General features: G+C 72.0%; 46 protein-coding genes and 2 pseudogenes. 25 read left to right on the forward strand and 23 right to left on the reverse strand.

Annotation, left to right across the window (positions count from 1 at the left end; genetic code table 11):
• Window positions 1-69: 69 nt before the first annotated feature.
• The 4 genes from mug to Aut01nite_RS35475 form a co-directional block, all read right to left on the reverse strand.
• A complete protein-coding gene (gene mug / locus Aut01nite_RS35460) occupies window positions 70-588 on the reverse strand; it encodes a G/U mismatch-specific DNA glycosylase (protein WP_052163108.1) in 519 nt (172 codons plus the stop codon).
• Window positions 589-836: 248 nt separating this feature from the next.
• Window positions 837-1,598 (reverse strand): SDR family oxidoreductase, encoded by a 762-nt coding sequence (locus Aut01nite_RS35465; RefSeq protein WP_043521548.1) that lies wholly within the window; start codon window positions 1,596-1,598, stop codon window positions 837-839.
• 31 nt (window positions 1,599-1,629) lie between these two features.
• A complete protein-coding gene (locus Aut01nite_RS35470; RefSeq protein ID WP_052163067.1) occupies window positions 1,630-2,064 on the reverse strand; it encodes a hypothetical protein in 435 nt (144 codons plus the stop codon).
• Window positions 2,065-2,121: 57 nt separating this feature from the next.
• Window positions 2,122-2,871, reverse strand: a complete 750-nt coding sequence (locus tag Aut01nite_RS35475; RefSeq protein WP_043521549.1) for a helix-turn-helix domain-containing protein — start codon at window positions 2,869-2,871, stop codon at window positions 2,122-2,124.
• A 148-nt stretch (window positions 2,872-3,019) separates the two neighbouring features.
• Between Aut01nite_RS35475 and Aut01nite_RS35480 the strand changes: the two genes are divergently transcribed.
• Entirely contained in the window at window positions 3,020-3,385 is a 366-nt protein-coding gene (locus Aut01nite_RS35480; RefSeq protein WP_043521550.1) for a nuclear transport factor 2 family protein, read from the forward strand.
• Between the two features lie 204 nt (window positions 3,386-3,589).
• Here the strand turns inward: Aut01nite_RS35480 and Aut01nite_RS35485 are convergent, their stop codons facing one another.
• Window positions 3,590-4,177 carry a TetR/AcrR family transcriptional regulator gene (locus tag Aut01nite_RS35485; RefSeq protein WP_043521551.1) on the reverse strand — a complete coding sequence of 196 codons (588 nt, stop codon included), beginning with the start codon at window positions 4,175-4,177 and terminating at the stop codon, window positions 3,590-3,592.
• Window positions 4,178-4,341: 164 nt separating this feature from the next.
• Here Aut01nite_RS35485 and Aut01nite_RS35490 point away from each other — a divergent pair, with 164 nt between their 5' ends.
• Together Aut01nite_RS35490 and Aut01nite_RS35495 are read left to right on the forward strand one after the other, a co-directional pair.
• Window positions 4,342-4,989 (forward strand): HAD family hydrolase, encoded by a 648-nt coding sequence (locus Aut01nite_RS35490; RefSeq protein ID WP_043521552.1) that lies wholly within the window; start codon window positions 4,342-4,344, stop codon window positions 4,987-4,989.
• A 307-nt stretch (window positions 4,990-5,296) separates the two neighbouring features.
• Window positions 5,297-6,181 carry a serine protein kinase RIO gene (locus Aut01nite_RS35495; RefSeq protein ID WP_043521789.1) on the forward strand — a complete coding sequence of 295 codons (885 nt, stop codon included), beginning with the start codon at window positions 5,297-5,299 and terminating at the stop codon, window positions 6,179-6,181.
• Window positions 6,182-6,242: 61 nt separating this feature from the next.
• Here Aut01nite_RS35495 and Aut01nite_RS35500 read toward each other — a convergent pair whose 3' ends face one another.
• On the reverse strand, window positions 6,243-6,488 hold the full coding sequence (locus Aut01nite_RS35500) for a DUF2630 family protein (RefSeq protein ID WP_043521553.1): 246 nt from the start codon (window positions 6,486-6,488) through the stop codon (window positions 6,243-6,245).
• 57 nt (window positions 6,489-6,545) lie between these two features.
• Here Aut01nite_RS35500 and Aut01nite_RS35505 point away from each other — a divergent pair, with 57 nt between their 5' ends.
• Window positions 6,546-7,136, forward strand: coding sequence for a sugar O-acetyltransferase (locus Aut01nite_RS35505; protein WP_043521554.1), 591 nt, complete (start codon window positions 6,546-6,548; stop codon window positions 7,134-7,136).
• Between the two features lie 129 nt (window positions 7,137-7,265).
• Here Aut01nite_RS35505 and acnA read toward each other — a convergent pair whose 3' ends face one another.
• A complete protein-coding gene (acnA, locus tag Aut01nite_RS35510) occupies window positions 7,266-10,052 on the reverse strand; it encodes an aconitate hydratase AcnA (RefSeq protein ID WP_173476623.1) in 2,787 nt (928 codons plus the stop codon).
• Window positions 10,053-10,250: 198 nt separating this feature from the next.
• Between acnA and pulA the strand changes: the two genes are divergently transcribed.
• Both pulA and Aut01nite_RS35520 read left to right on the forward strand, forming a co-directional pair.
• Entirely contained in the window at window positions 10,251-13,454 is a 3,204-nt protein-coding gene (gene pulA, locus Aut01nite_RS35515) for a pullulanase-type alpha-1,6-glucosidase (protein WP_043521792.1), read from the forward strand.
• 65 nt (window positions 13,455-13,519) lie between these two features.
• Window positions 13,520-14,011: a hypothetical protein gene (locus Aut01nite_RS35520; protein WP_236642462.1), complete on the forward strand. Its 492-nt coding sequence runs from the start codon at window positions 13,520-13,522 to the stop codon at window positions 14,009-14,011.
• A gap of 36 nt (window positions 14,012-14,047) precedes the next feature.
• Here the strand turns inward: Aut01nite_RS35520 and Aut01nite_RS35525 are convergent, their stop codons facing one another.
• The 5 genes from Aut01nite_RS35525 to Aut01nite_RS35545 all read right to left on the reverse strand — a co-directional run bounded on the left by Aut01nite_RS35525 (window position 14,048) and on the right by Aut01nite_RS35545 (window position 20,694).
• On the reverse strand, window positions 14,048-14,764 hold the full coding sequence (locus Aut01nite_RS35525) for an alpha/beta fold hydrolase (RefSeq protein ID WP_043521556.1): 717 nt from the start codon (window positions 14,762-14,764) through the stop codon (window positions 14,048-14,050).
• Window positions 14,761-15,720 (reverse strand): alpha/beta hydrolase, encoded by a 960-nt coding sequence (locus Aut01nite_RS35530; protein WP_043521557.1) that lies wholly within the window; start codon window positions 15,718-15,720, stop codon window positions 14,761-14,763. Before Aut01nite_RS35530 ends, Aut01nite_RS35525 begins: the two co-directional genes overlap by 4 nt.
• 55 nt (window positions 15,721-15,775) lie before the next feature.
• Entirely contained in the window at window positions 15,776-18,553 is a 2,778-nt protein-coding gene (locus tag Aut01nite_RS35535; RefSeq protein WP_052163068.1) for an AfsR/SARP family transcriptional regulator, read from the reverse strand.
• A 20-nt stretch (window positions 18,554-18,573) separates the two neighbouring features.
• Window positions 18,574-20,046, reverse strand: a complete 1,473-nt coding sequence (locus Aut01nite_RS35540) for an aminopeptidase P family protein (RefSeq protein WP_043521558.1) — start codon at window positions 20,044-20,046, stop codon at window positions 18,574-18,576.
• 81 nt (window positions 20,047-20,127) lie between these two features.
• Entirely contained in the window at window positions 20,128-20,694 is a 567-nt protein-coding gene (locus Aut01nite_RS35545; protein WP_052163069.1) for a hypothetical protein, read from the reverse strand.
• 110 nt (window positions 20,695-20,804) lie between these two features.
• Here Aut01nite_RS35545 and Aut01nite_RS35550 point away from each other — a divergent pair, with 110 nt between their 5' ends.
• Complete coding sequence (locus tag Aut01nite_RS35550; protein WP_043521559.1) at window positions 20,805-21,734, forward strand: carbohydrate kinase family protein; 930 nt, start codon at window positions 20,805-20,807, stop codon at window positions 21,732-21,734.
• Between the two features lie 261 nt (window positions 21,735-21,995).
• Here Aut01nite_RS35550 and Aut01nite_RS35555 read toward each other — a convergent pair whose 3' ends face one another.
• From Aut01nite_RS35555 to Aut01nite_RS35570, 4 genes and pseudogenes are all read right to left on the reverse strand, one after another.
• A complete protein-coding gene (locus Aut01nite_RS35555; protein ID WP_043521560.1) occupies window positions 21,996-22,388 on the reverse strand; it encodes a thioesterase family protein in 393 nt (130 codons plus the stop codon).
• Window positions 22,389-22,879: 491 nt separating this feature from the next.
• Window positions 22,880-24,244, reverse strand: a pseudogene (locus tag Aut01nite_RS35560) (PH domain-containing protein); the annotation flags it as partial.
• Window positions 24,245-24,396: 152 nt separating this feature from the next.
• Window positions 24,397-24,918, reverse strand: a complete 522-nt coding sequence (locus tag Aut01nite_RS35565; RefSeq protein WP_043521561.1) for a PH domain-containing protein — start codon at window positions 24,916-24,918, stop codon at window positions 24,397-24,399.
• Window positions 24,919-24,971: 53 nt separating this feature from the next.
• On the reverse strand, window positions 24,972-25,193 hold the full coding sequence (locus tag Aut01nite_RS35570; protein WP_043521562.1) for a hypothetical protein: 222 nt from the start codon (window positions 25,191-25,193) through the stop codon (window positions 24,972-24,974).
• A gap of 361 nt (window positions 25,194-25,554) precedes the next feature.
• Here Aut01nite_RS35570 and Aut01nite_RS35575 point away from each other — a divergent pair.
• The 3 genes and pseudogenes from Aut01nite_RS35575 to Aut01nite_RS35585 all read left to right on the forward strand — a co-directional run.
• A pseudogene (locus tag Aut01nite_RS35575) lies at window positions 25,555-26,664 on the forward strand (AAA family ATPase); the annotation flags it as partial.
• Between the two features lie 200 nt (window positions 26,665-26,864).
• Window positions 26,865-27,878 carry a DUF58 domain-containing protein gene (locus Aut01nite_RS35580; RefSeq protein ID WP_043521563.1) on the forward strand — a complete coding sequence of 338 codons (1,014 nt, stop codon included), beginning with the start codon at window positions 26,865-26,867 and terminating at the stop codon, window positions 27,876-27,878.
• Window positions 27,875-28,825 carry a VWA domain-containing protein gene (locus Aut01nite_RS35585; RefSeq protein ID WP_043521564.1) on the forward strand — a complete coding sequence of 317 codons (951 nt, stop codon included), beginning with the start codon at window positions 27,875-27,877 and terminating at the stop codon, window positions 28,823-28,825. The genes Aut01nite_RS35580 and Aut01nite_RS35585 overlap by 4 nt, the downstream gene beginning before the upstream one ends.
• A 131-nt stretch (window positions 28,826-28,956) precedes the next feature.
• On the opposite strand, the gene Aut01nite_RS44515 is transcribed toward Aut01nite_RS35585, so the two are convergent.
• Window positions 28,957-29,088, reverse strand: coding sequence for a hypothetical protein (locus Aut01nite_RS44515; RefSeq protein WP_268871672.1), 132 nt, complete (start codon window positions 29,086-29,088; stop codon window positions 28,957-28,959).
• Window positions 29,089-29,428: 340 nt separating this feature from the next.
• On the opposite strand from Aut01nite_RS44515, the gene fabG reads away from it, so the two are divergent.
• The 8 genes from fabG (at window position 29,429) to Aut01nite_RS35625 (ending at window position 36,225) form a co-directional block, all read left to right on the forward strand.
• Window positions 29,429-30,133 (forward strand): beta-ketoacyl-ACP reductase, encoded by a 705-nt coding sequence (fabG, locus tag Aut01nite_RS35590; protein ID WP_043521565.1) that lies wholly within the window; start codon window positions 29,429-29,431, stop codon window positions 30,131-30,133.
• 32 nt (window positions 30,134-30,165) lie between these two features.
• Window positions 30,166-30,933: an enoyl-ACP reductase FabI gene (gene fabI, locus Aut01nite_RS35595; protein ID WP_043521566.1), complete on the forward strand. Its 768-nt coding sequence runs from the start codon at window positions 30,166-30,168 to the stop codon at window positions 30,931-30,933.
• Window positions 30,934-30,953: 20 nt separating this feature from the next.
• Window positions 30,954-31,982, forward strand: a complete 1,029-nt coding sequence (locus Aut01nite_RS35600) for a ferrochelatase (protein WP_043521567.1) — start codon at window positions 30,954-30,956, stop codon at window positions 31,980-31,982.
• On the forward strand, window positions 31,925-32,761 hold the full coding sequence (locus Aut01nite_RS35605) for an HAD-IIA family hydrolase (protein ID WP_373871562.1): 837 nt from the start codon (window positions 31,925-31,927) through the stop codon (window positions 32,759-32,761). Before Aut01nite_RS35600 ends, Aut01nite_RS35605 begins: the two co-directional genes overlap by 58 nt.
• A 71-nt stretch (window positions 32,762-32,832) precedes the next feature.
• Window positions 32,833-33,255 (forward strand): NUDIX domain-containing protein, encoded by a 423-nt coding sequence (locus tag Aut01nite_RS35610; RefSeq protein ID WP_083998444.1) that lies wholly within the window; start codon window positions 32,833-32,835, stop codon window positions 33,253-33,255.
• Window positions 33,252-33,659: an NUDIX hydrolase gene (locus tag Aut01nite_RS35615; RefSeq protein ID WP_043521569.1), complete on the forward strand. Its 408-nt coding sequence runs from the start codon at window positions 33,252-33,254 to the stop codon at window positions 33,657-33,659. Before Aut01nite_RS35610 ends, Aut01nite_RS35615 begins: the two co-directional genes overlap by 4 nt.
• Before the next feature lie 444 nt (window positions 33,660-34,103).
• Entirely contained in the window at window positions 34,104-35,876 is a 1,773-nt protein-coding gene (locus Aut01nite_RS35620; RefSeq protein ID WP_043521570.1) for an AbeC-like domain-containing protein, read from the forward strand.
• Window positions 35,869-36,225 (forward strand): DUF5955 family protein, encoded by a 357-nt coding sequence (locus Aut01nite_RS35625; protein WP_043521571.1) that lies wholly within the window; start codon window positions 35,869-35,871, stop codon window positions 36,223-36,225. The genes Aut01nite_RS35620 and Aut01nite_RS35625 overlap by 8 nt, the downstream gene beginning before the upstream one ends.
• Window positions 36,226-36,231: 6 nt before the next feature.
• Here the strand turns inward: Aut01nite_RS35625 and Aut01nite_RS35630 are convergent, their stop codons facing one another.
• Window positions 36,232-36,732, reverse strand: coding sequence for an NUDIX domain-containing protein (locus tag Aut01nite_RS35630; RefSeq protein ID WP_043521572.1), 501 nt, complete (start codon window positions 36,730-36,732; stop codon window positions 36,232-36,234).
• A complete protein-coding gene (locus Aut01nite_RS35635; protein WP_043521573.1) occupies window positions 36,729-37,511 on the reverse strand; it encodes an Rv1486c family protein in 783 nt (260 codons plus the stop codon). The genes Aut01nite_RS35630 and Aut01nite_RS35635 overlap by 4 nt, the downstream gene beginning before the upstream one ends.
• A 90-nt stretch (window positions 37,512-37,601) precedes the next feature.
• Between Aut01nite_RS35635 and Aut01nite_RS35640 the strand changes: the two genes are divergently transcribed.
• A complete protein-coding gene (locus Aut01nite_RS35640; protein WP_043521574.1) occupies window positions 37,602-38,411 on the forward strand; it encodes a DUF3097 domain-containing protein in 810 nt (269 codons plus the stop codon).
• 30 nt (window positions 38,412-38,441) lie between these two features.
• Here Aut01nite_RS35640 and pdxR read toward each other — a convergent pair whose 3' ends face one another.
• Window positions 38,442-39,881 carry a MocR-like pyridoxine biosynthesis transcription factor PdxR gene (gene pdxR / locus Aut01nite_RS35645; RefSeq protein ID WP_236642463.1) on the reverse strand — a complete coding sequence of 480 codons (1,440 nt, stop codon included), beginning with the start codon at window positions 39,879-39,881 and terminating at the stop codon, window positions 38,442-38,444.
• A gap of 196 nt (window positions 39,882-40,077) precedes the next feature.
• Between pdxR and Aut01nite_RS35650 the strand changes: the two genes are divergently transcribed.
• Window positions 40,078-40,998 (forward strand): DMT family transporter, encoded by a 921-nt coding sequence (locus Aut01nite_RS35650; protein WP_043521575.1) that lies wholly within the window; start codon window positions 40,078-40,080, stop codon window positions 40,996-40,998.
• A gap of 278 nt (window positions 40,999-41,276) precedes the next feature.
• On the opposite strand, the gene Aut01nite_RS35655 is transcribed toward Aut01nite_RS35650, so the two are convergent.
• On the reverse strand, window positions 41,277-42,581 hold the full coding sequence (locus Aut01nite_RS35655; protein ID WP_043521576.1) for a serine hydrolase domain-containing protein: 1,305 nt from the start codon (window positions 42,579-42,581) through the stop codon (window positions 41,277-41,279).
• A 94-nt stretch (window positions 42,582-42,675) separates the two neighbouring features.
• Between Aut01nite_RS35655 and Aut01nite_RS35660 the strand changes: the two genes are divergently transcribed.
• The 3 genes from Aut01nite_RS35660 to Aut01nite_RS35670 all read left to right on the forward strand — a co-directional run bounded on the left by Aut01nite_RS35660 (window position 42,676) and on the right by Aut01nite_RS35670 (window position 45,033).
• Window positions 42,676-43,125, forward strand: a complete 450-nt coding sequence (locus Aut01nite_RS35660) for an NfeD family protein (protein WP_043521577.1) — start codon at window positions 42,676-42,678, stop codon at window positions 43,123-43,125.
• A gap of 11 nt (window positions 43,126-43,136) precedes the next feature.
• The gene (locus tag Aut01nite_RS35665; protein ID WP_043521578.1) at window positions 43,137-44,246 is read left to right on the forward strand and encodes an SPFH domain-containing protein; all 1,110 of its coding nucleotides are present in this window, start codon (window positions 43,137-43,139) and stop codon (window positions 44,244-44,246) included.
• 112 nt (window positions 44,247-44,358) lie between these two features.
• Window positions 44,359-45,033 carry a hypothetical protein gene (locus Aut01nite_RS35670; protein ID WP_043521580.1) on the forward strand — a complete coding sequence of 225 codons (675 nt, stop codon included), beginning with the start codon at window positions 44,359-44,361 and terminating at the stop codon, window positions 45,031-45,033.
• A 1-nt stretch (window position 45,034) separates the two neighbouring features.
• On the opposite strand, the gene Aut01nite_RS35675 is transcribed toward Aut01nite_RS35670, so the two are convergent.
• The gene (locus tag Aut01nite_RS35675) at window positions 45,035-45,829 is read right to left on the reverse strand and encodes a TrmH family RNA methyltransferase (RefSeq protein WP_043521581.1); all 795 of its coding nucleotides are present in this window, start codon (window positions 45,827-45,829) and stop codon (window positions 45,035-45,037) included.
• A 150-nt stretch (window positions 45,830-45,979) separates the two neighbouring features.
• Here Aut01nite_RS35675 and Aut01nite_RS35680 point away from each other — a divergent pair, with 150 nt between their 5' ends.
• A complete protein-coding gene (locus Aut01nite_RS35680) occupies window positions 45,980-47,593 on the forward strand; it encodes a flavohemoprotein (protein ID WP_239124632.1) in 1,614 nt (537 codons plus the stop codon).
• A 297-nt stretch (window positions 47,594-47,890) separates the two neighbouring features.
• On the opposite strand, the gene Aut01nite_RS35685 is transcribed toward Aut01nite_RS35680, so the two are convergent.
• On the reverse strand, window positions 47,891-49,132 hold the full coding sequence (locus Aut01nite_RS35685; protein WP_201775409.1) for a serine hydrolase domain-containing protein: 1,242 nt from the start codon (window positions 49,130-49,132) through the stop codon (window positions 47,891-47,893).
• A gap of 52 nt (window positions 49,133-49,184) precedes the next feature.
• Here Aut01nite_RS35685 and Aut01nite_RS35690 point away from each other — a divergent pair, with 52 nt between their 5' ends.
• Entirely contained in the window at window positions 49,185-49,634 is a 450-nt protein-coding gene (locus Aut01nite_RS35690; RefSeq protein ID WP_043521582.1) for a MarR family winged helix-turn-helix transcriptional regulator, read from the forward strand.
• The last annotated feature ends 39 nt before the right edge of the window (window positions 49,635-49,673 follow it).

Consider the following 49,673-nt stretch of genomic DNA (forward strand, 5'->3'; position numbering starts at 1 on the left):
GGGCTTTCGTGGGCCGGGCCTCTTCCGGCTGGGTCTTCGCGGAGCAGGCCGTGTCGCCGCGTCTCAGGCTCAGAGGATGGTGGCGCGGAGCGCGGCGAACTCGCTGATCAGGGCTGGGAGCTGGAAGTGGGCGTTGAGGCCGCTCGGGTTCGGCAGCACCCACACCGGCACGCCGGAGATCGACTCCTCTTGACGGCCGATCTGGGCTTTCGGGCGCCCGAAAGCGGCCCGGTAAGCGGTCACGCCCAGCACGGCCAGAACCCGGGGCTGTAGCCGGGCCACCCGTTCGGCGAGCCGGGCGCCGCCGTGGACGAACTCCTCGGGGGCGAGTTCGTCAGCGCGGGCCGTGGCGCGCGCGACCACGTTGGTGATGCCGAGACCGAGAGCGGGCAGCAGATGCTGCTCCGAAGGGTGCAGCAGCCGGTCGGTGAAACCGGAGCCGTGCAGCGCCGGCCAGAACCGGTTGCCGGGGCGGGCGAAGTGGTGACCGGTCACGGCCGAGTACAGGCTCGGATTGATGCCGGAGAACAACACCAGCAGATCCGGGCCCTCGACGTCGGGAATGGTCCGCCCGGCTGCTGCCGCCATCTCCTCGGCACTGGGCCGGGCCGCCCGCGCCGCCACCGTGCCGGGCCGACGGCGGCCCTCCGCACCGGGCCGGCCCTCCGCACCGGGCCGGCCCGCCGCGCGCCGGGGTGAGGGCGATCCGGCGGTGGGACCGGGCGGGTCGGCGGTGGGACCGCGTGAGCCGTCGGCGGGACCGGGCGGGTCGGCGGTGGGACGAGGTGGGCCGTCGGTGGAGCGGGATCGGCCGGCGGTGGGGCGGGGCGGGGTGGTCACAGGGTGCGGAGGGCGCCGCCGTCGACCGCGACCGCGACGCCGGTCACGTAGCTCGCTGCCGGGGACAGCAGGAAGGCGGCGACACGGCCGAACTCGGAGGGCTCACCGATGCGGCGCAACGGCACCGAGGAGGCCACCTTCTCCGCCGCGTCCACCGGGTCGTCGGTGGCGGCGAACAGCTCACGGCTGCGGTCGGTCATGAAACGGCCGGGAAGAATGCTCAGGACACGTACGCCGCGCGGGGCGAACTCGTCGGCCATGTCCTTGGCGACCATCGCCAGTCCGGGCCGGAACCCGTTCGACAGGCCGAGACCGGTCAGCGGCGTCTTCACCGACGTGGACAGCACCAAGCCGATCGCCCCGCCCTCCGGCAGCGACGACGCGAACGTCCGGGCCGCCCGCACCGAACCGAGGAACACCGTCTCGAAAGCGCTCGTCCATTGGTCGTCGCTCATGCTCGCCGCGGTGCCCGGAGCGGGACCGCCGACCGAGATCAGCGCGCCGTCCAGCCGGCCGAACCGTTCCTGCGCCGCGTGCACCAGTTCGCGCGGGGTGCTGGGGTCGGCCAGGTCGGCGGTGACTCCCAGCGCGTGCTCCGGGCCGCCCAGCGCGGCCACCGCGTCGGTGACCCGGTCCTCGTCGCGGGAGGAGATCACCACCCGGGCGCCGTCGCCGACGAGTGCCTGCGCGGTGGCGAGCCCGAGCCCTCGCGAGGCCCCGGTGAGGATGAAGACGCGATCAGCGAGCCCAAGGTCCATACTTCGATCCTGCCATCCCGGCCGGCGCCGGTCACCGGGCCCGTGCGGCGCCGGCGATCGCGCCGCCCGCGCCGCCCGCGCCGCCCGCGCCGCCCGCGACGACCGCGCCGCCCGCGACGACCGCGACGACCGCGTCGAGGGCGCCGCCGAGCACGATGGCGAGCAGTCGGCTGTCCACGTCGGGCCGGAACTCGCCGGACGCCGCCGCGCCGTCGATCAGCGCGGCGAGCGGCCGCCGGCGGGCTTCCGGCCGGGCGCGGTCCCGGATGCCTGTCCCGTTGCGTTCGTCGAGCGCCTCGACGATGACCCGGACGTGCTCGGGATGGGCGGCCAGGTGGGCGATCATCGCCCGCAGGTACGCCTCGACCGCCTGAGCCGGGCCGGCCGCCGCCTCGACGGCCGCGCCGACGTGCCCGGTCCGGGCGGTGATCACCGAGGCGTACGCCGCCCGGATCACCACGACCACATGGTCAGGGAACTGAGCGCGTGGTAGATCGTTACACCCGTACGCCGCAAGGTTTCGTCATGTGCCGATCCCCAGCGCCGCCGCGGTCGCCGCGTCGGCCGGCAGGAACGCCTCGATGGCCAGCTCGGAGAGGGTCACGTCACGTGGGGTGCCGAGCACCGACGTGATGCTGAAGAAGTTGAGGCCGTCGAAGCGCAACGGGACGACCAGGCCGTCCGGGCGTTCCGGGACCGCGCCCCCGGGATAGCCCGCCAGCTCCGCACGAAGCTCCCGCAGCACCGGGTCGGCGGTGGCGGCGGCCTGCCTGTCGAGCCGGTGCAGGATGTGCGTACGCCATTCGGCGAGATTGCCGATCCGCGGCGCCATGCCCGCCGGATGCAGCGCCAGGCGCAGCACGTTGACCGGCGGGGCCAGCAGCTCCGCGGCACAACCGGCGGTGAGCCGGGCCACCCCGTCGTTGGCGTCCACCATCGTCCAGTGCCGGTCCACCAACACCGCCGGGTACGGGGAATGACCGGCGAGCACGTTGCGCAGGGCCGTCAGCACGTCCGCCAGCGGCGGCCCGTCCAGCTCCGACTCCGGGTGCGCGGGGGCGAACCCACCGGCCAGCAGCAGCTCGTTACGGGCGCGCAGCGGAACGTCCAGCTCCTCGGCCAGCCGCATCAGCATCCCCCGGGTCGGCTGCGAACGGCCGGTCTCCACGAACGACAGGTGGCGGGTCGACACCCCGGACCGGCCGGACAGATCGAGCTGGCTCATCCTCCGGGCGTCCCGCCAGCCGCGTAACAGCCTGCCCACGTCGCTCATCCCCGCAGCGTAGGAAGCGGCGCCGAACGTCCGCCATTACCCGTGAGGTAATCGACGGCCCTACCTCCGCCCCGGCAGGCTCGGTCCATCAGCGGATCACCCCCGGGCCGGGCCGGCCTGCACGGGATGACAGGAGAGGGCGAGAAGAATGAGCGACTTCGGCAATGTGATCGAGCGGTACCTCGCGGTGTGGAACGAGACCGACCCGGTCGCGCGCCGGGCGGCGATCGACGAGCTCTTCGCGGAGAACGTCCGCTACGTCGACCCGCTCGCGGCGGTCGAGGGGCGGGCGGCCCTGGACGCGCTGATCGGCGCGGCGCAGCAGCAGTTCGCGGGGCTGGTGTTCAGTTCCGGCGGGCCGGTGGACGCGCACCACGACCAGGCCCGGTTCACCTGGAACCTGGGCCGCCCCGGCGAGGAGCCGTTGGTGGTGGGCTTCGACGTGGCCGAACGGGACGCCGGCGGCCGTATCGTCCAGGTCCTCGGCTTCATCGACCGGGCCCCCGGTTCCTGACCGCCGCTCCGCCGGTTTCCGGCGAGTGCGAGATCGGCCGGTCCATCTCCTGACCGCGCTCCGCCGGTGCCCGGCGAGTGCGAGATCGGCTGGTCCATCTCCTGGCCGCCGCTCCCCGCCGGTTTCCGGCGAGTGCGAGATCGGCTGGTCCATCTCCTGACCGCGCTCCGCCGGTTTCCCGCGAGTGCGGGGCGGCGAGGGTGGTCAGGGAGTGGAGGGTTTGCGGACGGCTTCCTCCACGACGTCGAGGACGCGAGTCAGGTCGCCGGGTGGGCGGCCGGTGGCCAGGTGCAGGACCAGGCCGTCGTAGGCGAGCTCGAGAAACTGGGTGAGGACCTCGACCGGGACGTCCTGGCGCAGCACACCGGCGTCGCGCTGGCGTTGCAGGCGGTCGCGGGTGGCGTCGGCGATGGCGGCGGAGCGCTGGGCCCAGCGTTTCGCGAAGGCCGGGTCGGTGCGGAGCCGGTGCGAGACCTCCAGCTGGGTGCCGAGCCAGCCGGCGGTGTCGCCCTCGCTGTTGCCGGCCCGGTCGAGCAGGTCGCGCATCACCTGAACGAGGCCGTTCTCGGCGACGGTCTCGACCATGGTGACGGCGTCGTCCTCGGCGACGGCGAGGAACAGCGACTCCTTGTCCCGAAAATGGTGGAAAATCGCGCCACGGGACATGCCGGTCGCCTCTTCGAGGCGGCGCACGGTGGCACCGCCGTAGCCGAACCGTGCGAAGCAGTGGCGGGCCGCGTTGAGGATCTCGTGGCGGCGCGCGTCTAGCTGGTCCTGACTCACCCTGGGCACGTCACCGATCGTTTCACGGCCCTGGACCGTCTTGCAAGCCGTACGTACGGTTTACAGAAGTCCGGCGTACCCCGATCGGATGATGCGAATTTCGTCATGCTCCCAGCGTTTTGTTAACAGTCCTGGGCTGTTCGGTTCCGTGAGCGCTCACGTAAAGTGCCCGCGTGCCTCTAGTCTTCCTCTCCCTGGACGACACCCTGCTTGATCGCAGCGGTGCGTTCCGGTTGTGGGCTAAAGGTTTCCTCGACGAGATCTCCGCACCGCAGGACGATCTGGAGTGGCTGGTCGCGGTCGACGCGGACGGACTGACCTCCCGATGGGACCTCGCCGACCGGATCCGGGACCGTTACCGGCTGCGGGTGCCGTCGATCGACCTGGTGGACGAGTTGAAGGCCGGGCCGCTCACCTATGAACGGCTCGACCCGATGGTGGGTTGCGCGCTGGAGATCGCGGGCGACGCCGGGCTGGTTCCGGTGGTGGTGACGAACGGGCCCACCGAGCAGCAGGAGTCGCGGATCCGACGGACCGGACTGGACCGGTATGTCGCCGACTGGGTGATCTCGGAGCAGTGCGGGGTCAGCAAACCGAACCCGCGGATCTTCGCGATGGCCGCTCAGCGGGTCCGGATGCGGCTGGCCGGCGCCTGGGTGCTCGGGGACAGCCCGGAGTCGGACATCGGCGGGGCGGCGGCGCTCGGGCTGCCGAGCGTGTGGTTGCACCGCGGGCGGGACTGGGTGGACAACCGGTTCGCGCCGACGAAGGTGGTCGGCAACGTCATCCAGGGCATCTCGGCGATCATGGCTTCGCGCTGAGCGGGTCCGCGAGAGCTGAGCGGGTCCGCGAGAGAGCTGAGCGGGTCCGCGAGAGAGCTGAGTGCGGTTCCGAGATGAAGCCGAGCGGGGTTCCGCGATAAATCGGTTGCGCGCCGGACCGGCATGCGCAAAAGTCGACCGCGCGAACCGCCACGGCTGCGCCTGAGCCGGGCTTCGTGGACCGTCGAGTGACCTTGCGAGAGAGAAGGGGGTGGGACCAGATGGCTGTCGTTGTGCTGCCCGCAGTCGCCGCTTCCCTGTTCACTTCTTTCTCCGAGGAGACCCTCCCGTGCGCGAGCACTCGACCATGCGTAACAAGCGTCGCAAGTTCGATGACGACGACAGTGACTTTCTGAAGATCAGCCGGCTGACGCCGGCCCTCAAGGAGGATCCGGACCTGCCCGAGGAGGGTGACCGGTGGTCCACCTGGGACGGCGCCCTGCACGGTCCGGAGCCGAGACCCGATTGGGTACGCACGGAGCACGCCGCCGTCGACACCGAGCTGGGGATGCTGAAGACCGGCAAGGAAGCGGACGTCTTCCTGGTGCGGCGGGCGATCCCGGGCACCGACCGGATCAGCATGCTGGCCGCGAAGCGCTATCGCGACGGCGACCACCGCCTCTTCCACCGGGACGCCGGATATCTCGAGGGGCGCCGGGTGCGGCGGTCCCGGGAGATGCGGGCCATGACGAACCGCACCTCGTTCGGCAAGGAGATGATCGCCGGGCAGTGGTCGGCGGCCGAGTTCGACGCGCTGGGCCGGCTGTGGCAGATCGGCCGGGAGAGCGGGCTGGTCCACGTGCCGTACCCGGTGCAGCTCATCGGCACCGAGCTGATGATGGAGTTCATCGGCGACTGGGAGACCGGCGAGGCGGCGCCCCGGCTCGCCCAGGTGCGGGCCGAGCCCGATCAGCTCGCCGATCTGTGGCGGCAGATGACCGACGCGCTGTCGGTGCTGGCCCGGGCCCAGGTGGCACACGGTGACCTGTCGCCGTACAACACGATGGTCCACCAGGGGCGGCTCGTCATGATCGACCTGCCGCAGATCATCGACGTGGTCGCCAACCCGCGCGGGGCCGAGTTCATCGCCCGGGACGTGCACAACGTGGCCGGCTGGTTCCGGCAGCGGGGATTGCCGGTCGACGCCGAGGAGCTGACCGACCGGCTGCTGTACGAGGCGGGGCTGCGGTGAGCCGCGGCCCCCGGCCCGGTCCGCGGCCGCCGCACCCGCGGCGGCCGCGGCCGGGACCGCGTCACTGGATGTAGTGCTCCACCTCGTCGGTGCTGTGCGCCTGCTCGGCGTCCGGGTCGTGCCCGGCGTCGCGGGCCGCACGGCGCCGGCGCAGCAGGTCCCAGCACTGGTCCAGGGACTCCTCCAGCTCCTTGAGGCGGGCGTGCTCCTCGTCGGCGGAGATCTCGCCTGCACTCAGCCGGTCACGGAGCTTGTGCTCCTCGTCGACGAGCTCGTTGATCCGGCCCAACACGGTCTTGTCATCCATTTCTGGATGGTATTCACCGGACGCGGTGAGCGCCGGTCAGGATGGCAAGATCACAGGATGACGCTTGAGGAGCAGCGGGAGCACATTCTCTCCGGCCGGATGTACGACGACCTGACGCCTGAGCTCGTGCAGGCGCGGGAACGGACCGTGCTGCTGACCGACGAGTACAACCGCAGCTTCGGGCGGCCGCCGGCCGAGCGGCAGGCGATCCTGCGGCGGCTGCTCGCGTCGGTGGGCGAGGGGTGCCACTTCGAGCCCACGTTCCGGTGCGAGTTCGGGTTCAACATCAGCGTCGGGGACCACTTCTACGCCAACTTCGACTGCGTGATGCTCGACGGCGGTGGGATCACCATCGGGAATCGTGTGCTGTTCGGGCCGCGGGTCGGGATCTACACGTCGAACCATGCGATCGACGCGGCGGAGCGGGCGGCCGGTGGCTGCTACGCCAAGCCGGTGACGATCGGCGACGACGTGTGGGTCGGCGGCGGCGTGACGATCAACCAGGGTGTGACGATCGGGGACGGCGCGATCGTCGGGTCCGGCAGCGTGGTGACCAGGCCGATTCCGGCCGGTGTGATCGCGGTCGGCAATCCGGCGCGGGTGCTGCGGGAGATCACCGGCGCGGACCGGACCGGCTTTCGCCCCTGACCGGTGCCGGGGCGATCCGCCGAGCCTCTTGCGGCGAGCCGGGGCGCGTGGCCCGTACCCCCGAAGAAAAGGCGGAAGCCCCGCCCTCCGGAAGAGGAGGGCGGGGCTTCTTCAGCGAAGCGGGCAGCGTCAGCTGCGGAGCATCTTGCGGAGCACGTACTGCAGGATGCCGCCGTTGCGGTAGTAGTCGGCCTCACCGGGCGTGTCGATGCGGACGACCGCGTCGAACTCGATGCCGGTGTCGGTCGTCACCTTGACGGTGCGCGGGGTGGCGCCGTTGTTGAGCTCGGTGACGCCGGCGAACGAGAAGGTCTCGGTGCCGGTCAGGCCCAGGGACTCGGCGTTCTGCCCCTGCGGGAACTGCAGCGGGAGCACGCCCATGCCGATCAGGTTGGAGCGGTGGATGCGCTCGTAGCTCTCGGCGATGACGGCGCGGACGCCCAGCAGCATGGTGCCCTTGGCGGCCCAGTCCCGGGACGAGCCCGAGCCGTACTCCTTGCCGGCGAGGATGACCAGCGGGATGCCGGCCTCCTTGTAGGCGACGGAGGCGTCGTAGATCGTGGTCTGCTCGCCGGTCAGGTGGTTGAGCGTGAAACCACCCTCGACGTTGTCCAGCAGCTGGTTGCGCAGCCGGATGTTGGCGAACGTGCCCCGGATCATGACCTCGTGGTTGCCGCGGCGCGAGCCGTAGCTGTTGAACTCGGCGCGCGGGACGCCGTGCTCCGCGAGGTACTTGCCGGCGGGCGAGTCCGGCTTGATCGAGCTGGCCGGGGAGATGTGGTCGGTGGTGACCGAGTCGCCCAGCTTGGCCAGGACGCGGGCGCCGGCGATGTCGGTCACCGGGCTCGGGTCGGCCTGCATGCCCTCGAAGTACGGGGGCTTGCGGACGTAGGTGGAGTCGTCCGCCCAGGCGAACGTGTCACCGGTCGGGGTGGGCAGCGCCTGCCACTGCTCGTCGCCGGCGAAGACGTCGGCGTACGCGGTGCTGAAGCCCTCGGCGCCGATGGCCTGCGCGATGGTCTCGTCGATCTCGGCGTTGGTCGGCCAGATGTCGTTCAGGTAGACCGGCTTGCCGTCCGAACCCGTGCCGAGCGGTTCGGTGGTGATGTCGATGTCCATCGAACCGGCCAGCGCGTACGCCACCACCAGCGGCGGGGACGCCAGGTAGTTCATCTTGACGTCCGGGTTGATCCGGCCCTCGAAGTTCCGGTTGCCGGAGAGGACGCTGACCGCGGTCAGGTCGGCCTCGTTGATGGCGGCCGAGACCTCCTCGGGCAGCGGGCCCGAGTTGCCGATGCAGGTGGTGCAGCCGTAGCCGACCAGGTTGAACCCGATCTTGTCCAGGTACGGGGTGAGCCCGGCCCGGTTGTAGTAGTCGGAGACGACCTTCGAGCCCGGAGCCAGGGTGGTCTTCACCCACGGCTTGCGGGTCAGGCCGCGCTCGACGGCCTTCTTCGCGAGCAGGGCGGCACCGATCATGACCTGCGGGTTCGACGTGTTGGTGCAGGACGTGATGGCGGCGATGACGACGGCGCCGTGGTCCAGCTCGTACTCGACGCCGTCCTCGCCCTTGACCAGGGTCGGCTTCGACGGGCGGCCGTCCGCCCCGTTCGCGGCGCTGAAGACGTGCGGCTTGTCGGCCGGGTCCTCGACGCCGTTGGCCGGCGAGTCGCTGGCCGGGAAGGACTCCTCGCTCGCCTCGTCGGCGTGGCCCTGCGGCTGCACGTAGTTCTTCAGGGCGTCGCGGAACATCGGCTTGGCCTCGCTGAGCAGCACCCGGTCCTGCGGGCGCTTCGGGCCGGCCAGCGACGGGACGATCGTCGACAGGTCCAGCTCGAGCTTCTCCGAGTAGTCCGGCTCGGCGTTCGGGTCCAGCCACAGGCCCTGGCGCTTCGCGTACGCCTCGACCAGCGCCACCTGCTGCTCGGTGCGGCCGGTCAGCTTGAGGTAGTCGATGGTCTGCTCGTCGATCGGGAAGATCGCGACGGTCGAGCCGTACTCCGGCGACATGTTGCCGATGGTGGCCCGGTTCGCCAGCGGGACGGCGCTCACGCCGGGGCCGTAGAACTCGACGAACTTGCTGACCACACCGTGCTTGCGCAGCATCTCGGTGATGGTGAGCACCAGGTCGGTGGCGGTGGTGCCGGCCGGCGCCTCGCCGAACAGCTTGAAGCCGACGACCCGCGGGATCAGCATGCTGACCGGCTGGCCGAGCATCGCGGCCTCGGCCTCGATGCCGCCGACACCCCAGCCCAGCACACCCAGGCCGTTGACCATGGTGGTGTGCGAGTCGGTGCCGACCACGGTGTCGGGGTAGGCCTGGCCGTTGCGCTCCATGATGGTGCGGGCCAGGTACTCGATGTTGACCTGGTGCACGATGCCGGTGCCCGGCGGGACGACCTTGAACTCGTTGAACGCGGTCTGGCCCCAGCGCAGGAACTGGTAGCGCTCGCGGTTGCGCTGGTACTCCAGGTCCACGTTGCGCTGGAAGGCGTCCGCCCGGCCGAACAGGTCGGCGATGACCGAGTGGTCGATGACCATCTCGGCGGGAGAGAGCGGGTTGACCTTGGTGGGGTCGCCGCCCAGGTCCTTCACGGCCTCACGCATGGTGGCCAGGTCGACCACGCAGGGGACGCCGGTGAAGTCCTGCATCAGCACCCGTGCCGGGGTGAACTGAATCTCGACGTTGGGTTCGGCGCTGGAGTCCCAGCTGCCGAGCGCGTTGATGTGGTCGGCGGTGATGTTCGCGCCGTCCTCAGTGCGCAGCAGGTTCTCCAGGAGGATCTTCAAGGAGTAGGGCAGACGTTCGTGCCCCTTCACCTTGTCGATCGTGAAAATCTCGTAGCTCGCGTCTCCGACGCGCAGCTCGCTCTTCGCACCAAAGGTGTCGAGGCTGGCCACCGTCTTCTCCTTCACACCCAGCGACTGGAAGTCAAGTCTTTCGCACCGAAAGGGCGACCTCTTGGTTAGGTATGCCTAACTCTCGGTTGCGCGTCTTCGGTAAACCGTACGTCCGTCTTGCTAGAGGTTGCAAGGCGGGTCCCACGCGACGATCCTCCCAGTCCGTCGTCGGGACACCCGGAAAATGTCGTATCCCGCTGCGATGATGTGCCGGTGACGACGGTCGAGATCACCGCTTCCGCCCCGCCGATCAGTGCGGCCGCGCCGGCCGGCCGCACCGATGTGCGCTGGCTGATCGTTCACTATCAGCGGCCCGACGGTGACTACGCCGACTGGGTCCTGCACGCCTGGGGTGACCTCGCGCCCGGCGCCGACCTGGTCTACCCCGACGGCGTCCCGTTCGCCGGTGAGGACGCGTGGGGGCGTTTCGCCTGGGTGCGGGTCCGCGAGGACGCGCAGGAGATCGGCTTCCTGGTGCTCAGCCGGCAGGGCGCCAAGGACGTCGAGGTGGACCGCTGGGTCGATCTGCGCAAGACCGGCGAGATCTGGGTGACGGCCGGCGACCGCCGGGTCTCCACCACGCCGCCCGAGCTCCCCGGCCCGCCGCCGGACACCGTCGTGATCCATTACCGCAGGCCGGGCGGTGATTACGGCGGGTGGGGCCTGCACTGCTGGGAGGGCGTTCCGGTCACCGAGAAGACCCGGTGGGGTTCACCGCACATGCCCACCCGTTTCGATGCCTTCGGGGCGATCTTCGAGGTGCGGGTGCGGCCCGACGCCGTGGGCCTGCGCTATGTGCTGCACCGGGGCGAGGAGAAGGATCTTCCCGACGATCAGCGGCTCGATCTCACCGTGTGCCGGGAGGTGTGGCTGACCGCGGGGTCCTGGGCGCCGGTCCGCCCGGATCTCGGGACGCTGGGGCCGGAGCTGGATCCGGCTCGTGCCCATGCGGTGTTCATCGACCGGTCGACGATCGCCCTGCCGGAGTGGTTCGCGGCGCGCGCCGTGTCGTTCACGGTGAACGGGCTTCCGCTGGTGCCCCGGCCCGGCGGCCTCTTCCAGGCGCAGAGCCGGCGCTTCCCGCACCTCCGGGCCTACCGTGCCTTCGCCGTCAAGGAGCTGGGCGACGCGGCGCTCGGTGACCTGCTGCGCGACCGGCTGCTGATCGAGGGCCGGGACGCCGCGGGCGACGTGGTGGCCGTCACCGCCGTCCAACTCGCCGGCGTCCTCGACGATCTCTATGCGGACGCCGCCGACGCCGAGCTCGGCCCGGTCGTCGACGACCGGGACAAGCCCCGGCTGTCGGTGTGGGCGCCGACCGCCCGCAAGGTCGAGCTGGAGCTCTTCCGCGAGCCCGGCGAGGAGCCACGCGTCCTGCCGATGGAGCGCGACGACGTGACGGGCGTCTGGTCGATCACCGGCAAGCGCAAGTGGCTGAACAAGTGGTACCGCTACCGCGTCGAGGTCTGGCAGCCGGCCGCCCAGCGGGTCGTGACCACCAGCGTGACCGACCCGTACTCGGTGTCGCTCGCCACCGACTCCACCCACAGCCAGCTCGTCGACCTGTCCGACCCGGCACTGCGCCCACCCGGCTGGGACACGCCGGCCAAACCGCCCGTGGTGGCCCCGGCCCGGATGCAGATCACCGAGGTCTCGGTCCGGGACTTCTCCATCGCCGACGCCTCGGTGCCGCCGGACGAGCGCGGCACCTTCCTGGCCTTCGCCCGGCACTCCTCCGACGGCATGCGGCACCTGCGCTCCCTGGCCGACGCCGGGCTCACCCACGTGCACCTGCTGCCGGTCAACGACTTCGCCACGGTGCCCGACCGGCGGACCGACCAGGCGGTGCCGGCCTGCGACCTGACCGCGTTCCCGCCCGACTCGCCGGAGCAGCAGCGCGCCGTGATGGCCGTCGCCGACACGGACGGGTTCAACTGGGGTTACGACCCGTGGCACTGGACGACGCCGGACGGCAGCTACGCCACCGACCCGGCCGGCCCGGCCCGGATCCGGCAACTGCGCTCGGCCGTGGCAGGGCTCAACGCGGCCGGGCTGCGGGTCGTCCTCGACGTGGTCTACAACCACACGATGGGCGACGGGCTCGACCGGTTCAGCGTCCTCGACCGGATCGTCCCCGGGTACTACCACCGGCTCCTGGAGGACGGCAGCACCGCCGAGTCCACCTGCTGCCCGAACACCGCGACCGAGCACCTGATGATGGGGCGCCTGGTGGTCGACTCGCTGGTCACCTGGGCCCGGGAGTACCGGATCGACGGCTTCCGCTTCGACCTGATGGGCCACCATCCGCGGGCCAACATCCTGTCGGCGCGGATCGCCCTGGACCGGATCGACCCCGACATCACGCTGTACGGGGAGGGGTGGAACTTCGGCGAGGTGGCGTACGACGCCCGGTTCACCCAGGCCACCCAGGTCAACATGGCCGGCACCGGGGTCGGCACGTTCAACGACCGGTTCCGGGACGCGATCCGGGGCGGCGGCGCCTTCGGGGACGACCCCGGCACCCGGGGTTTCGCGACCGGGCTCGGGTCGGCCGTCCCGCTGTGGCTGCACGACCGGATCAAGGTCGGCCTCGCCGGCGGGCTGGCCAACTACCGGTTCGTCTGCCACGACGGGGTCGAGCGCAGCGGCGCCCAGATCGACTACAACGGCTCGCCCAGCGGTTACGCGCACACCCCCGGCGAGACGGTGAACTATGTGGACGCCCACGACAACGAGATCCTGTACGACGCGATGGCGTTCAAGCTGCCCCGCGACCTGTCCCAGCTGGACCGGGCACGGATGCAGGTGCTCGCCCTCGCGCTGGTGGTGCTGAGCCAGGGCGCCGGGTTCGCGGCCCTCGGCACCGAGCGACTGCGTTCCAAGTCGCTCGACCGCAACTCGTTCAACTCCGGCGACTGGTTCAACCAGATCCGCTGGGATCCCGCCCTCGGCAACGGGTTCGGGCTGGGCCTGCCCCCGGAATCCGACAACGGCGACAAGTGGGATTACGCCCGGCCGCTGCTCGGCGACCCGTCGCTGGTCCCGGCGCCCGACGTGATCACGTTCGCCGCCGAGCGTTACCGGGAGCTGCTGCGGATCCGCCGGTCCTCCCCGGTCTTCGGCCTGCCGGACGCCGAGGAGGTGCAGCGGCGGCTGTCGTTCCCGCTCGGCGGCCCCGGCGAGCAGCCCGGCGTGATCGTGATGGAGCTGGACTCCACCGGCCTGGACCGGCGCTGGGGCCGCATCGTGGTCGTCTTCAACGTCACCGGGTCGACGGCCTGGCCGGCCGTGCCGGACGCCGGCCGGCTGCGCCCGCACCCGGAGCTGACCGCCTCGGCCGACCCGGCGCTGCGTGCGGCCACCCCGGGGGAGGCGCCGCCTCGCTCCGTCACGGTCTTCGTCAGCGACCTCGCCTGAGCGTGCCGGAGGAGCGTGGTTGCGCTACATTGCGCCGCGACGGTGACTGTGGAGCGGAGGTCGTGGTGCGGGTAGAGCGTGCCCTGTGCGCGTTGATCCTGATCGGGCTGGCCGGAGGGTGCACGTCCGGCGAGAAGGAACCGGCCGTGGTGGATCCGGCGCCGACGGCCGGGGCGTCCGCGCCGGCGTGGAGCGAGCCGGCGAACTACAGCTTCGTGCTGAGCCGGGGCTGTGACGCGGCCGCCCCGCTGGGCCGTTACCAGGCGACCGTGACGAACGGCGCGGTGACCGGGGCGACCCGGGTCGGCGCGCCGGCGGCGGCGCCGTCGGCCTCGGCCGAGGTGGATCTCGGGCCGGTGACCGGCGACGAGGGCGAGGAGATCGACGTGCCGACGCTCGGCGAGCTGGTCGCGATGGCCGAGACCGCCCAGGAGGACGGTGCCCAGGTGTCCACCGAGTTCGACCGCACCGACGGCCACCCGGCCAAGGTCACCATCAACGTGACCGACACGCCCGGCGGCGCCGAGTGCTGGATCATCAGCGACTACAAGGTGTGATCCGTGGGGTTCGGGCGCACCCGAACCCCACGGCACTCAGTCCGTGACCGCGGCGATGGCGGTGCGGATCAGGTCGGCGACCTCCCGGGGATGCGACAGCATCACCAGGTGGGAGGAGTCGATCTCGGTGGTGCGGATGCCGGCGCGCTGGTAACCGAAGCGCTCGACGTCCGGGTTGATGGTGTGGTCCGAGGAGGCCACCACACCCCAGGCGGGCTTCGTGCGCCACGCCGCCGCCGACGCCGGCTCACCGAACGCGGCCGCGGCGAGGGGCCGCTGCGACACCGCGAGCACGCGGGCCAGGTCCGGGTCCACGTCGTGCGCGAAGATCGCCGGGAACTTCGCCACGTCGACGGACACGTCGGTGCCCGGCTCGGTGGAGCCGTCGACCGGGTACGGCGTGTAACGAAGCGCCGCGGCCAGGTCCGAGTCCGGGAAGCGGCCCTGCAGCTCGCCCAGGCTCTCGCCCTCCTCGAGCGCGTACCCGGCCAGGTAGACCAGCGCCTTCACGTTGTCGGCGACACCGGCGACGGTGATCACCGCGCCGCCGTACGAGTGCCCGGCCAGCACCACGGGACCGTCGATCGAGGCGAGAACCGACGACAGGTAGGCCGCGTCGCCGGAGAGCGAACGGTTCGGCACCGGCGGGACCAGCACCGTGATGCCGTCGTCGAGCAGGTCGGCGACGACCGGGGCGAAGCTGGACGCGTCCGCGAACGCCCCGTGCACGAGGACCACGGTGGGCGCGGTCACGAGTGCAGCACCGATCGGAGGAACGCGCCGCCCTGCGCGGTGGCGGCCTTCGCGGCGTGGGTGTCCTTGAGGGCGTTGAGCAGCACGAAGTCGTGGATGATGCCCTGGTATCGGACGGCGGTCACGTCGACGCCGGCGGCGCGCAGCTTGGCCGCGTACGCCTCGCCCTCGTCCCGCAGCACGTCCGCCTCGGCCACGATGACCAGCGCCCGCGGCAGGCCCGCGAGCTCCTCGGTGGTGGCCCGCAGCGGCGACGCGGTGATCTGCGCGCGCTCCGCCTCATCGGTCGTGTACTGGTCCCAGAACCACTGCATGCCGTCGCGGCGCAGGAAGTAGCCCTCGGCGAACTGGTGGTACGAGTCGGTGTCGAAGTTCGCGTCGGTCACCGGGTAGAACAGCAGCTGGCCGGCGATCGCCGGGCCGGAACGCTGCTTGGCCAGGATGGTCAGGGCGGCCGTCATGTTGCCGCCGACCGAGTCACCGGCCACGGCGATCCGGGTGGCGTCCAGGTCGTGCTCGGCGCCGTGCGTGGCGACCCACTCCAGGGCGGCGTAGACCTGCTCGACGGCGACCGGGTACCGGTTCTCCGGCGAACGGTCGTACTCGACGAACACGGTGGCGGCGTTCGCGCGTACGGTCAGCTCCCGGACCAGGCGGTCGTGGGTGTTCGCGTCACCGAAGACCCAGCCGGCGCCGTGCGTGTAGATCAGCACCGGCAGCGGCCCGGTCACACCGGCCGGGCGCAGCAGGCGGACCTTGACCTCGCCGGTCGGGCCGCCCGCGAAGGTCAGGTCCCGCACGTCGGCGGCGGGCACCTCGACACCGGCGCCGTCCTGCACCGACTCGACGGCCTTGCGGCCCTCCTCCGGGCCCAGGTCGAACAGGTACGGCGGGTTCGCGGTCGCCTCGACGAACGCCTGCGCGGCCGGCTCGAGAACGGGCTTGGGGTAGCTCATCGGTTCCTCCTGAAGATTTCAGACGAGGATCAGGTAACCGGAGCGCTGTGCACGATCAGTGCATCGGCGGTGCACTGATGGCCGTGACCTTGGCGGTGTACTCGTCGACCTCCGTGTCGCCCCAGATCGCCCGGTAGTCGGCGGCGTGCCGGGCGGTGATCTCGTGGAAGCGGGCGGCGGCAGCGGCGGCGCGGGCATGGTCGCCGACCTTGTCGGCGGCCTCCGCCCACAGCGCGTACATGTGGAACATCGGGAACACGTCGGCCGGTGCCAGCTGATCCACCGCGATCTCGATGTATCGCAGAGCGGTGTGCGGGTCGTCGAGCAGCAGGTGGATCTCGGCGAGCTTGGCCGGCGCCTCGCAACGCAGATCGGCGATTCCGTGGGTGAAGACGAACCGGAACGCCTCCTCCCCGACGGCGGCCGCCTCCGCCAGATCACCGTGGTCACGCAGCTCACCGGCGAGCGCGGACAACCCGTACGTGACGATGCACGGGTCCCGCGACCGCCGGGCGAAGTCCAGCGTGAGCCGGGCCCGGCGGAGCCGTTCCGCCGGGTCGCGGGTACACGAGACCAGATTGCGCCACACATGCGACTGGCCGCCCGCGTCCCCGATTCGCTCGTAGAGCGCCAGCGCCCGCCGCAGCCGCAGCTCGGCCAGATCCGGCTGGCCGGCCCGGATACCGAGCGCGGTCTCCCGCAGCATGCCGGCCTCCAGCAGCGGATCGCCCAGCCGGTACGCCGCCGCCAGCGCCCGCTCGGACTGTTCGCGGGAGTCGGCCGGCGGCTCGATCCGGCTGCTGCGCTGGGCCCGTACGTCGAGGATGATCTGGATCGCCTCCCGGTCCCAGCCGCGGGCCAGCGCCAGATCGACGATCGCCCGCAGGGCGCGTCTCTCCCGGATGTACCACTCCAGCGAGGCGTTGAAGTCCGCCGGCTCCTCGACCACCACACCCTGCGTGACCGGCCCGAGGTCGGTGAGCGGGGGGCGGCCGAAGACCAGGTAGCCGTGCCGGGCGCTGCGCAGGTAGTGCTCGACGAGCCGGCGTTCCGCATCGAGGCGCTCCCGCTCGCCGAGGAGCTCTCCGGCGTAGGCGTGCAACAGGTCGTGGACCGTGTAACGCAGCCGGCCCGCCTCGGTGATCATGTTGGCGGCGCTCAGCTCGATCAGCAGGCCGCGGGCGGCATCGCTGGCGCCGGCGATGCTGGCGGCGGCCTCCGCCGAGATCTCCGGCCCGGGGTGGACGGCGAGCAGCCGGAACATCCGGGCCGCGGCCGGGCTCAGCGCCCGGTACGACCAGGACAGCGCCGACCGCACGTCGTCCGACGTCTCCCCGGTGGCGAGCGCGTCCAGTTTCCGCGACGACGACTCCAGCTCGTCGACGACGTCCTTGAGTTTCATGTCGGGGCGGACCGCCGCGTACGCCGCCGCGATCGCCAGCGCCAGCGGCAGCCCGGCACAGAACCGGACCAGCTCCCCGGCGGCCTGCGGCTCGGCGCTCAGCCGGGGCGCCCCGATCCGTTTCGCCAGCAGCTCCAGCGCGGCCGCGTCGCCGAGCCGGCCCACCATGACCGGCCGGGCGCCCTCGTGCGCGATCAGTCCGGTCATCCGGTTCCGGCTGGTCACGATGACCAGGCAGCCGGACGTGCCGGGCAGCAGCGGCCGGACCTGCTCGGAGTCGCGGGCGTTGTCCAGCAGCAGGATCATCCGCCGGCCGACCAGCGCGGACCGCAGCCGGGCGGCGCGGGTGTCCACGTCCGCCCCGGCCAGCGCGACCAGGGCCACCCCGAGCGATTCGAGGAGCACGTTCAGGGCTTCGGACGGCTCGACCAGCCGCCCGCTCGGGTCGAAACCGCGCAGGTTGAGGTAGAGCTGACCGTCCGGGTAGCGGGGGGCGAGCCGGTGCGCCCAGTCCACCGCCAGGGCGGTCTTGCCGATCCCGCCCATGCCGCTGAGCACGACGATGCCGGTGTCCGCGGTGGGCAGCTCGCCGCGGGTCACGAACCCGGCGACCCGGCGCGGCAGCTGCACCGGCCGGTGGGCGGCGGGCGGTTCCGGGTCGTCGTCGGCGAGCGCCTGCAGGTGCGCGGACCGCAGTTCGGCACCCGGGTCGGCGCCGAGCTCGTCGGCGAGCAGGCGCCGCACCTCGTCGAACAGGACGAGCGCCTCGGCCCGGCGGCCGGTCAGCGCCAGCAGCCGGACCATCCGGGCCTGCAACGGCTCGTGCAGCGGCGCCGACACGGCGATCCGGTGCAGCTGGGGGACGCTGCGCAGGGCGGCGGGTTCGGTCAGGGCCAGGTCGGCGGCCTCGACCGCGATCTGGATGCGTTCCTGCTGCAGCGCCACGAAGGCCGGGTGGTCGAGCACCTCCGGGTCCAGTCCGGCGAAGACCGGCTCGTGGGCGCGTTCGAGGGCCTGGGCGTACGCCTGGGAGGCCTCTCGGGGCAGGCCGGCGGCGGACGCGGCCCGCGCGGAAGCAAGGAACGAGCGCACCGCCATCAGGTCGCAGGTCCGCTCGTCGGCGACCAGCCGGTAGCCCTGCCCGGCGGGCTGCACCCAGCGGCCCGGCGCCCGGCTCGCCAGCTGCGGCTCGAAGAGCCGGCGCACCTGGCCGACCAGCCGGTGCAGCTGGTTGACCGCGCTGGGCGACGGCTCGGCGCCCCAGATCAGGTCGATCAGGGTGTCCACCCCCACCACACCGCCGCGGGCCGCGAGCAGCGTGGCGAGCAGAGTGCGCAGCCGGGGAGCCCCGATGTCGACCTCGGCGCCGGAACGCCACATCCGCAGCCCGCCGTAGGACCGCAGCCGCACGGCGGGCTCGATGTCGTTCATGAGTCGATCTTCCCCGAGGGTCAGCCGGGCAGGCGAGGACCCGCCTCACGCTGCGACGCCAGCCACTTTTCCACCTCGGTGGAGGTGCGCGGCAGACCGGCCGACAGGTTGCGGCAACCGTCCGCGGTCACCAGCACGTCGTCCTCGATCCGGACGCCGACGCCACGCAGCTCCTCCGGCACCAGCTCGTCCTCGGGCTGGAAGTAGAGGCCCGGCTCGACGGTGAGCACGTAACCCTCCTTCAACGAGCCCTCCCGGTACGCCTCGTTGCGCGCCGCCGAGCAGTCGTGCACGTCGATGCCGAGCATGTGCCCGAACCCGTGCAGCGTCCACCGCCGGTAGACGGTGCTGTCGTCGCTCATCGCCTCGTCCACGCTGACCGGCAGCAGCCCGAGGTCGTGCAGGCCCTCGGCGAGCACCCGCATGCAGACCTTGTGCACGTCCTTGAAGACCACACCGGGTTTGATCGCGTCCATGCCGGCCTGCTGCGAGGCGTACACGATGTCGTAGACCTGCCGCTGCAGCGGGGTGAACGTGCCGCTGACCGGCACGGTCCGGGTCACGTCGGCGGTGTAGAGGTTGTGCCCCTCCACGCCCATGTCCATCAGCAGCAGCTCACCGGGCCGGGTCACCCCGGTGTTGCGCACCCAGTGCAGGATCGTCGCGTGCGGGCCGGCGCCGACGATCGAGGAGTACCCCACGTCGTTGCCGTCGTGCCGGGCACGGAGCCCGAAGACGCCCTCGAGCAGCCGCTCCCGCACGCTGCGGTCGGCCGGCAGGACCCGGGCCACGTCCTCGAAGCCGAGGACGGTCGCGTCGATCGCCTCCTGCAGCTGGGCGATCTCCCACTCGTCCTTGACCAGCTTGAGCTCGGAGATCACCCGGGCCAGCTCCCGGTCGCGGGGCTTGGCCCGGTCCGGCTCGTAGGCGAGGACGGCACGGTCCACCGCCGGGTCGAAGCCGCGCAGCACCCGGGTGCGGCCGGGCGCCGAACCGGCCAGGGCCGGGCCCAGGTCACCGAGCGCCGCGGTGGCCAGGCCGAGCTCCGCCGACTTCTCGGCGAGGGTGTGGGTCCGCCCGATCCACAGCTCGCCGTTGCGGTCCCGGAAGAACCGGTCGGTGTCCTTGGAGTTGCGCTGCCGGGTGTAGAGCACGGCGTCGTGGCCGGAACCGCTCGGGTGCAGGATCAGCACACTGTCCGGGTCGCGGTCGCCGGTCAGGTAGAAGAAGTCGCTGCCGGGGCGGAAGGTGTAGTCGGTGTCGTTGGCCCGCACCTTCTCCACACCGCTCGGGATGATCAGCGTCTCGCCGGGGAAGGCCTCGGAGAGCGCGGAACGGCGCTTCGCGTAGTTCGGCACCTCGGGCAGGGCGGTGACGGCCAGCGGATCCTCCCGCCAGCCCTGGCGCATGAAGCTCAGGAACGCCTCGGGGAAGTCCGGGTCGTGTGACTCCGTCTTCGGCGCGGGCTGCTTCTTGCCGCTGTTCTCGGCCATCGTGGGTGCCTCCGTCGTTCTCGGTGCCCCCGACGTTACCGCCTGATCCACGGGGCCCGGCAGAGCCGGGCCCCGGCGGATTCAGCCGCGGCCGGGCCGGTTCTGGTACGTGGCCCGGATCCCGTCACGGGTCAGGCACGCCAGGCGGGGGCCCGCGGTGCCGGCCTGGCCCGGGGCGGTGTGCGTGTGCTCGGCGTGCAGCACCAGCGACCACGGCGGCCGGGACTCGTCGAACGGCCACTCCTGGACGCTGACGGCCTTCCCGGTGCCGAACGCGTCGGTGGTGAAGTCGAGCCAGATCTCGTTGCGCGGGTTGGCGAACGCCGGGTCCACCGAGGGCTGGCCGGGCGCGGCGGCGGGGTCGACGCTGTGCTGGTAGTGCGGCCCGGCGTCGGCCGGATCCTTGCCGCACCGGCTGGTGTGCAGGTGGGCGCCGTACGCGTGCCGAGGCTTGAGCCCGGTGGCGAGCAGGTTGACCCGTACCCCCGTCTCGGTGTCGTGGACGGTGAGCCGGGCCCGCGCGCCCGCCGGAACCACCGCTCGGTCGTAACTGAGGAAGGCGCCCGCGGTGTCGGGCGCCGGGCCGGGCGCCGGAGCGGCGCCCGTGAGCAGCAGCGGCGCCGCCAGGGCTAGCAGTCTCACATTCATCGGCGAATTATCCCAAATTCACCCATATTGACGCGTTGATCGGGGGAGCCTGGCCCACGAGTGCCGCGGGAAGCCTGGGACCCGGCGACGCCGGATGAAAGGCTGGGGCGGTGAGCTACGCGATGGTGATGGGCGAGGCGCTGATCGACCTGCTCGAAGTGGACGACCAGACCTACCGGCAGGCGATCGGCGGCGCGCCGCTGAACGTGGCGGTCGGCGTGGCACGACTCGGCGGTGAGGTGCGGTACGCCGGATCCCTCGGCACGGACGTCCTCGGCGACCGGATCGCCGCCTTCCTCCGCGAGGCGGGCGTCGGCGATCAAGGGGTACGCCGGGTGCCCGCCCCCACCACCCTCGCCGTCACCACCTTCGACGGCGCCGAGCCGACCTTCACCTTCTACGGCGAGCCGCCCTCCTACGCGCTGCTCGGCCCCGGCGACCTGGATCCCGCCGAGGTGGCCGGAGCGACGGTCCTCTACACCGGCTCGATCAGCCTGCTTCGTGAACCGTTCGCCGGCGCCGCCCGGCAGGCCTGGGCCACCGCCGGACCGCTGCGCGTCTTCGACCCGAACGTGCGGCCCACCCTGCTTCCCGACCAGGCCACCGTGCACGCCCTGCGCGAACTCGCCGAAGAGTTCTTCGCCACCGCTGACCTGGTCAAACTCAGCTCAGCCGACGCGATCACGCTCTATGGCGAGCAGGATCCGGCGGCCGCGGCGGCGCACATCCGCGGCCTGGGCGCGGCGACGGTCGTGGTCACCTGCGGCGCCCGCGGCGCACACGTCGCCACGGACGGCGGCGCGGTCATGATCCCCGCCCCGGCGGTGAACGCCATCGACGCCACCGGCGCCGGCGACTCCGTGATGGCCGCCCTGATCAGCCGCCTGCTGGCCGGCGGCCGCCCCGCCGACCCGGCCGGCTGGACGGACCACGTCCGCTTCGCCCTGTCGGTGGCCGGCCTGGTGTGCGAACGACAGGGCGGCGCCACCGCGATGCCGACCCCCGGCGAGCTCGCGGTCCGCTGGCCTGCTCTTTCCTGACTCGCCGGTACGGGCCACGGAAGTCCCGTGCCCGTCCACGCGAGGTCCGCGCCACGCACGGCCGCAGCACGGGCTGCGGGCTGAGGCGGTGGCCCGGGCCCCCGAGACGACCCTGAGGGCGGGCCGGGGCCGGGGTCGGTTGTTCGGCTGGTGGTCACGGTTGTCTCGGGCGGTCGGAGACAGCCGTGAGAGCCAGCCGGGGTTCGGGCGGTTGTCACGGCTGTCGCCGAGTGGCCGGAGACAGCCCGGCGGGCCAGAGGTTCAGTCGCCGAAGGCGCGGGCGATGAAGGTCCGCCGGTCGACGACGGCACGTTCGATACGGACCGCGGCGACCAGGGTCTCGCCGTCGTGCACGGCCACGTCGAAGAACAGCTTCGGCCCGTCCACCTTGGTCAGGGTGGCATGCGCGGCGACCCGGCGGCCGAGCGGCGTCGGCGCCCGGTGCTCGATCTCCACGCGGACCCCGACAGTGGTGAGGCCGCCGGGGATCTGCCGCGCGGTGGTGAGGACGGTCGCCGCCTCGGCGAGCGCGAGCAGCCGGGGTGTGGCCAGCACCGGCACGTCGCCGGAGCCGAGGGACTGAGCGGTGTCGGCGTCGGTGACCGTCAATTCGACCCGGGCGCCGAGACCGGGCGCGAACTCCGGAAGCTCCATCGTCAAAGCTTACGGCCGTGCGGCCGGCAAAGCTGCGGGGAGCGGCGCCGAAGCTCGCGACCGGGCGGCTGGGTAAGGCTGCGAGGGCGGTGCCGAAGCTCACGGCCGGGCGGCTGGGTAAGGCTGCGAGGGCGGTGCCGAAGCCCATGGCCGGGCGGGCCGGACGGCAAGGCTCACGGCTGCGAGGGCCGCTGCCAGAACGTCTCGTCGATCGGCTCGGTGGAACCCGGCGCGCCAGGGCCCGGGTGTGCTGAACCGGGTTGGCCTGACGTCGGGTGTGCCGAATCGGGCCGGCCTGACGTCGGGTGCGCGGAATGGGGCGGGCCGGCGAGCGGGGTGAAGCCCTGCGGGTCGACGACCGGCGGGGAGACGACCGGCGGGACGGCGGACGGGGTGATGACCGCGGGGTTGACGGGTGCCGGATCCATGGATGTCGGGATGACGGCTGCCGGGGTGACGGGCGTCGGCGGGCCGACCGCGGGAGAGGCGGGGGCGGTGCGGGCCTGGCGGGCGCGGGTGGCCAGTTCGTCGGCCAGGGCGTACGCCTCGGCGAGGTCCCGGTCCCGGGCCGCCCCGGCACGCCCGCCGGCGGTGTCGGCGTAGACGGTGGCCAGCCCGAACCGGCGCTGCAACGGCCCCTGGACGACCCGGACGCTCTGCACCCGCGCGTACGGCACCAGGGTCATCTCCCGGGTGACCCGCCCCGAGCGGCTCACGAAGACCTCCGCGGTCAGCCCGGCGCCGTGGAAGCGCAGGCCGATCGGATGCAGCCAGCGGGCCCGGCGGGGTGGCGGCGAGGTGGCGAGCACCGCCAGGTCGACTCCGGGGAGGGCCGCGGCGACCAGGGCGCGGGCGGCGGCCGGGTCACCGACCGGCATGAGACGGTCGGAGCTCTTGTCGTCGCCGGCCTCCGGGCGGGACAGCCCGGCGACGTCCAGGCTCAGGTGCAGCCACCGTTTGGCCCGCCACAGGAACGGCCAGGTGACCCGGACGGCCTGCACCCGGTGCGGCGGCACCACCTGGCTGCGGGTCTCCAGCAGGCCGTAGTGCAGGACCAGGCGGTCGCCGCGGATCAGCCGGAAGTTCCAGTCGCGAAGCACCCGCCGGACGGGTTGCAGGATGACGCCGGCCATCGCGGTCATCGTGCTGGCGATGCCGATGAACGTCCACGAGCCCTCCATCACGAACTGGGTGATCACCCAGGCCACGCCGAACGGCAGGAAGAACGCCTGCGGGGTGAGCAGCTGGCTGACCAGCAGGTCGGTGTTGCGGACCCGGTAGAGCGGGAGCGGCTCGGTCACCGGCGACCCGGGTGCCGTGGCGGCGGTCGTGCCCGCCTGCCCGGAGAGTGAGAGCAGCCGCTCGCGCAGCGCGCCGGCGTTCTGCACGGTCAGATAGGCCAGCGGCGCCTCGGTCTTGCCGCCGCCGACCACCTCCAGGCGCAGCTCGGCGAGGCCGGTGAGCTGGGCCAGCAACGGCCGGCGCACCTCGACGGCCTGGAGCCGGTCGAGCGGGATGGCCCGGTTGCGCCGCCAGATCAGCCCCTCGGTGATCCTCAGCTCACGTCCCACCACGTGATACCCGGTGTTCCACCAGCCGATCCCCGAGAAGATCACCACGGCCACCGCCAGGGCCAGCACGATCAGCACGAAGTCGGTCGCCCCGACCTGCCCGAGGGTCTGCCAGGACAGCGCCGCGACGATCACGACGATGCTCTTCGCGCCCTTGAGCAGCGGGCTCAGCGGGTGCAGCCGCTGCCGCGGTTCGGCGCCGGGCTGCTCACCGGCCGCGGCTTGCGGTTTCCCGGCGGTCGCCGAACCCCCCGGCGGTACGGGTGACGCGCCGGCCGGCTCCACCCACGGACCGGCGGGCGCGGGGGCCGAGGTGGGTTGCTCCGGCCAGGCATCGGCGGGCGTGGGGGAGACGCCGGCCGGCTCCGGCCACGGGCTCGTGGGCGCGGGCGAGGCGGTGGGCGGCTCGGCCGGGGAAGGGGCTGGTCCGAAGCTGGTCATAGCCCCTCGGCCCGGTCCTCGCCGAGCGCGGTCAGCCGGTCCCGGAGGCGGGAGGCCTCCGCCGGCGGCAGTCCGGGAACCCGCGCCTCGCTGGCCGCCGCCGCGGTGTGCAACTGCACCGTGGCCAGCCCGAACGCCCGTTCCAGGGGGCCGGCGGTGACGTCCACGTACTGCATGCGCGCGTACGGCACGATGGACAGGTGCCGGACCAGCAGGCCGTGCCGGACCAGCAGGTCGTTGTCACGCTCGGCATAGCCCCAGGCGCGGACCGCGCGGGCCGCGATCACGGTCCGCCAGACGGCGAGGACCAGCGCCGCGGCCATGCCGAGCAGCCACCAGAGGCTCGACGAGGAGGTGAGGACCAGCCCGGTGATCAGGCCTGCGAGCAGCACCACGGTCCAGGTGGCGATGCCGATCAGGTGGACGAGGAAGAGCCGGCTGGAGACCGGGCGCCACACGACCGTTTCCGGCCAGGGCTCGAGGGCATCGACGGTGGTTGGCGTGGACGGCTCGGTCACATGTGAAGACTAGGCCCTGTCCGCCGCATTCCGCCCGGCCGCGGGAGCCCGGCTCAGGAGACGGCGGCGCTCTCCGGAGCGATGAAGGGGGTGACCTCGCGCAGGAACCCGCGCGCGTCCAGGAACGAGCCGAGGGTGGGCCGGTGGTCGTCACAGGCCAGCCAGGTCTTCCGGCGCTCCGGAGTGTGGATCTTCGGGTTGTTCCAGTGCAACTGCCAGGTGGCCGTGGCACGGCAGCCCTTGGCGGAACACTGGGGAGCGATTTCCTCGACCATGCCCTGAACCCTACGCACCTGCGCGGGTGGGGTGGGAGTTTGAGCGCCGGGCGGCCACGGGGGAAGCCGCCCGGCGACGAGCCAAATGCTACACGCTTCACATGGTCACGTATGCACCCGGTGACCTGCCCGATCCGGCGGATCGCGCAGAAAGATCAACACAGTTGGCCGATGGCGTTGCGGGCTGCTAAGACATCCGGATCCGGCGATGATGACGGCCGGATGACGACACGGCTACCTATGCTGCCGGTCAGCGCGGCCGGTCGGCTCGAAGGAACCTCCCAGCCGCATGTTGTTGTGTGTCGTGTAAGTCTTGAGCGTCGGCGGGGCACCGTGGACGAGGATCTCAACAGGAGGACCGGTGGCGCAGCCGAGCACGCCCGAGACCGAGACCAGCGCGGACAGCGGTGCGCCGGTGCCGCCCGCGCAGGACGCGTCACAGCTCGAGCGCGCGATGTTCGAGGTCAAGCGGGTCATCGTGGGCCAGGACCGGATGGTCGAGCGGATGTTCGTGGCGCTGCTGGCGCGCGGCCACTGCCTGCTCGAGGGGGTGCCCGGCGTGGCCAAGACGCTCGCCGTGGAGACCCTGGCCAAGGTGGTCGGCGGCACGTTCTCCCGGGTGCAGTTCACGCCCGACCTGGTGCCCTCCGACATCGTCGGCACCCGGATCTACCGGCAGTCCAGCGAGCAGTTCGACGTGGAGCTCGGCCCCGTCTTCGTGAACTTCCTGCTCGCCGACGAGATCAACCGGGCGCCGGCCAAGGTGCAGTCGGCGCTGCTCGAGGTGATGGCCGAGCACCAGGTGTCGATCGGCGGCAAGAGCTACGACGTGCCCGACCCGTTCCTGGTCATGGCCACCCAGAACCCGATCGAGCAGGAGGGTGTCTACCCGCTGCCCGAGGCCCAGCGGGACCGGTTCCTCATGAAGATCATCGTGGGGTACCCGACCGACACCGAGGAACGCGAGATCGTCTACCGGATGGGCGTCAGCGCGCCGGAGCCGAAGCAGGTCTTCACCCCCGACGACCTGCTTGCCCTGCAGCGCCGTGCCGACCAGGTGTTCGTGCACAACGCGCTGGTCGACTACACGGTCCGCCTGGTCCTGGCGACCCGGGCCCCGGCCCAGCACGGCATGCCGGACGTCGCCCAGCTGATTCAGTACGGCGCGAGCCCGCGCGCCTCGCTCGGCATCGTCCGCGCCACCCGCGCCCTGGCCCTGCTGCGCGGCCGGGACTACGCGCTCCCGCAGGACGTGCAGGACATCGCGCCGGACATCCTGCGGCACCGCCTGGTGCTCAGCTACGACGCGCTGGCCGACGACATCCCGGCCGACCACATCGTCGCCCGCATCATGCAGGCCGTCCCGCCGCCGCAGGTGTCGTCCCGTCAGGGCTCGCCGAGCGGCCAGCCCGGGCAGCCGGGGCAGTTCGGCCAGCCCGGTCAGCCCCAGCCGGGGCAGTTCGGCCAGCCGGGCCAGCCTCAGCCGGGGCAGTTCGGCCAGCACACACCGCCCGGCCCGCTGACGCCGGTCGCGGCCGGCCCGCCCGCCGCGCAGTACGTCGCCGGCCCGGCCGGGGTCCAGCCGACCAGCGGCGCTCCCGCCGCCTTCGACAGTCGGCCGCCGCAGGACAACCGGCCGCCGCAGGGCAACGGCGCCTGGCCCACCCCGTCATGACCGGGCCGCCCCTCTCGATGCCGCTGGCGCCGGACGAGGCTGCGCGGGCCGAGGCCGTCCTCGCCAAGCTGCAGCTGCTCGTCACCCGGAAACTGGACGGCCTGCTCCAGGGGGACTATGCGGGGCTGCTGCCGGGGCCGGGCAGCGAGGCCGGCGAGTCCCGGGAGTACCGGCCGGGCGACGACGTGCGCCGGATGGACTGGCCGGTGACGGCCCGGACCACGCTGCCGCACGTGCGCCGCACGGTCGCCGACCGGGAGCTGGAGACCTGGCTCGCGGTGGACCTGTCGGCCAGCCTCGACTTCGGTACCGCCAAATGGCTCAAACGGGACCTGGTGGTCGCGGCCGCCACGGCGATGGCCCATCTGACCGTCCGGGGCGGCAACCGGATCGGGGCCGTGGTGGGCACCGGCTCCGGCGTACCGCAGAAGGAGGGAACCCGCGGCTGGTGGCGCCGCAAGGCGGAGGCGAAAGCCGAGCCACCGCCTGCCGCCCCGGTGTTGCGGCTGCCCGCCCGGCCCGGCCGCAAGGAGGCGCAGGCGCTGCTGCGGGCGATCGCCGGGACCCGGATCCGGCCCGGCCGCACCGACCTGGGCGCCCTGATCGACATGCTGAACCGGCCACCGCGGCGGCGCGGCGTGGCTGTGGTGATCTCCGACTTCCTGTCGCCGGTGGAGGGCTGGGCCCGGCCGGTGAAGAAGCTCGCGGTCCGGCACGACGTGCTCGCGATCGAGGTGGTCGACCCGCGTGAGCTGGAGCTGCCGGACGTCGGCGTGCTGACCCTGGCCGACCCGGAGTCCGGGATGCTGCACGAGGTGCAGACCTCCGACGACGGCCTGCGCCGGCGGTACGCCGAGGCGGCGGGGGAGCAGCGCGCCGCCATCGCCCGCGCGCTGCGTGCCGCCGGGGCCTCGCACCTGCGCCTGCGCACCGACACCGACTGGCTGCTCGACATGGTCCGCTTCGTGGCCGCTCAGCGCCACGCCCGTACCCGAGGGACCACACGATGATCCGTTTCCTGGAACCGTGGTGGCTGCTGACGCTGCTGCCCGTCCTGGCCCTGGCCGGGCTGTACGTCTGGCGGCAGTTCCGCAAGCGGCAGTACGCGATGAGGTTCACCAACGTCGAGCTGCTGCGCACCCTCGCACCGAAGGGTCTGGGCTGGCGCCGGCACGTGTCGGCGGCCGCGTTCCTGCTGATGCTGGGCGCGCTGGCGGCGGCGACGGCCCGCCCGTCGATCGACAAGGAGGAGCCGCTGGAGCGGGCGACCGTGATGCTCGCCATCGACGTGTCGCTGTCCATGCAGGCCGAGGACGTGGAGCCGAGCCGGATCGAGGCGGCGCAGGAGGCGGCCAAGCAGTTCGTCAACGAGCTGCCGCCCAGTTACAACCTGGGCCTGGTGTCCTTCGCGCAGGCGGCGAACGTGCTGGTCCCGCCGTCGAAGGACCGGGCCGCGGTGGTCGCCGCGATCGACGCGCTGACGCTGGCCGAGGCGACCGCGACGGGCGAGGCGGTCTTCACGTCGCTGGACGCGATCCGGTCGGTGCCCGCGGACGGCGCGGACGGCGCCCCGCCGGCCCGGGTGGTGCTGCTCTCCGACGGCTACCGCACGTCCGGGCGCTCCATCGAGGACGCGGCGGTCGCGGCGGCGCAGGCGAACGTGCCGATCTCCACGATCGCGTTCGGCACCGACACCGGTGTCGTCGACATCCGCGGCGACATGAAACTGGTGCCTGTCGATCGGCTGTCGTTGCAGCAGCTGGCCGAGCAGACCGACGGCTACTTCTACGAGGCGGCCACGGTGGGTGAGCTGAAGAACGTCTACAAGGACATGGGCAGCTCGATCGGCCATCGTGTCGAGTCCCGCGAGGTCACCCAGCTGTATGCGGTGGCGGGCCTGTTCCTGGGCCTGATCGGCGCCGCGACGAGTCTGCTGTGGACGTCCCGCCTGCCCTGACCGGGCGAGCGGGCCCACCGCACGGGGCCTGGGCGGACACGAGGTCGACCGAGCTGATCTTGTTGTCGGCTCGGGCGTGGGTGCCGGTGAAGCGGGTGCCCACGCGGGAGCCGGGGGCGATCGTCGATGCGTCAGGGCGTGTTGTGTGCCAGCACGAAGAGCACGACGACCCAGGCCGAGAGCAGGGTGAAACCGAGTGGTGCGACAAGCTTCTTCACGATGGAAACCGTCTTCCGCTGGTGACTGAGCTGAGGCAGGGTCACTTCGCGGCCGGAACCACCGCACGCCACGGGGGCCGGCCCGAAGAGGACCGGCGGCGTGCGGGTGGGGGTCTGGTCAGCGGTCAGAGGCGCTGACGAGCGTCCCGGCCACGACTAGGAGGATCGCTATCTCGCACAGCGATCACCTCCATACGTCGTCGGGCCTGGACCGTGGCAGCGTACTCCTTAAGCGCCACTTAAGAAAATCGACGTGTCCCTGAACGGGGTGTAAGTCAACGGGACCGTCCCTCGGCGGTGGTACGCCGGGCCGATAGTCTCGCATTTCAGAAGGGTTCTGGTGACCCACTGTGAACTCGTGGTGACATGTCGATTGGAGTGTGTTGTGGCTCGCACCGTTCTGGTGACCGGAGGAAACCGCGGCATCGGCCTGGCCATCGCGCGAGCGTTCGCCAAGCAGGGCGACCGGGTGGCGGTCACGCATCGTGGCTCCGGGGCGCCGGAGGGCCTGCTCGGGGTGCAGTGCGACATCACCGACTCGGCCGGCGTCGACGCCGCGTTCACCTACGTGGAGAACGAGCTGGGCCCGGTGGAGGTGCTCGTCGCCAACGCCGGCATCACCGACGACACCCTGCTCATGCGGATGAGCGACGAGCAGTTCGAGCGGGTGATCGACACCAACCTGACCGGCGCGTTCCGCTGCGCCAAGCGGGCCAGCACCAAGATGCTGCGCGCCCGCTGGGGCCGGATCGTCTTCATCTCCTCCGTCGTCGGCCTGTACGGCGGACCCGGCCAGGTGAACTACGCGGCGAGCAAGGCCGGCCTGGTCGGCATGGCCCGTAGCATCACGCGTGAGCTGGGCGGCCGCAACATCACCGCGAACGTGGTGGCGCCCGGGTTCATCGAGACGGAGATGACCGCGGTCTTGCCCGACTCGCGCAAGGCCGAGATCATCAAGGCCGTCCCGGCCGGTCGTCTCGCCAGTGCAGACGAGGTAGCGGCAGCCGTGACGTTCTTGGCCAGCGACAGTGCGGCGTACATCTCGGGCGCCGTGCTGCCGGTCGATGGTGGTCTCGGCATGGGCCACTGAAGTCCCGAGAATCTTGTCAGGAGAGTATTTTCGTGTCTGGACTGCTGGCCGGTAAACGGCTGCTCGTCACCGGTGTGATCACCGACGCCTCGATCGCCTTCTCGGTGGCGAAGCTCGCTCAGGAAGCCGGCGCCACGGTGGTGCTGACCGGCTTCGGCCGTCTCTCGCTGGTGGAGCGCATCGCCAAGCGGCTGCCCCAGCCGGCGCCCGTCATCGAACTGGACGTCACCAATCAGGAGCACCTGGACGGCCTGCCCGCCAAGGTGCGGGAGCACGTCGACGGACTCGACGGCGTGGTCCACTCGATCGGGTTCGCCCCGCAGAGCGCCCTCGGCGGCACCTTCCTGGAGACGCCGTGGGAGGACGTCTCGCAGGCGCTGCACGTGTCGACGTTCTCGTACAAGTCTCTCGCCGTGGCCTGCCTGCCGCTGATGGACGCCGGCGGCTCGATCGTCGGCCTGACCTTCGACGCGACCAAGGCCTACCCGCTGTACGACTGGATGGGCGTCGCCAAGGCCGGCCTCGAATCGGCGTCCCGCTACCTCGCCATGTACCTGGGCAAGCACGGGATCCGCAGCAACATGGTCGCGGCCGGCCCGCTGCGTACCATGGCCGCCAAGTCGATCCCGGGCTTCAGCAACTTCGAGGACGCCTACTCCCAGCACGCGCCGCTCGGCTGGGACCTCAACGACCCGGAGCCGACCGCCCGCGCGGTCTGCGCCCTGCTGTCCGACTGGTTCCCCGCCACCACCGGTGAGATGGTGCACGTCGACGGGGGCTACCACGCGCGAGCCGCCTGACGCGGTGGCAGGATGGGCGGGTGGTTTACGACGCGTTCGTCCTGCTCTCCTTCGGCGGGCCAGAGAAGCCCGATGACGTGATGCCGTTCCTGCGCAACGTGGTGCGCGGGCGCGGTGTCCCGGACGAGCGCCTCGCCGAGGTGGCCGAGCACTACATGCACTTCGGCGGGGTCTCCCCGATCAATCAGCAGTGCCGCGACCTGCTCGCGGCCATCGGCGCCGAGTTCTCGGCGCACGGGATCGGCCTGCCCACCTACTGGGGCAACCGGAACTGGCAGCCGATGCTCGCCGACACCGTCGCGCGGATGCGCGACGACGGGATCGAGCACGCGCTGGGCTTCGCGACCAGCGCGTACGGCGGCTACTCCTCCTGCAAGCAGTACTGGGAGGACATCGCCGCGGCCCGGGCGCACGTCGGCCCCCGGGCGCCGAGGATCGCCAAGCTGCGGCAGTTCCACGACCACCCGGGATTCGTGAACCCGCACGTGGAAGCGGTGCAGGCGGCTCTGACGACCCTCGACCCGGCCCGCCGGGAGACCACCCGTCTGGTCTTCACCGCCCACTCCATCCCGGTCACCATGGCGAAGACCGCCGGGCCCACCGGCGGGCGCTACAACGCCCAGCTGGAGGAGACCGCCCGGCTCGTGCACGCCGCGGCCGCCGCCGACCTCGGTTACGACCTGGTGTGGCAGAGCCGTTCCGGCCCGCCGCAGGTGCCCTGGCTGGAACCGGACATCAACGATCACCTCGCGCTGCTCGCCGAGAAGGGTGTGACCGACGTGGTGGTCAGCCCCATCGGTTTCGTCTCCGACCACCTCGAAGTCCTCTGGGACCTCGACAACGAGGCCAAGGACACCGCGGCCGGCCTCGGCCTGGGATACGCCCGGGCGTCGACACCCGGTGTTCACCCTTCCTTCGTCGCGATGATCCGCGAGTTGGTGCAGGAGCGGACCGATGATCAGAATCGGGCGGCGCTCGGTACGCTGCCGACCTGGGACGTCTGCCCCGCGGACTGCTGTCCCCCACCCGCGCGACGAAAGGCACCCTGATGAAGGAGCGCAAGGCGATCGAGAGCTGGCTCACCGACATGGACGGCGTCCTCGTCCACGAGGGAGAGCCGGTGCCGGGCGCCCCGGAGTTCGTCAACCGGATGAAGGAGAGCGGCAAGCCGTTCCTCATCCTGACGAACAACTCCATCTACACGCCGCGTGACCTGCAGGCCCGCCTCTACCGGATGGGCTTCGACGTGGACGAGGGCTCGATCTGGACCGCCGCCCTCGCGACCGCGCAGTTCCTGGCGGACCAGCGGCCCGGCGGCACCGCGTACGTGATCGGCGAAGCCGGCCTGACCACCGCCATGCACGCGGCCGGCTACATCCTCACCGAGTTCGAGCCGGACTACGTGGTGCTCGGCGAGACCCGCACCTACAGCTTCGAGGCGATCACCAAGGCGATCCGGCTGATCAGCGCCGGATCCCGGTTCATCTGCACCAACCCGGACGCCACCGGGCCGTCCAACGAGGGCCTGCTCCCGGCCGCCGGCTCGGTCGCGGCGATGATCTCCAAGGCGACCGGGGTGAAGCCGTACTTCGTCGGCAAGCCCAACCCGATGATGATGCGGTCCGCGCTCAACGCGATCGGCGCGCACAGCGAGACCACCGCGATGATCGGCGACCGGATGGACACCGACGTGCTGTGCGGTCTGGAGGCGGGGCTGGAGACCATCCTGGTGCTGACCGGCATCAGCAGCCGGATGGAGAGCGAGACGTACCCGTACCGCCCGTCCCGCATCATCAACTCCGTCGCCGACCTGATCGACGAGATCTGAGCCCGGCCGTGCCGTGGGAGGAGTCGTACCTCGGGCGGTTGCGGGCGCTCACCGGGCCGGAACCGGTCCTGATGACGATCGGGGCGCGGGCCGTGCTCCGTGACGACGGCGGCCGCGTCCTGCTGATCCAGCGCAACGACAACGGCCGGTGGGCGCTGCCGGCCGGCACCATGGAGCTGCGCCAGACGCTGCGGGACTGCGCGATCCGGGAGGTGTACGAGGAGACCGGCCTGACCGCCCACACGGTCACCCCGTTCGCCCTGTACTCCGGGGAGCACCTGCACACCAACGCGTTCGGGGCCACGTACCAGCACGTCTCCCTGGCCGTCCGGGTCGACTCCTGGTCCGGCGACCTGGTCCGGGTCACCGACGAGACCCTCGACGCCGCGTTCTTTCCGCTCGACGCCCTGCCGGAGGACCTCTCCGGCTCGGTCCGGCCCACCCTGGCCGACCTGGGGCGGTTCGAGTCCGGCGACCCGTTCCGGCTGGCATGACAGCGCCCGCACTGGTCGTCGCGGCCGCCTGGGTCTGCGTCCGGAACCGCCGGGTGCTGACCGTCCGGGCGGCCGGCTCGGACGCGTTCTACCTGCCCGGCGGCAAACCGGAACCCGGCGAGACACACGCCGAGGCCGCCGCCCGCGAGGTCCGCGAGGAGGTGGGCCTGCACGTCGACCCGGCCGCTCTCGAGGCGTTCGTCACGATCGACGCCCCGGCCCACAACCGCCCACCGGGCACCCGCGTCCAGCTGGTCTGCTTCACCGGCCCGGCCACCGGCGACCCCGCCGCAGCCGCCGAGATCGCCGAACTGGCCTGGTTCACCTCCGCCGACCGCGGCCGCTGCGCCCCCGCCATCCGGCTCCTCCTCGACGAACTCGTCATGGCGGATTCGATCGACTGAGCCGGGCACGGATCGACACGGCCCCGGCGTCGCGCACGGTCCGATGGACGCCGCTGTCGCCGAGTACGTAGCGGATGGTCTCGGGTGCAGGTGCCCTACGCCCGGCCCTTCGAGCCGGCTTCCGCCGCCTGAACGTTCAGCAACGGCACGAATGCCTGCCCGCCGTTGCCTGCGTTCGTGAAGTTCAGTAACGCGGGAGCACGTCCATGCGCGAGATCTTGTTCCGGCGGTTCCGGACAAGCAGCGAAGCGCCGGAGACGTAGACGTGGAAGGGCCATTCCCGTGCGTCTCAGGCCGACGATTTCCGGATTCTCTCGCCGTACGCCGATGAGGTGATGCGATCAGGCTCTCGGGTGATTCTGGGCCGGTGCGCTTGCGGGTAACGTAAAGATCGCCGCATCGATAATGCTCCTCTTTTACCGCGATCCCGGATTCGGAGAATGCATGGCCAATGAGACCGACGGCCGGGCCGCCGGCTCTCCGTCGGCCGTTCCCGATGCGGCGAACCCGGGGTTCAGGCATGGCCCGCCGTTCGACGGGCGCCGGCCGGGGCCGGCCTCGTCGACGACCCGCTATCTCTGCGCGGCCGCCTACGTGTCCGAGGAATACGCCGACCGGGTCGTCGAGCACCTGGTCGCCGACAGCCACCGCGCGGTCTCGCCGGCGCTGGGCTACGACACGGCCCTCGTGGTCCGGCACTGCCTGCGGGCCCAGCGTCTCCGGCTGGCGCAGAGCGCGGTGGTCTCCGTGATTCTGACGGTCGGCCTGTGCGCCTTTCCTGCCCCGGGCCTACTGGTCTTCCTGATATGTCTGGTGGGCTCGCGGATGCTGCGGGGAAGCCGCCGGGCGGCGAAGGGGTCGATCGGGCGGACGGTGACGGTCGCACTGGTCGTCATGACCGGTTTCTCATGCCTGGCCCCTTCCTTCGTGGCGGCTTTCGGGACGGTTGCTCCCCGTGAGGACCCGATGCTCGACGCGAACCTGTTTCCCGTCCAGGCGACGGCGATCTTGGTGACCGCCTATGTGGCGGTGACCTGGGCGCGATACCGCATCATCACCACGATCGTCGTGGATCTGGCCCACGGCCGGATCCCGCCCGCTCCGGAAGCGGTCCGATGGGAGATCGAGCAGCGCCTCGGAGTCGTGGCCCAGGCGCAGGCGGGGAACATCGTCCTGCACGGCGATGTCGAGCCGTTCGTGGGCGCCGGGGAGCAGGTCGACTCCTGGTCCGTGGCGACCGAGCTGAAAGCCACCGAGTACCCGGAGGCGATTCCCTCCAGCGGGCACTACGGGGCCGCCGGCTCGCGGGGGCACGTCGTGATCGACCCGGTCGATCTGGTGCGATACCTGAAGTGCCGGCTCGCGGAGCTGCGCTCGCCGGCGTTGCCGGAATCCGAGCGGATCACCGGCCTGCTGCTGAGCGACCAGATCATCTCCTCGGGCACCCGGTGGCGTGGCCATCCGCTGGTCGATGATCGATTGCGGCTACCGTTCTCGCACGCCGAGCCGGAGGCGGTGCGCATGATCATCCAGCATCCTCAGGCCGGCGCCCGCCACTTCCTGCGGGCCACGGTCGGTGTAATGGACGAGGCGGGGGTGGGCGACGACGGGCACGCCATCATGCCGGCCGAGCGCCAGAGCGCGATTGCATCCACCTACATCCATGTGGCTGCCGCGGGGGCGATGCTGTACGTCGAGGTGGTCGCGTTCGTCCTCGGCCCACTGGAGCAGCGGTTCCTCGACATCGACGGGTACGACATCCGCGCCAACTCGTTGCGTACCGCGTTCCGCGAGGCGGCGTGCCGGTTCATGGGGGCGACGGTGGCCGCCCCGCTGGATCTCATTCGCTCCAGTGTCAGGTTCACCTCGATGTCGGGTGCCATCCGCCGGGCGGATCAGGAGTCCCGGACGAAGTCGGTGTACGACTTCGGGGCCGTGGTGGATGCGCGGCAATTGGCGTCACGTACCGGTTTCGCGAATAATCTGCAGCGCCTGGACTCGGAGAAATGTCGGCGGATCATCAACCGGCGCGTGACCGAGGCCATCGGGGAATTTCTCTCAGATCACGGCGTCGACAATTCCGCCTTCTCGCGCAGCGTCAATCTCTATCAGTACAACGGCGTACACATCTTCGGGGACAACTACGGGCCGGTGGCCGCGGGGGACGGCGCTTCCGCGAGAGCCACGAACACCAGAATCGGAGGTTTGGATGACTGACCATCTGTCGATCGGTGGAAGCAGTTTCGGGCCGAACGCGGTCGGGCACGGGGCCCGTGCCGAGCAGCGCGACGTCGCCATCCACACGACCACGGCAGGCGACGATCGGTTCGCGGCGGCGCTCGCCGAGTTGCGCCGGCAGTTCGCGCAGCACCGTGCAGAGATCCCGGAGTCGGACTGGGTCGAGCGTGACTTGAAGAACCTGGAACGGAGCGCTCAGGAACCCGACCCGGACCCGCAAAACCTCCGCGACACGATCAAGCGGATCGCCGGCCGGGTCGCGATGTCGGCTCCGGTGATCTCCGCGGTCAACGACGTCCGCCAGTTGATCGAGGCCATGGCAGGCTGAACCCGGTCACGCCTTGGAGGTGAACCAGCGGGTGGCGACGGCGGTGTGGATGCTGAAGCCCAGCTCGGTCGGGCCGTAAAGGACCTCACGGCTCAACGTCTCGTCGGTGGCCGGGGCGGGCGGCAGGTGGGCCGGGCTGGGCAGAGCCGGCAGCAGGCCGAACACCAGGATCGTGCCGTCCGGCGCGCTGATCGTGTCGTAGAGGCGGATCGCGGCCGGATCGGCCTCGACCCCGGTCTCCTCGAACAGCTCGCGCACCGTGGCCGCCTGCCACGTCTCACCCATGTCGATGAAACCGCCGGGCAGCGCCAGCCGCCCGTGAGCCGGGGCGACGCCGCGGCGGACCGCGAGCAGGCCGGAGCCGACCGGCTGGACCGCGACGGCGACCGGACTGGGGTTGAGGTAGCTGATCTGGCCGCACGCCCCGCACTTGCGGGGCCACGGCTGGCCGAGAGTGAACCGGGCGCCGCAGAAGCTGCAGTGCGCGTAACGGTCGGGGGCGGTCACGGCTGCAACGGGGAGTTGCAGGCCGCGACGAGGGCCTGCCGGCAGGCGGCGGTGAGCGGGCGCAGAGCCTCGTCCCGCTGCTGCGCCTCGTAACCGTTGACGGCGCCGCCCGGCGCGTTCGACCCGGCGAGGGCGAGCACCTGGTCGAGGATGCTGGCGCGGGCGAACAGCCGGCGTGACCGCGGGTCGAAGCCGGGGGGCAGGGTCTCGGTGCTCTCCGGGCGGCGCAGCGCCTGCAACGCCCCGGCCAGCTCCGGTTTCCACTGCGCCACGTCCAGCCGGGTGAGCCGGGCGGTGGCCTCGCCGAGCGCGGCGGTGAGCTCGGCCTCGGCCTCGGCGGCGCCCATCTGGAAGACCGGGCGGTGCTCCGGCGCGGGCAGCACCCGCCACAGCACCGTCTCGAACTCCACTCCGGAGCCGGAGGTGTGCCGCCGGACCTCCGGCACCACACCGAACGCCGGCGTCATCACCGCCTCGCCGGCCAGCAGCGCGGCGCCGGTCAGATCGCTGGGGCCGGGCAGGCCACGTGGGTCGCCGGGAACGGGGAGGACCAGCCGGATCTCGTCGGGACGCAGTTTCGCGAAGATCGGCAGGCCCTGGCTGAGCGGGACGTCGGTCCAGGTGCCCGGGGCGTCGGCGACGAGGTGCTCCTCGCCCGCGGCGATCTCGTCGGCCAGATCGTCGAACGGGACGAGCCCGGCGCGCCAGGCGCGCACCCAGGCCACGAACCGGGTGGACCGGCGCGCGGCGCGGACGGCCGCATCGGCTGCGGAATGCATGCGAGCAAGGGTACGTGCCGGTGCAGACAGTTGTCTCGGCTCGGAGCGTCACCATCGGTGTGTCCGTGATCGCGGGTTACCGTGCGATTCATGTATGGGGAGGATGTGATGGCGGGCGACTGGCGCCGCCGCAAGGTGATACCGGAGGTGGAGGCCGAGACCGATCTGGTCGTCGAGGACGCCGACTCCGGGTTCTGTGGCGCGGTGGTCGGCTTCGAGCTCGGCGCGGTCGTCCTGGAGGACCGGTTCGGCAAGCGCCGCAACTTCCCGCTGACCCCGGCCGCGTTCCTGCTGGACGGTCAGGTGGTCACGCTGATCAGGCCGGCGCCGAAGCAGCAACCGGGACGGCAGCGCCGGGTCACCGCCTCCGGGTCGATCGCCGTCGACGACGTGAAGGCCCGTGTCGCGAAGGCCAGCCGGATCTGGGTGGAGGGCATCCACGACGCCGCCCTGGTCGAGCGGATCTGGGGCGACGACCTGCGGATCGAGGGCATCGTGGTGGAGCCCCTGGACGGCATCGACGATCTCGCGGGCGCGGTTCGCGAGTTCGGGCCGTCCCGGACGAGGCGGCTCGGTGTGCTGGTGGACCATCTCGTCGCCGGTTCCAAGGAGAGCCGGATCGTCGCCGCGGTCAAGGACCCGAACGTGCTGGTCACCGGCCATCCCTACGTGGACGTCTGGCAGGCGGTCAAGCCGGAACGGGTGGGCTTGCGGGCCTGGCCGGTCATCCCGCCCGGCCGCCCGTGGAAGGAGGGCGTCTGCGAGGCCGTCGGCGTACGCCAGCCGGCCGACATGTGGCGGCGCATCCTCGCCTCGGTCAGCTCCTACAAGGACGTCGAGACCCCGCTGATCAACTCGATGGAGCGGCTCATCGACTTCGTGACCGTCCTGGACGACTGAGACTGCCGGTGTGCCGAGTCCGGCCGCGACTCACCCGCCGCCGGGGGTGAGGGCGCGGCCGATCCGGGCGGCGGCCTCGGCGAGACGGTCCGGTGAGTGCGCGGCGTAGCCGATCACCAGGCCCGGCGGGCCGGTGCGGCGCCGATGCCAGGACAGCGGGTGCACCAGTACGCCCTCCGCCGCGACCCGCTCGGCCAGCAGCACGTCGTCGTCCGTGCCGGGCAGCGTCACCAGCAGATGCAGCCCGGCCGCGACGCCGGCGACGCGTGCCCGCGGCAGATGCGCGCGCAATCCGGTGAGCAGGGCGTCACGGCGCGACCGCTGCCGGGTACGCACGGCGCGCAGATGCCGCTCGTAGTCCCCGGACGCCAGCAGCTCCGCCAGCACGAGTTGCGGGATCACCGGGTTGCCGAGGTCGCTGGCGTGTTTGGCGGCGAGCAGTTCGGCCTGCATCGGCCGGGGCGCGATCAGCCAGCCGATCCGCATGCCGGGCGCGAGAGACTTGGAGATGCTGCCGAGGTACGCCACCCGGTCCGGCGCCGACCCCTGCAGGGCGGCCACCGGCGCCCGGTCGTACCGGTGCTCGGCGTCGTAGTCGTCCTCGACCACCAACCGGTCCCGGTCCGCCCAGGTGAGCAGCTCACGGCGCCGGCCGGGGGAGAGCACCACCCCCGTCGGGAACTGGTGCGCGGGGGTGAGGACCGCCGCGCGCACCCCGGTCGCGGCCAGTTCGCCGACCCGCATGCCGTGCTCGTCGACCGGGATCTCGACCGGCCGCATCCCCCAGTACGTCATCTGGTCCACGGTGCCGCGCGACCCGGGCTCCTCCACCGCCGCCGCGTCGATGCCCCGGGCTCGCAACACGTGCGCGAGCAGGGCGAGCCCTTGCGCGACGCCCGCGGTGACCACGACGTCGTCCGCCTCGCACCGGACCCCGCGGGTACGGGCCAGCCAGCCCACCAGCTCCGACCGCAGCCGTGGCGTCCCACCCGGGTCGCCGTACCGCAGGTCGGCGGCGGTGATCCGGTCCAGCACCGCGCGTTCGGCCCGCAACCACGCCGCCCGCGGGAACGCCGACAGATCCGGGATGCCCGGTGACAGGTCCAGGTCGACGCCGTCCGGAGTGGAGATCGGCAGCCGTAGCTCGTCCAGGGTCCGCCGCCGGTCCACGGCCGGCCGTCCCGCGTTCGGCGTCCCGCGCCCGGTGACCACCGTGCCCGCGCCGGTCCGTGCCGCGGCCAGCCCCTCGTCGACGAGCCGCTGGTACGCCTGCACCACCACACCCCGGGACACGCCCAGCTCCGCCGCGAGCAGCCGGGTCGCCGGCAGCCGGTCCCCGGGCGCCAGCCGCTGGGCCGTGATCGCCGACCGCAGCCCCTCGGTCAGCCACGCGGTGAGCCCTTTCGCCGGGGCGTCCGCCGCCCGCAGCTGCAGGAAGTCCGACCCGCCGATGCCCGCCCCCCGACCCACGCCGCTCCTCCCCGCCACCGCAACCCGAACCCGTCCGGCCGGGGCCGCCCCTGATCCACCCGATCCGCCCCGCCCACCGCAACCCCGGATCGGCCCGGTTGGTCGCCTCCCGCCCACCGCAACCTCGGATTGGTCCGGTTGGTCGCCTCCCGATTGGTCCTCGAACCGGACCATACCGCGGTGCAGCATCGAAGGCATGAAAGCTCTCCCCGCCCTCGCCGGCGCCGCCGGCATGGTCTTCGTCGGTGGCAGCGTCGCCGTCTCCGGGCACCTGACCGACGCCCCGATGTTCACCGTGCAGGCCCTCCGCTACACCGTGGCCTGCCTGTTGCTGCTGGCCTGGGCCCGCGCGACCCGGTCGCCGGTGCGCCCGCCCCGAGGCCGGGACTGGCTCTGGCTGACCGGTGTCACCCTGACCGGCCTGGTGATCTTCAACGTGGCGCTGGTCCAGGGCTCCCGGCACGCCGAGCCCGCGGTCATCGGCGTCGCCGTCGCCTGCGTCCCGATCGTGCTGGCCGCGGCCGGCCCGCTGCTGGAGGGCCGCCGCCCCGCCGCCCGGGTGCTGGCCGCCGCGGTCGTGGTGACCCTCGGCGCCGCGCTGGTGCAGGGCCTCGGCCGGACCGACGCCGCCGGGCTGCTCTGGGCCTTCGTCACGTTCGCCTGCGAGGCGGCGTTCACCCTGCTCGCCGTGCCGGTGCTGGGCCGGCACGGGCCGCTCGGGGTGTCCGTGCACGCCACCTGGCTGGGCGCCGCGATGTTCGCCGTGATCGGCCTGGCCGCCGAGGGGCCCGCCGCGGTGACCCGGTTGCACGCCGACGACGTGCTCGCCGGTGTGTACCTGGCCGTCCTGGTCACCGCCGTCGCGTTCGTCCTCTGGTACACCTGCGTGGCCCGGATCGGCTCCGGCCGCGCCGGCCTGCTGACCGGCGTCGCCCCGATCGCCGCCGCGGCCGCGGGCGTCGCCCTCGGCGGCCCCGCCCCGGCCCCCGCCGTCTGGTTCGGCATCGCCACCGTCGCCGCCGGCCTGGCCCTCGGCCTCACCGCCGCCCGCACCCCGTCCCGCCCCCACCCACGGCTGGTGCTGGCCGCTGTCTCCCCGCCGTCGAGACAGCCCTGACAACCAGCCAGGGCCGCTGATTCGGCCCGACCCGACTGGTGTGGCTGCTGTGTCCGGGGGTTGAGGCAGCGGTGAGAGCCAGCCGGGGGTGGTGGTTTCGTGCGGCTGGTTGTGGCTGCCGTGTCGTGAGGTTCAGGTAGCGGTGGGAGCCAGCCGGGGGTGGTGGTCTTGTCCGGCTGGTTGTGGCTGCTGTGTCCCGGGGTGAGGCAGCCTGCCGTGGCCGCCGCGAGTCACGGGACCGTGGGTGGCCCGTACCGGAGCATGGGTTTGATCGTGATTCAGGCGAGGTGCATCGGGTCGCGGCTGAAGACGAAGGTGGCGATGTCGAGGTGGGTGGGGGCGCCGTCGGGGGAGCGGAGGATGCGCAGGACCTCGCCCTCGTTGGGGCCGGAGAGGCCGCGCCAGCGGTCCGGGGCCTCGCGGGCGAAGCGGGTCGGGGCGCCGGGGCCGCTCATGACCAGGGTGTCGCCCTCCGGGGTGATCGAGTGCTCGCGGCCCATCCACCACCAGCGGCCGCAGATCTCGGCGGCCTCGCCCTCGGGAGCGGTGGGCGGCCGCCAGGGGGTGATCGGGTCGGGTTCGCTGTCCAGGGTGGCGGTCAGCGTGGACAGGCTGACCTGCTGAACGGTGGTGCCGTCGAGGCCGTAGGCGTTGGCGAAGACGATCACCCCGAACCGGCTGCGCCGATGAACCACGATATGAGCGACATATCCTGGCATGGAGCCGCCGTGTCCGACGTAGACGCGCTCGCCGACCCGGAACAGTTGCGGCCCGAGCCCGTGGCCCGCGGTCCACGACTCCAGGTCGCTGATGACCACGGGCGCGCACATCTCGTCGACGGTCTCCCGGGACAGCACCGCGGGCGCCGGATCGGCCAGGAACCCGGCCCACTTGGCCATGTCGGTGACGGTCGACCAGAGCTGACCGGCGGGCGCCATCGCGCCGGTGCCCGGCCGTGGCTCCTCGTGCAGGGCGCCGGTGAGGGCGTGCACGACATAACCCCTGGCGTACGGCTCCACCGGCGAGAAGGTGGTCCGTTTCATGCCGAGCGGGTCGAGGACGCGTTTGCCGACGAGTTCCGACCAGCCCATCCCGGTGACCTTCTCCACGACCGCGCCGAGCAGGCCGTACGCGAGGTTGGAGTAGCGGTAGCGCCGGTACGGCGGCCCGGCCAGCTTCTCGTAGGTCAGCTCGGCCAGCAGCTTGTCCACGTCACCGCCGGGGTTGCGTTCCCACCACGGGCCGTCCGGCTCGCGCTGCAGGCCGGAGACGTGCCCGAGCAGTTGCCGCAGCGTCACGCCGCCGATCGGGGTGCCCGGCAGGTGCCGGTAGAGCAGGTCGTCGAGGGCGAAGAACCCCTCGTCGCGCAGCTGCATGACGAGCGTCGCGGTGATGGTCTTGGTGATCGAGCCGAGCCGGTACTGCGTCTTCGGGTCCGGGCGCGGCTGCTCCCCGGCGGCCGCGAAGTGCAGCACCGCCCGATCGCGGACGACGGCGAGAGCGAGCGACGGCACCCGGCCGCCCGCCTGCGCCCGGGCGGCGATCTCATCGATCCGGCGAACGGTCTCCGGAAGCAACGACACGATGGTCCCTCTCCTCGTACGAACTCATGGGTCTAACTGTTTCGAGCGGCTCCGGCTACTGCCCGTACGTGCTCGGGCGTGCCACGATCGAGGGGTGGAAGCCGTTCTCTGGATCGTCCTCGCCATCGCGCTGGCCATCGGCGAGGCTTTTACCGCGACGATTCTCGTCATCTTCTTCGCCGCGGGGGCCCTGGCCGCGGCGGGAGCGGCCGCGCTCGGCGCCGGCCCGCTGGTGCAGGTGATCGTCTTCGCCATCGTCTCCGGCATCTCGGTGGCGGCGGTCCGGCCGATCATCATGCGGCACGCCCGGTCCGCGCTCGAGACCGGGGAGACGCCGTTCGGTGTCGAGGCGATCGAGGGTTCTCGCGGCACGGTCGTGGACGCGGTGGACAGCGACCAGGGCATGATAAAGATCGACGGGGAGCTGTGGCAGGCCCGGTCGTTCGACGGTAACGAGACCTTCGCACCGGGTGAGCACGTCCGCGTCGTCAAGTTGCGCGGCACGACTCTCCTGGTGTGGCACGACGATTCGCCCCACATCTAGGGAGTGGCGTCATGGAATTCCTGATTCCCCTGCTCGGGCTAGTGATCCTGCTCTTCGCGGTGACGACGCTCGTGAAATCGGTCCGGATCGTCCCGCAACAGCGGATGGACGTGATCGAGCGGCTCGGCAAGTACAAGCGCACCCTCTCGCCCGGTCTCAACCTGCTGGTGCCGTTCGTCGACGCGGTGCGGACCAAGGTCGACATGCGCGAGCAGGTGGTCTCCTTCCCGCCGCAGCCGGTGATCACCTCGGACAACCTGGTGGTCTCGATCGACACGGTGCTCTACTTCAAGGTGGTCGACCCGGTGCGGGCCACCTACGAGATCTCGCACTTCCTGCAGGCGATCGAGCAGCTCACCGTCACCACCCTGCGCAACGTGATCGGCTCGCTGGACCTGGAGCGGGCGCTGACCAGCCGCGACCAGATCAACAAGCACCTGTCCAGCGTGCTCGACGAGACCACCGGCCGCTGGGGCATCAAGGTCACCCGGGTGGAGCTCAAGGCGATCGAGCCGCCGCCCAGCATCCGTGACTCCATGGAGAAGCAGATGCGCGCCGAGCGGGAGCGCCGCGCCACCATCCTGAACGCGGAGGGCCACAAGCAGGCCGCGATCCTCACCGCCGAGGGTGAGAAACAGTCGCAAGTGCTGCGCGCCGACGGAGACCGGCAGGCCCGGATCCTTCAGGCCGAGGGCCAGGCCAAGGCGATCCGCACCGTTTTCGACGCCATCCACCAGGCCAATCCGTCACAGAAGGTGCTCGCCTACCAATACCTGCAGTCCCTGCCGCAGATCGCCAACGGCACTGCCAACAAGGTGTGGATCCTGCCGACCGAGCTGACCAAGGCCCTGGAAGGCCTCGGCGGTGCGCTCGGCGGCCTGGGAAACATGGTCGGCGACGAGCCCCTGCAGAGCGTCGACTCGGAGGCGGCCGAGCGTGAGGCCCTGGCCGCGGCCGAGGCGGCGGCTGCCGAGGCGAAGAAGGTGGACGCCGAGGTGCGGCAGGCCGAGGCGGACGTGTCCGGCGGCCAGCAGGGTCTTCCCGCTCCGCATGCGATTCCTCCGGCGGCGGCGCTCGGCGGGGCTGACTACGATGGGTCGGCGCATGTGGAGAAACGCTGATTTTGTGAGATCGGCCGCATCGCCGTGTGAATTTTTGGCATGCTTCCCAGCAGGATTCCCGACCGGTGCCCCCGGCCGCTCGGCTTGTTGCCCCTGCTAGTGAGGCGGAGCCATGAGCATCAGCCCTCGTCAGACGGCGAGTGGCCGGCCCTTGCGGGTCGCACCCGCATGGGTCGGCGCCCCGACCCCGACCCCCGTCGAGACGGACGGACATCTCCTGCCGGTTCGCGACGCGATCTGGATCTGGTCGGTCCGCAGATACGCGCGCCTGGCGCTGTGGGCGCTGCCGATGGCGGCGGTGCTCTACGGCTGGCTGACCCTCGGCGTGCAGGGCCCGCCCGGCCCGCTCGCCGTCGGCCTGCTCGCCGGATGGCTGGCCACCATCGCCCTGATCGCCCTGGCCGGGCTGCTCGCCGGATCCCGGACCCGGGTGTGCGCCCTGGCCGGGCTGCTCGTCACGCTGGCCGGTGTCACCCTGCTGGTGCCGCTGGCGGCCCTGTCCGAGGACGCGGTGGTGGCGAGCGCCCCGATGGCCGCCGGGCACGTCCCCGACCTGCTCACCACCGCCGCGGCGATCGCCTCCTCCGGGCTGCTGCTGCTCGGCTGGGCGGTCTTCCGGTCGAAGCTGGTCAACCCGGCCGACGGGGTGCTGCTGATGCTCGCCGCGGTGGCGATGGGCGCCGGCACCTCGATGTCCCAGCCGGTGCCCACCGTCGGCGCGTTGCTGCTGCTCGCCGCGGGCATGGGCCTGGCCTGGACCGGCGGCCGCCTGGTCCCGCTGCACTGATTCAGCGGGTCAGCTCGTAGAACGCGATCGCCGCCGCCGTCGCCACGTTCAGCGAGTCGACGTTGTTGTACATCGGGATCACCACGCGGGCGTCGGCGGCCTCCAGCGCGGTCCGGGTCAGTCCCGGGCCCTCCGCGCCGAGCAGCAGGGCGGGCCTCTTCCGCTGCTCCTCGCCGAGGCTCTGCAGGGCGACCGCGCCCTCGCCCGGCGTGAGGGCGAGCAGGGCGAAACCGGCCTCCCGGATCGCCTGGAGCGTGCCGGGCCAGTCCTCCGACTTCGCGTACGGGATGGCGAACACCTCACCCATGCTGACCCGGACGGCCCGGCGGTAGAGCGGATCCGCGCAGTTCGGCGACAGGATCACGGCGTCGATGCCGAGAGCCGCCGCGCTCCGGAACAGCGCGCCGAGATTGGTGTGGGTGTTGAGCCCCTCCAGGACGGCCAGCGTCCGCGCCTTCGCCAGGACGTCCGCGATGTCGGGCAGGTCCCGGCGGTGGAACGAGGCGAGGATGCCCCGGTGCACGTGGAACCCGGTGATCGTCTCCAGGATCGCGGGCGGCGCCGAGTACAGGGGCGCGCCGGCCGGCAGCCCGGCCAGCTGATCGACCCGCTTCTCGTCGACCAGCGCCGACCGCATCCGGTACCCGGCCCGCAGCGCCCGCTGGATGACCAGCTCCCCCTCGGCGATGAACAGTCCGTTCGGCGGTTCCCACCGGGTCCGCAGTTCGACGTCGGTGAGGGCGCGGTAGTCACCGATCCGCGGATCGTCCGGGTCGGTGATGGTCAGAGCTGGCACACCGGCATTCTGCCGGGTCCCGATTTCCGTCGTCCCGCCGAGCCGCCGCGGGTAGGGTCGATGCTGTCGAGACCGCCGGGGGTGTCCGTGTCGTCTGGTTCGGGACCGGGATCTGACCCGCATCTGCTCAGCCTGCTGCGTGCCATCCGATTGCGCCAGAACGCACCCGATGCCGCCGCCGCGGGCGCGGCCGACACCGCCGCCGCCCTCTCCGAGCCGGCAGCCGGGAAGGACAAGGCCGAGGAGACGCCCCCGCAGGCGCCGCCCGCCGTCGAGCCGGTGAACCCACCACCCTATTTCTCCGGCCGCCGCCCCTCCGACCACGACCGGGTCGCCGCCGAGAACGCGCGCTCCGCGGCGCAGGAGCCCTCACTCTGGCGCGGTGACCCGGGGGCCACCCTGGGCCGCGCCGGCCTGCAGCCACGCGCCGCCGCCCGCGGTTCGGTGCCACCGGTCGGCGGCATCACCCCGTCCGGCCCGACCACCCCGGTGCCGAACGTCCCGCCGGTCGCCGCCATCCGCCCACCCGCCGCGCCCGGCACCGACCTCCCGCCCCCGGCCGCGCCACCCCCGCCCGGCGCCTTCCTGCGCGGCGGCGGCTCCGCCCGGCGCGGTGGCCTCGGCAGCGACGGCATGGACCCGGCGGACGACGCCGCGCTGCTCGCCACCCAGCGCCTGCTCAGCACCAGCATCACCTTCGCCGGCGGCGTCGACGAGGTCGCCCAGCGCCTCTGGCAGGCCCTGCGCCAGGCCCAGCCCGAGCTGCTCACCGCGCTGCCCGGCGACCCGGAAGCGCAGCGGGCCCACCTGGCCGCCGCGCTCACCTGGCTGGTCCACCACATGGAGAACCCGCCGGCCCTGGTCTCCGGCTGCGGCCGGCTCGGCGCCGTCCTCGCCGTGTGCGGCGTCCAGTGGAAACAGCTGCAACTCGTCGGCGCCGCCCTGGCCGAGTCCCTGCGGGCCGGCATGTCCCCGGGCAACTGGCGGCAGGACTTCGACCACGCCTGGCGCTGGACCTGGCAGCACACCTACGAGTGGATCGTGCACGGCGGGACGCTCGCCGCCTACCAGCCGACCGTCTGGGACGCCGAGGTCGTCGCGCACGAACGACGCCGTTCCGACCTCGCGGTCATCCGGGTCCGCCCGTTCCTGCCGATGCCGTTCCGGCCCGGACAGTTCGCCCGCTTCGAGATCCCCGGCATGCCCGGCGTCTGGCGGCCGTACTCCCTGGCCGGCGCCCCGCACCGCGACTCCCTGATCGAGCTGCACGTCCGCGCCAAGAGCGAGAACGGCGTCAGCGGCGCCCTCGTCCACCGCGTCCGTCGCGGCCACCGCCTGCGGCTGACCGGCGCCGAAGGCGACATGGGCCTGCCCGAGACTCCCGGCCGCGGCGTCCTCATGATCGCCGGCGACACCGGGGTGGCCCCGATGAAGGCGATGCTCGCCGAACTCGCCGCCACCGAGGACACCCGCCCCGCCGTGCTCTTCTGGGGCGTCCGCGACCTGGACGAGCTCTACGACATCGAGGACCTCACCGACCTCACCGCCCGGATCCCGCGCGCCACCGTGGTCCCGGTGATCGCCGAGGGCGACTCCGGGCCGTACCTGTCCGGCCTGGTCACCGACGCCGTCGCCGCCTACGGCGAGTGGTCCCGCCACGAGGTCTACCTGGCCGGCCCGCCGCTGATGCTCGCCAACACCAGCGCCTCCCTGCTCCGCCTGGGCATCGAACCCGCCCAGATCCACCACGACCCCCCGGAGTAGCCGCATGCCGGGCCTGCGGTCCGGTCACGGTGATCCCACTTCGCAGAACCGGCGATTCGTACGCTCGGGACCGGCCACGAACACACAGCGGCCGTCCCGTGGCCCCCGCGCGAGGTCCGCGGGGCTACTGCCGAAACGCGGCCGCCGGGCCGAATGCGGTGGTCGCCGCTACCCCTCGGGTCTTCTGGTCTGTGGGTCGCGAGCCGTGCGCCACGTGCGCGGCGGTCGCGTGCGTGGCGCACGGCTGACCGCTGATGCGCGGCCGTGGAGATGCCGATCAGCGCGCGACGGTGCCGATCAGCGCGTGAGCGTGCGGAGGACGGCGTTGATGAGGTCGGCGTTCTCACCGGCGGCGCCACCGGGGAAGCCGAAGCGGCGGCGGGTGTAGGCATAGGTGATGCCGTGAGACGGGTCGGCGAGCGCATGGGTGCCCGCGGCGCCGCTGTGGCCGAAGGCGGACCCGCTCAGGCCGGGATAGCGGGGGTGCTGGGCCTCGAAGCCGAGACCGAAGTGGCTGTCCTCGCCGGTGACCCGGTCGGAGCCGGCGGAGGAGACGGCGGCGAACTGGTCGATGGTGGCCCGGTCGAGCAGGGGATCGGCGCCGTCGGCGCCCCAGAGGGCGGCGGCGTACATCCGGGCCAGGCCGCGGGCGCTCGCCACACCCCCGGCCGAGGACTGGCCGAGAGCCCGTACCGCCGGGATGTCGATCCATTCGACGAGGTCGGTGGGCGGATCGGCGTTCAGGTTGAACGCGATCCCGGTGAGGCTGAGCGGCGCGATGTCCGGTTTCTGGGAAGCCGGCAGCACCGGTAGATAGCGAGCGGCGGGCGTGCCACCGGCAGTCGGCGTAGTACGAGCGGCGACCGGCGTGGCGTCGGCAGACGGGGTAGTGCTGGCGGCGGCCGTGTCGCCTCCGGTGGGCGGGGCCGGCGTGTCGGTGGTGAAGGACGGGTCGCCGAGGAAGACGTCGACGGCGTAGGGAGTCCGGATCAGGGAGTGGAACAGTTCCTGGACGGTGTGGCCGGTGGCGCGTTCGGCGACGGCGCCGAGCAGGGCGCCGATCACGAAGGCGTGGTACCCGTAGGCGTGGCCGGGCTTCCAGAACGGCTTCTGGCGTACCAGTCGGTCGGCGAGGATCCGGTCGTCGGCGAGCTCGACGGTGTGGAAGCCGCCGTCGACGCCGATCAGGCCGCTGCGGTGGGCGAGCAGGTCGCGCAGGGTCAGGTCGTCCTTGCCGTCGCCGGCGAACTCCGGCCACCACGTGGTGACCCTGCGGTCCAGGTCGAGCACCCGGTCCTGGACGAGACGTGCGATCACCAGGTGCGCGGCGCCCTTGGTGGCGGAGAAGACGCCGGTCAGGGTGTCCGGGCCGGCCGACGCGGTGGTCCAGAGGTCGACGACGAGCCGGCCCTCCACGTAGACGGCCAGCTGGGCGGCCCAGTCCTCGGTGACGACCTCGGCGAACACGTCGCGGACCTCGGCGTACGCGTCTTCGGTGGTGCCGTTCACGTAGTCCATGGCCAGGGAACCTATAGTCACCGAATATGATAGTCAATGGAGGTGATTATAAATGAATGTTACCATCTCGCGAATGCGGCGCAGTGAACGCAAACAGCAGGAGCCGGACCTGGGTGTGCTCGCCAGCCGGCTGCTCTTCGGGGTGCAGAGCGAACTCTTCGCCACCCTGGCCCAGCAGGGACACGCCGGACTCCGCCCGCAGCACGGCGCGGTGCTCGCCCACCTGGACGCCGAGGGCAGCCGCGCCACCGACCTGGCCCGGCACTCCGGCCAGCACAAACAGGTCGTCGGCAAGCTCGTCGACGAGCTGGAGCAACTGGGTTACGTGGAGCGCCGTCCCGATCCCACGGACCGGCGCGCCAAACTGATCGTCCCGACCGCCCGCGGCCTCGACCAGATGGAACGCTCCGACGCCATCGTCGCCGGCATCGAGGAGCGTGCCGCCTCCGCGGTGGGCGCGGAGGCGTACGCGACCTTCAAAGATCTTCTCCGGCGGGTGAGCGCACACCAGCGCGGCGGGTGAGGCCCGGGCGCTCAGCGCGGTCGAGCCCCGATCTGGGCA

The organism is Actinoplanes utahensis, assembly GCF_016862455.1.
Classification (GTDB): domain Bacteria; phylum Actinomycetota; class Actinomycetes; order Mycobacteriales; family Micromonosporaceae; genus Actinoplanes; species Actinoplanes utahensis.

Bases quoted from the DNA above. Each gene is read 5' to 3' on its own strand.
- mug (WP_052163108.1), bottom strand. From the start codon at position 588: ATGGCGGCAGCAGCCGGGCGGACCATTCCCGACGTCGAGGGCCCGGAT.
- Aut01nite_RS35465 (WP_043521548.1), bottom strand. From the start codon at position 1,598: ATGGACCTTGGGCTCGCTGATCGCGTCTTCATCCTCACCGGGGCCTCG.
- Aut01nite_RS35475 (WP_043521549.1), bottom strand. From the start codon at position 2,871: ATGAGCGACGTGGGCAGGCTGTTACGCGGCTGGCGGGACGCCCGGAGG.
- Aut01nite_RS35480 (WP_043521550.1), top strand. From the start codon at position 3,020: ATGAGCGACTTCGGCAATGTGATCGAGCGGTACCTCGCGGTGTGGAAC.
- Aut01nite_RS35495 (WP_043521789.1), top strand. From the start codon at position 5,297: ATGCGTAACAAGCGTCGCAAGTTCGATGACGACGACAGTGACTTTCTG.
- Aut01nite_RS35500 (WP_043521553.1), bottom strand. From the start codon at position 6,488: ATGGATGACAAGACCGTGTTGGGCCGGATCAACGAGCTCGTCGACGAG.
- Aut01nite_RS35505 (WP_043521554.1), top strand. From the start codon at position 6,546: ATGACGCTTGAGGAGCAGCGGGAGCACATTCTCTCCGGCCGGATGTAC.
- Aut01nite_RS35530 (WP_043521557.1), bottom strand. From the start codon at position 15,720: ATGAGCTACCCCAAGCCCGTTCTCGAGCCGGCCGCGCAGGCGTTCGTC.
- Aut01nite_RS35535 (WP_052163068.1), bottom strand. From the start codon at position 18,553: ATGAACGACATCGAGCCCGCCGTGCGGCTGCGGTCCTACGGCGGGCTG.
- Aut01nite_RS35540 (WP_043521558.1), bottom strand. From the start codon at position 20,046: ATGGCCGAGAACAGCGGCAAGAAGCAGCCCGCGCCGAAGACGGAGTCA.
- Aut01nite_RS35545 (WP_052163069.1), bottom strand. From the start codon at position 20,694: ATGAATGTGAGACTGCTAGCCCTGGCGGCGCCGCTGCTGCTCACGGGC.
- Aut01nite_RS35555 (WP_043521560.1), bottom strand. From the start codon at position 22,388: ATGGAGCTTCCGGAGTTCGCGCCCGGTCTCGGCGCCCGGGTCGAATTG.
- Aut01nite_RS35570 (WP_043521562.1), bottom strand. From the start codon at position 25,193: ATGGTCGAGGAAATCGCTCCCCAGTGTTCCGCCAAGGGCTGCCGTGCC.
- Aut01nite_RS35580 (WP_043521563.1), top strand. From the start codon at position 26,865: ATGACCGGGCCGCCCCTCTCGATGCCGCTGGCGCCGGACGAGGCTGCG.
- Aut01nite_RS35585 (WP_043521564.1), top strand. From the start codon at position 27,875: ATGATCCGTTTCCTGGAACCGTGGTGGCTGCTGACGCTGCTGCCCGTC.
- Aut01nite_RS35610 (WP_083998444.1), top strand. From the start codon at position 32,833: ATGACGATCGGGGCGCGGGCCGTGCTCCGTGACGACGGCGGCCGCGTC.
- Aut01nite_RS35615 (WP_043521569.1), top strand. From the start codon at position 33,252: ATGACAGCGCCCGCACTGGTCGTCGCGGCCGCCTGGGTCTGCGTCCGG.
- Aut01nite_RS35620 (WP_043521570.1), top strand. From the start codon at position 34,104: ATGGCCAATGAGACCGACGGCCGGGCCGCCGGCTCTCCGTCGGCCGTT.
- Aut01nite_RS35625 (WP_043521571.1), top strand. From the start codon at position 35,869: ATGACTGACCATCTGTCGATCGGTGGAAGCAGTTTCGGGCCGAACGCG.
- Aut01nite_RS35635 (WP_043521573.1), bottom strand. From the start codon at position 37,511: ATGCATTCCGCAGCCGATGCGGCCGTCCGCGCCGCGCGCCGGTCCACC.
- Aut01nite_RS35640 (WP_043521574.1), top strand. From the start codon at position 37,602: ATGTATGGGGAGGATGTGATGGCGGGCGACTGGCGCCGCCGCAAGGTG.
- Aut01nite_RS35650 (WP_043521575.1), top strand. From the start codon at position 40,078: ATGAAAGCTCTCCCCGCCCTCGCCGGCGCCGCCGGCATGGTCTTCGTC.
- Aut01nite_RS35665 (WP_043521578.1), top strand. From the start codon at position 43,137: ATGGAATTCCTGATTCCCCTGCTCGGGCTAGTGATCCTGCTCTTCGCG.
- Aut01nite_RS35670 (WP_043521580.1), top strand. From the start codon at position 44,359: ATGAGCATCAGCCCTCGTCAGACGGCGAGTGGCCGGCCCTTGCGGGTC.
- Aut01nite_RS35690 (WP_043521582.1), top strand. From the start codon at position 49,185: ATGCGGCGCAGTGAACGCAAACAGCAGGAGCCGGACCTGGGTGTGCTC.